Raw genomic sequence first — 56,619 nt, 5'->3', positions numbered from 1 at the left:
CCGGTTCCGGCACAACCCCGGATGGCGGTCAAGGACACCTCGGTGCAGGGGTTCTTCGTCCCCAAGGGGACAATCGTCTCCATTCCGCAACTGACCAATCACCGCGACCCGGAACTGTATTCCGATCCCGACACCTTCGACCCGGACCGGTTCGGTCCGGAGCGGGCCGAGGACAAGTCGCATCGGATGGCGTGGATCCCGTTCGGAGCGGGTGTCCACAAATGCATCGGTCTGTACTTTGGGCAGATGGAGATCAAGACGATCATGCATCACCTGCTGCGGGGGTATGAGTGGTCGGTGCCCGGCGGCTATGAGATGCCGATGGACTACAGCGCGCTACCGGTGCCCAAGGACAAACTGCCGGTGACGATGCGACGGCTCTCGGCGGCGGGACGATGACGATGGATGCCGACGTCGCAGCGGAGACCGTGCGCCGGCGTAAGGTCCGCAACACCGACAGTCCCGCCGATCAGAATGCGGCCATCCTCGCCGCCGCTGCCGCCGAGTTCACCGAGGTGGGAGTGCGGCGGGCCAACGTCGACGAAGTCGCGCGCCGGGCCGGTGTCTCCCGCTCCACCCTTTACCGGCGGTTCCCCAACAAGGAAGCACTGCTGATCGGCGTGGCGGAGGAACTGTACGAGAACGGGATGGTGCAGCTGGACTCCGCGGTGCGCGGGCTGGGACCGAAGGAAGCAGTCGTGGAGGCCTTCGCGGCGGGTGCGGCGATGATCTCCGACGACCCGCTGATGCGGCGGCTCGTGTTGACCGACCACGACATGGCGCCCATCACCGGAACGGTGACGGCGCTGTTCATCGACATCGCGACCGGCCGGGTCGCGTCGACGCTCCGCTCGGCGGGGGCGCAGATGCCCGACGAAGACCTTCTCGAGGCGGTGGAAATTCATGTGCGCCTGGTCATTTCGTTCCTCGAGACACCTGCGACTGATGAGTCCCGCCGCGAACCGGATCGGGTGCGAGCGTTCGCCGAGAAGTTCCTGGCACCGATGATCTGGTGATCCGGCCCTGTGCCGATCACGTTCGACCACGACATACCGACCGCACCGAGGGGGACTCCGCATGACCAGCCGCACCCGACCATTCGGCAACACCGATCCGCAGGCGATTCGGGATCGACTGTCCGACAAGGTCATCGCGATCACCGGCGGTGCCCGGGGAATCGGCTTCGAAACCGCCACACAGCTTCTCGCCGCCGGTGCACGGGTGGCCATCGGTGACATCGACGGCGAGGTGCTCGGCAAGGCCGCCGCCGACCTCGGCGTCGAGGGCATCGAGGTGGACGTGACCGACGGGGCGAGCTTCACCGCGTTCCTCGACGAGGTGGAACAGCGACTCGGACCCGTCGACGTCCTGGTGAACAACGCCGGCATCATGCCGGTCGGCTCCTTCCTGGACTTCGACGAGGCTCTCATCCGGCGGACCTTCGACATCGACCTGGTCGGGGTGATCCTCGGCAGTCAGATCGCGGCGGCACGGATGGTGACCCGGCGCTCCGGGCAGATCGTCAACATCGCCTCCGTCGCCGGTCGCCTGCCGATGCCCGGGCTGGCCATCTACAACGCCGCAAAATCCGGCGTCATCGAATTCTCCGAGGCGCTCGACGCCGAGCTCTCCACCGACGGCGTCCGGGTGAGCACGGTGATGCCGACATTCACCCGCACCGGCCTCATCTCCGGCCTGCAGACCAACCGCTACATCCAGACCGTCGAGCCGGGTGTGGTGGCCGCGGCGGTCGTCGGGGTGATTGCCGAACCGCGGACCCGGGTCGCCGCGCCGCGGTCGATGCGCTGGGTCGACGCCAATCCCGTGTTCCCCCAGGCACTCAAGCGCCTGACCCGGCGACGCACCGGACTCGACCGCGTCTTCATCGACATCGACGCCGCCGGCCGCGCCGACTACGACGCCCGCATGCGTCGCTGAACGGACCACCACCGGCCACTACCGGGGCAGCACCACCACCGGCACCGACGAGTGGCGGATCAACTTGGCCGACCGCGACCCGATGAACACCTGCGCCAGAACACCTTCGCGGGTGGAGCCGACCACCAGTACTTCGCCGTCGAGCCAGTCGATGGAATCGAAGGCCTGACGCCAACCGCGGCCGGAGGCGACGACGCACTCGACCCCGGACGGGATCGCTCCCTCGTCGATGAGTGTCTGATGGTCGCGTTCGGACTGCGCCTTCCACACGTCCAGTACCGCGCTCTCGGTGGACAGGCCCACCAACGGGGGATACATCGCGCCGCCGCGAACGGCAAAGGTGACCACCCGCAACGGAACCCGGGTGCTCTCCCAGGCCTCTCGGGCGCGGGTGAGCACCGCCTGCGCCTCGGCGCCCGATCCGGAGATCGCCACGGTGATCCGGGTGAGTTGCCCGTCCCTGGGGGAGCGGTATCCGCGGGGTGCGATGGCCACCGGAACCGGGGATTTGTGCAGCAGCGCGTCGCCGGTGGAACCGATGACGATCTGGCCGAGCTGACCTTCGCTGGTGGAGCTGATCACCAACACGTCCGCCGACGACTCCTGTGCCCGGGCGATCAGCGCCGCCGACGCCGTCCGGTGATCGAGTCGGGTGAACGTCCACCGCAGGTCCGGCGGATAGATCTCCATGTACTCGGCGACCTCGTTGCGGGCCGCGGTGACGATCTGATCGGTCCACGCCGCGAACTCGGCGTCGACCTTCGCCATCGACGGTGTGGTCCACGGTTTGGGGACGACGGTTGCCACCTCCAGGTCGGTTCCGGCGGCCTCGGCGAACATCGCGCCGAGTTGCACGCCGCCGGTACCGCCTTCGCCCTGGGCGTAGCCGACGAGGATGGTCACGGAAACCTCACCTCACTTCTTGCCGACGGAGATCACGCAGGGGCTCTCCGCGTCGAGATCGACCTCGGCGGTCATGGTGTCCTCGGGTGGGTACTGCCCGGAGTCCCCGGTGTCCTGGGCGATGGTGAACGAGGCCGAGTAGTTGTCGTCGCCCTTGTCGGCGGGAATGCCCTCGAGACTGACGCTCGAACCGTTGTACACGGTGGTGCCCAGGACGGTGGTCGTCGAGCCTTGTCGGAGTTGATCCACCAGGGTTGCCGCCGGGCTGCCCGGGCAGGCGAGGGCGGTGGCGTCCTCCCAGCTCTGGTCGCCGATGGCGGTGAAGTAATCACTCAACAGTGCGGTGGCATCGGTCAGCGGGGCGCTCGCCTCGCTGCGATCCTGGTGGTTGTACCAGGCACCGAATACGAAGAAGCCCAGCAGCAGTGCGGCGACCACCGCGGCCGCCGCCTTGAACCTCGAGGACAGCGGCGTACCCTCACCGACCGCCAGTTCCTCCGGCGTGAGGTCGTTGAGCCTGCTGTTGCGGCGGCCCCACAGCAGGTAGAACGCTACGAACACCAGCACCCACGCCGCGAACGCCAGATAGGTGACCAGGTGCAGCCCGGACAGAATCCACAGGCATGCCGCGATCGACAGGATGGGGGTGACCGGATAGCCGGGCACCTTGAAGGTGCGTTCCAGGTCGGGCATGGTGTTGCGCAGGATGATCACCCCGGCACTGACCACCATGAAGGCGACCAGTGTGCCGATGGACACCATGTCGATGAGTTTGCCGATGGGCAGCAGGCCGGCGAGGATGCCCACGACCACCGACACGATGACGGTGTTCCACACCGGGGTCATCGTCTTCTGATTGACCTGCGAGAAGGCCTTGGGCAGTAGCCCATCTCGGCCCATCGCGAAGAGGATGCGGGTCTGACCGTAGATGACCACCAGGGTGACCGAGAAGATCGAGATCACCGCGCCGGCGGCCAGCACGGTGCCCGGCCAGGTGGAGTGTGTGATGTCCTCGACGATCACCGCCAGGCCGGCGTCCTGCTGTTCGGGGCTGGCGAACTTGGGCCAGGCCTGGGCCCCGATGCCCGAGATGGCGACGAGCAGATACACCGTGATGACCACGATGAGAGCGCCGATGATGGCGCGCGGCATGGCTTTCTGCGGGTTCTTGACCTCGTCGCCCGCGGTGGAAACCGCGTCCAGGCCGATGAAGGAGAAGAAGATGGCGCCGGCCGCGGCGGTGATACCGGCAGCTCCGAAGGGTGCGAAATCCGCGAAGTGGTCGGCCTGGAATGCGGTGAAACCGATGGCGGCGAACAGCATCAGGACGAAGAGCTTGATGCACACCATGATGGTGTTGGTGCGCGCGGATTCACTGGCTCCACGGATGAGCAGCAGGCAGCACAGCGTGACCAGAATGGCCGCCGGGAGGTTGAACCACCCCGGGTCGCCGGAATCGGGAAAGGGTGACTGCGACAAGAAGTTCGGGAACTGGAACCCGAACAGGTTGTCCAGCAACTTGTTCAGATAGCCACTCCAGCCGACCGCGGTGGCCGCCGCGGAGACGCCGTACTCGAGCAGCAGGCAGGCGCCCACGCCGATGGAGACGAGTTCGCCGAGCGTCGCATACGAGTAGGAGTAGCTGGAACCGGAGACCGGTACCGACGAGGCCATCTCGCCGTAGCAGATGGCGGCCAGTCCGGCGGCGATGCCCGCGATCAGGAACGAGATGATGACGGCCGGGCCGGCGTCGGGAACCGCCTCCGGCAGGACGAAGAAGATACCGGTGCCGACGGTCGCGCCGACCCCGAACAGGGTCAGCTGAAAGGTGCCGATACTGCGCTCGAGGTGTGCCTCGCCCTCAGCCGTACCCGGCGCGCCCTCGCCCTGGACGGGCTTCCGTCGGAACAAGGTGGTCAACATCGACTGCTGTGGTTGTGTCATCGTCGGCGCTCCCGGTCAGGTGGTGCGTCAATTCTGCGGCGTATGCGGAGAATGCGCAGCGCAATGAACGGATTCGGGAACGGTTGTCAACCGTTCCGGTCGGTCCGGCTAGGGTGGGTTGCGCCCGCCAACGGGAGTTGGTGGGCCACAGAAGGCGGACGGCCATGGAAGGCGGACCGGCGATGCCGACGACGCGTATTCGGCGTGACCGCGAGGCACGCCGGGAACTGCGTCGTGCGCTCGACGATCTCGCCGATGCCCAACGCGACGCCGGCCTCGGCGCTCGAGCCCCACGGTGGTGGTGGATCTGTGCGGCGCTCGCCGTGATCACCGCGCTGATCGCCGCAACGGTTGGTGTGGTGGCCTGGGTTCGGGCCGCCGACGCCTACACCGACGACGACTTCGAGGCCACGGCGTCTCGAGTGGTGGATCTGCTGCTCAGTCCCGATGCCACTGCGCCACAACGGGTTCGCGAGATTCTCGACGACGCCACCGGTGGATTCTACGACGAGTTCGCGCAATCGGCGGATGCCTACACCGCCTTCGTGCGGCGCACCGGCACCGTCGCCGCCGCTACGATCGACGGCACCGGGGTGGCCACCCGGACCGCGTCGTCGGCGACGGTGCTGGTGGCGGCGACGGTGGGATATCGCCGCGACGGGCAGGCCGACGCCGATCGCCGTTTCCGGCTGCGGATCGGCGTGGCCGAAGACGCCGGTCGACTCAAAGTGGCGGCGGTGCAATACCTTCCATGAAGTGGATTTCGGCAGCTCGATCGCGTGGCGACGGTGTCATCTCGCCGACCGTCGCACTGGTGTCGGCCGGGGTGGCACTGATGATCCTGCTGGTGTTGACCGCATCGGTGATCCGGGAGGTGCGGGCGTACTCCGAGGACGCGGCCGTCGCCGACAACCGCACCACCCTGCGTGCCCAGGCCGGCGACATCGTCGCCGCGGTGTTCTCCGTCGACGCCGCACACTGGCAATCCGATCGGGCCCGGGCCCGATCGATGATCGCCGGGGACTTCGCGAATTCCTATGCTGCGCAACTACAACGGCCACCGGCGTCGGGTGTTGCCGCCGTGCGCTGGCGGGCCGAGGCCGTCGCACTGGTCGACGTCGGTACCGAGCGCGGAGCAACCCTGATCCGTGCGAGCGTGACCACACGCCCCGATCAGGGTGTCGAGATCACCGAACACAGCAGTGTCCGTGCCGATTTCGCATCGCGTGACGGGCGTTGGCTGCTCACGTCGGTGGAGGTGGTGCAGTGACCCCGAAGGATACGACGCAGTCCGTGCGGGTCTCCCGGGCCGCCGACCGGGTCGTCGCGGCCACCCGCACCGCGCGCCTCGCACGCATCGCGGCGGCCGACGACCTGCGCGCCCGCGCGCGCCGGCGATCGCGGATGTTCCGATACGGCATGATTCTCGCCGTGCTTGTCGCGGTGGCGCTGGCGATCACGACCATCGTGTATGCGACCCTCGATCATCGTGCCGATGGCCGCGCGGCCACCGATGACGCGGTGCTGACCGCGGCCGGCTCGGCGACGACCACCATGCTCAGCGCCGATCCGGCGCACGCGGAGACCTACGTGAATGCGGTGCTCGCGCTGAGTTCGGGCCCGCAGCGCGACCGGGTCGAGCGGTCGGCGAGAGCCCTCGCGGCGGCGGTGGCCGCGCAGCCGGTGGCGAGCACGGGCCGGGTGATCTCGTCGGGCCTGGTCACCGATCCCGACTCGGACGACACCGGGACACGGGCCGAGGTCCTGCTGGTGGCGCAGGCCTCCGATCCGCAACTCGTCGGCGGTGACCCCGACGCCGATCGGGTCACTCTGCGGTTGAGCATGATTCGCGGTGCGGATGGTTGGCTGGTGGATTCGGCGGTGGTGGCGTGATCGGCCGGCGGGGACGGATACGACCCCTGGTGCGCACCACACGACTGTCCCGGCGAGGCAGGCGGATCATGACGGGCTGCGTGGTCACCGTCGTGATCGCGCTCGTCGTTGCCGCGGTGAGCGCGGTCGTCGCCGTGAGCACCGCGCCGCGACCCGACGACGCCCAGCGCGACGACATCCGGCGGGCCGCAGCGGCGGCACTCACCGCGCTGATGACCGTCACCGACGGGGTGGCGTCCGATGTCCCGGCGGTGCGTCGGCAGCTCGCCGATCCGCTTCTCGGGCGCTACGACGCCGTCGGTGTCGACGTCGTTCTGCCCGGTGCCCTCGCCGCGTCGGTGACGATGTCGGTGACCGTCGTCGGTGTCGCGGTCAGCAGCTATGAGCGTGACCGGGCCCGAGTGCTCGCCTTCGTCGATCAGGTCGTGACCGTGCCCGATTCGTCGTCGGGGACGCCCACACCCGGCTCGACGACACCGTACGGCGGGCATACACCTTCCGAATATTGGATGGTCATGTCTAAGGTGGACGGAACCTGGCGGATGGCCGACCTGCACTCCGTCGGTGACATCACCCGTTGATCCTGTGTGAACCCGAACAGATGAAGGATGTGGCCGCATTGAGAGGACATCGACGACGATGAGTGCACAGACCAATGGCGTGGTCGTAGTGGGCGCGGGTTTGGGTGCGATCCGGTTGGCGGAGAACCTGCGTAACGACGGCTACGAGGGCCCCATCACCCTCATCGGTGCCGAACCGTATGCGCCCTATGATCGTCCGCCGCTGTCGAAGTCGGTGCTGCTGGGCAAGGACGACCGCGTCGACCTCAAACCCGACGAGTTCTACGAATCCGCGAACATCACGTTACGGCTCGGCGCGCCGGTGACCGCGGTCGACCCGGGGGCCAAGACGGTCACCGTGGACGGTGAAACCGTCGGATACGACACGCTGGTGCTGGCCACGGGGCTGATTCCCCGGGCGTTCCCGGGTGCGGAGAACCTGGCGGGTGTCCACACGTTGCGAACCGTCGACGATGCCCACGCCCTGCGCGGTGAGATCGATGCCGCGACCACGGCGGTGGTGATCGGTGCCGGATTCATCGGATGTGAGGTGGCGGCGAGTCTGACCGATCGGGGTGTCGCCGTCGCGCTCGTCGAGCCTGCACCGACACCGCTCGCGGCGTCGCTGGGCGCCGAGATCGGTGATCTGGTGACCCGAATGCACGCGGCCAACGGCGTCGACGTGCACCTCGGAGTGGGCGTCGCGGAGATCCTCGCCGACGACGGCCGGGTGCGCGGGGTTCGCCTGGCCGATGGCACCGAACTGCCCGCCGACATCGTTGTCGTGGGTATCGGGTCGATTCCGGTCACCGACTTCCTCGAGGGTTCGGGTATCGCGCTCGCCGGACGTTCGGACGGCGGCGGAATCGCCTGTGACGAGAACGGGCGGACCAGTGCACCCGATGTCTGGGCGATCGGTGACGTCGCCAATTGGCTTGATGCGCACGGGAAGCCGACACGAGTCGAGCATTGGAACCACACGGTGGAACAGGCGTCGGTGGCGGCCCGTGACATCACCGGAACACCCGGTGAACCGATCACCAGCGCGGTGCCGTACTTCTGGAGCGACCAGTTCGCGGTGAAGTTCCAGGTTCTCGGGCATCCACGTGCCGACGACACCGTGCACATCGTCAGCGACGACGGCACCAAATTCCTCGCCTACTACAGCCGCGACGGCATCCTGACCGCCGTGGTGGGGGCCGGCAAGGCCGGACCGGTGATGAAGTCGCGGCCCAGGCTGCAGACGCCGACACCTGTTGCCGACCTCCTCTGAACCGGGCGAGCTGACCGCGTCGGCCGCCGTCGACGCGGTGACCCGGATTGCCGATCCGCAACGTGCGCAACAGATGTCGAAGTACCTGCAGGCCGGGCCCGGCGGTTACGCCGAGGGCGACGAGTTCCTCGGAGTGTCGGTACCGGACCTGCGTGCGATCGCCCGGCGCTTCCGGGGGATCGCACGCGGCGAGGTTGCCGAACTCCTCACCTCGACGACCCACGAGATCCGGCACCTGGCCCTGATCATGATGGGTGACGCCTGCGCCCGTGCCGATGCGGCCGAGCACCGGGCGTGGGTTGCCGACTATCTCGAGGCGCTGCACGCCGGCCGGATCGACAACTGGGATCTGGTCGACGTCGCGGCCGGACCGGTGCTCGGCCACTGGTGCCTGCGCATCGGTGACATCTCCCTGCTGACGGATACCGCGGCAGCGCAACCGCTCTGGGTGCGCCGCGCCGGCATCGTCGGCGGTCAGGCCTTCCTGCGACACGGGGATGCCTCGGCCACGCTGGCGGTCGCGCCGCTGGTGATCGGCGATCGGCGTGATCTGATCCAGAAGGCCTTCGGCTGGATGCTGCGGGAGATGGGCAAACGCGTCGATCCACGCCTGCTCATCGACTACCTGGACACACATGCCGCCCAGATGGGCCGCACCGCACTGGGTTACGCGATCGAGCATCTCGATCGACCGACTCGTGCCCACTACCGTGGGCTTCGGTAGCCCAGCGCGCTCTTTCGCTGCTCGGGCCGGGTCCCACCTTGCGCCGGTGCTGGTTCGGTCCCGGCGCCGTCCAGCGGTGGTCTCGACTCGCCCTCCGCCATCGCTGCGGGCGGCTCGACCGACCGAACCCGCGGTCGTCGCTCACACGCCCTCGTCTTCGCGGCCCTTCCATTGGGCCAGCATGCGTTCCCGCAGATCGTCGTAGATGGGTGGCGAGTTCAGCAGTTGCGACACGATCATCGCCGCGGCGCCACCGGCGAGCAGGGCCACCGCGATGTTGGTGGTGGAGGTCATCTCCATCACCAGCACCGCGCCGGTGAACGGGGCGCGCACCACCGCGGTGAACAGCGTCGACATCCCGACGATCATCAGTGGAATCGTCAGCTCGTGTCCGTACCCGGGGGCGAACAGGTCGATGATGCGGGCGGCGAGCAATCCGCTGAGTCCGCCGAGGGCGATCATCGGGGCGAAGATGCCGCCGGGGGTGCCCGCCGAATAGGAGACCGGGCCGGCGAAGAACCGCACCGCGAGGTAGAGGACGATCACGCCGATCGCGAGTCGGTGACCACCGAACAGTGTCTGGGTCAGATCGTCGCCACCGCCGCCGAGGTCGGGGTTGATCATGAGCATCGCACCGACGACGCCACCGACCACCGCGGCCTTGGCCGGTCCGGGAACCCGATCGATGGCCTGAAATGTGGTGAGACAGGCGCGAATCAGCCAATTGTAGGCAACTCCGAGGACTCCGACGATCGCGCCGAAGATGACGAACACCGGGATCGACGCCAACGCCGGCGTGCTGATCGCCGGAACCGTGAAATCGGGATGGTTGCCGACGACGACGCGGCTGCACGCCGTGCCGACCGCCACCGATGCCATCGTCCACAGGACGTAGCGCAGTTTGACGGTCTTGGCGATCTCCTCGATGCAGAACAGGGCGCCACTGATGGGGGCGTTGAAGGCCACCGCGAGGCCGGTACCGGACAACACCGTCTGCAACACGCGGATCTCGTCGCGGGTGCACCGCGTGACTCGTCCCATGATCGTGCCGATCGCGGCACCCATGTGCACCGTCGGGCCCTCCCGGCCGAGCACCAGACCGCCGCAGCCGATGGCGATCAGGCCGCCGACGAACCGCGCGGGCACCACCCGCGGTGACGGCGGTTCCGCCTCACCCCGCTCCACGGCCTCCACGTGCTGGATACCGCTGCCGGCGGCCCGTGGTTCCCACCGGGTGATCGCGGTGGCGACCGCGGCCGACGCGGCCGAGATCGCCACCGGGATCAACAGGGTCGCGAAGCCGTGATGATGAGCCCAGTCGTCGATGTCGAGGCGCATCTCGTCGGCGCGCACCAGCAACCACCGGAAGGCTCCGCCGACGAATCCGGTGATGGCACCGGCCACCGACGCGACGATGGTCAACCAGATGAGTACCCGCGCGCCGGCATGGGTGTCCGGGTCGGCCGGTGTGAGGTCGGGGTCGTCGGCGGAACTCATCGTCGTGAATCGGCAGGGGGCGTATGGTCACGGTTGTGGAACACCCTCCGACCCTAACGCCGTTGGGGTCAGGAGTTCCGATAGACCTTCAGCGCCGCCACGATCATCGGGAACTGCAGTGGCAGACGTGAGATCGCGATCGCCTTGTAGATCGCCGGCTTGTCCCACCACAGTCGCACCATGTTGATGTTCGCCGGGTAGACCGCGACGAACAGTGCGGCAGCGCCTGCCGCGGCCGGTTTGCGGGTCGCGGGGGCGAGCAACGCGGCCCCGAGTGCGACCTCGGCAACGCCGGACGCATAGGTCAGCATGCGTGGATCGGCGGGGATCTCCTCGGGGATGATCTCGTCGAAAGGCTTGGACGCCAGAAAATGCAGCGTGCCGATGGTCAACAGCATCCCGGCGAGGGTGCGGGCGAGCTGCGTGGGGGAGAGGCGAGAAATCATGTGTCAGAACTCGATTCGCAGTCGGTCGGAGGTGGGATGAGCCTGACAGCCGAGGATGTAGCCGTCCTCGATGTCCTCGGGGTCGAGGGCTCCGTCGTTGTCCATCTCGACCGTACCCTCGATGAGAGTGCAGGCGCACGAACCGCATTCACCCTCCTGGCAGGAATAGGGGGCGTCGATTCCGGCCTCGAGCATGATGTCGATGAGGGTGCGTTTGCGTGGCCAGGACAGTTCGTGGGTGTCGCCGTCGAGTTCCACCTCCACCGTCGCGGCGTCGGTGAGTTCCTCGTCGCTGACCTCGTCGAGGACGACGTCGGCGAACGGATCGCCCGACAGCGAGTTGTAGACCTCCGCGTGGACGTCGTGATGGGCGAATCCGGCGGTGTGCAGGCCGGCGTGCACCGCGTCCATGAACGGGCCGGGCCCGCACATGTAGGCACTGTGACCGTGGAAGGCGCCGAACACGGTGGCCAGGGTCTGCGCCGAGGGCAGGCCCTGTAGTGACTCGAGCCAATGGATGATCAGCAGGCGGTCGGGGTGAATGGTCTGCAGTTCGCGCAGTTCGTCGGCGAAGATGACGTCGTCGGCGCTGCGGTTGGCATAGAAGAACACCACCGGCTCCGAACCGTGCTGCAGTGCGGTCTTGAGGATCGACATCACCGGGGTCACGCCACTGCCCGCGGCGATCAGCAGCAGAGGCTCGTCGAAGGAACGGGGGGTGAACACCCCCGAGGGCGGGAGCACCTCCACCTGGGAACCGGCGGAGAGGTTGTCGCAGACCCAGTTCGAGCCGTATCCGTCGGCGGTGCGCTTGACGGTCACCTTGGGCGGTTCGCCGCCGACCGGGGAGGAGGCCAGTGAGTAGCATCGCGCCACGGAACCGGTCCGGTCGCTGGGGATGCGCAGGGTCAAAAACTGGCCGGCCTTGTACTCGGTGAACGCTTCCTTGGCGGTGTCGGGGATCTCGAAGACGATCGATCGGGCATCGCGCGTCTCGTCGATGACCTCGGCCACGGTGAGGATCACACTCCGAGAGCCGTGGGGTGTCAGTTCGGTCATATCCGAGCCTCTCCTGGCGTCGTCAGGGGTGTCTATGAAAAATAGAACACGTTCTAATTTGAGCCTAGCCTAGATGCCGGGCTGTCGACATCGGCGCCGGCGATCGGGTTTCAGGGTAGTGGGGGTGATGGCGTTGGCATCAGTGCAGCGCCGCGACGCCGTTCGCAAGGACCTCGCAGCCTGTGCGGATCAGCGATTCCAGGTCGGAATCCGGATCGGCGAGCCACTGCTCATACGCGGCCAGAGCGGTGCCCAGGCACATCCAGCCGATCGTCTGCGGTAGATGGTCGGCCTCGTCGAGGCCGAGTCGATGCGCACAGAACTCGGCGATGACGTGCCGCCAATCGGCGTACATGAGCATCGAATGTGCCTGCAGGCTGGGTACCCCGAGGAGTAACTGCATGCGCCGACGGTGACTGTCGGCGCCCTGCGGGGGCACCGTGTTGAAGGCGACGAGGGCGCGCGTCACCGCGTCGGCGATGGGCAGATCGTCGGGAATGTCGGCGAGCAGGTGGCGCAGCTCGTCGAGGTGGGCGTCGAAGTCGCCCCAGGCGATCGCATTCTTCGACGGGAAGTAGCGGAACAGGGTGCGACGGGCGATGCCGGCGGCGTCGGCGATGTCCTCGACGCTGGTCTCCTCGAATCCGATGGTGGTGAAGAGATCGATGGCGGTGGCGCTGATCTGCGCGCGACTCGTCGACGGTCGCCGGCCCGGTGCCGCCGCGTCGGTATTGGCTGTCATCGGGGCGAACTCGTGCTGGTCATGGGCGCCCTTTCGTTCCGGATTGCACCTGTCCACCTGGCTAGCTTTTCGTCAGGGGGTGCAATTCTGCACTCGGTGCCATTATAGTGGTCGGTGATCCACATCACTACCCGATAACTAGGAGGTTTGGATCATGGCCGATCAGGCAGCCAAGGCAGCTCAGGACTTGTCGGTTCCCGCCGACGTCGACACCGAGCTCGTGGGTGAGTCCCTCGTCGAAGAGGTCTCGATCGACGGGATGTGCGGGGTCTACTGATGTCCACCCCGACATCGGCTCCGGTTGCCGGCGATCGCTCCGATGCGATCGCCGGTGACCGGCGCGACTCCCCGGCCCCCGCCCCCACCACCATCCGCAAGGCACTGTCCTTCGACGTCGGTGCCGCCTGGGAGCTCAATCCCAAGGTGGCGCTGCGCCCGGAACCCTTCGGTGCGCTCCTCTATCACTTCGGGACGCGCAAGCTGTCATTCCTGAAAAACCTCACCGTCGTCGGGATCGTGCAGTCGTTGGCTGCGCACGACTCCGCCGAGCAGGCATTCGTCGCGGCCGGTATCGGTACCGCCGAGCGGCCGCTGTATCTGCAGGCGCTGTCGGCCCTTGCCGATTCCGGGATGATCGTCCGCCGCTGAGGCGCACCGCAGATCCGCACCGTCCACATACCGCTCCTGAAAAGCCCGAGGAGACCCGCATGACCACACTCGAGATGCCGCCCACCGCAACCGGACTCGCCAGCGTCGCCCCGGTGGCGGAGTCGGCTCCGCCCAAGGTCGGGCGCCTCGTCGACCAGTTCGAGAAGGGTCTCGACGCCCCGATCTGTCTGACCTGGGAGCTCACCTACGCGTGCAACCTCGCGTGTGTGCACTGCCTGTCGTCGTCGGGTAAACGTGACCCGCGGGAACTGTCGACCGAACAGTGCAAGGCCATCATCGACGAGCTGCAGCGGATGCAGGTCTTCTACGTCAACATCGGTGGCGGCGAGCCGACGGTGCGGCCGGACTTCTGGGAACTGGTCGACTACGCGACCAGTCATCAGGTGGGAGTCAAGTTCTCCACCAACGGTTTACGAATCAACAAAGAGGTGGCGGCGCGGCTGGCGGCCTCGGACTACGTCGACGTGCAGATCTCCCTGGACGGTGCCACCGCCGAGGTGAACGACGCGGTGCGCGGCCCGGGCTCCTTCGACATGGCCGTCCGTGCGCTGGAGAACCTGAGCGAGGCGGGCTTCCGTGACGCCAAGATCTCGGTGGTGATGACGCGGCAGAACGTCGCCCAACTCGACGAGTTCAAGGCGCTCGCCGATCGCTACAACGCCACCCTGCGGATCACCCGGCTGCGCCCGTCGGGCCGCGGCGCCGACGTGTGGGACGATCTGCACCCGCTGCCGGAACAGCAGCTCGAACTCTACAATTGGCTTGTCGCGCACGGAGATAACGTGCTCACCGGTGACTCCTTCTTCCACCTGTCGGCCTTCGGCGGGTCCGGCGGTGGCGGCCTGCCCGGACTGAACCTGTGCGGTGCCGGTCGCGTGGTCTGCCTGATCGACCCGGTCGGTGACGTCTACGCCTGCCCGTTCGCCATCCACGAGAACTTCCTGGCGGGCAACATCGCCACCGACGGCGGATTCCAGCAGATCTGGCAGCAATCGGATCTGTTCCTCGAACTGCGTGAACCGCAGAACGCCGGCGCGTGCACCAAGTGCGCACACTTCGACGCCTGCCGTGGCGGCTGTATGGCCGCGAAGTTCTTCACCGGTCTGCCCCTGGCCGGCCCCGACCCGGAGTGTGTGCAGGGCTACGGCGAGCAGTTGCTCGCCGGTGAACGCACCAAACCCACTGCAAACAAGGACCATTCGCGAGGAACACCCCTCACCCTGATGACCCGGCGACCGGACGGGGAGATGACCCCGATCGGTGGGCCGCCCTCGAAGAGCTGTGATGAGAACCCGTTGGCGGGCTTCTCGCTGTAGTACCCACGCGGTGGATCACCGCTCGCCCGGCACGCACGCCGGGCGAGTCGGTGGTGGCTGCTCATGAGATGAAATAGGTAGGAACAAGAACAATGGTCACCAATCCCTGGGCCCGTAATCCCTGGTTCGAAACCGTCACCGAGGCGCAGCGCCGCGCGAAGAAGCGGCTGCCCAAGTCGGTGTACTCGTCACTGGTCGCCGGCACCCAGGCCGGGGTGACCGTCAACGACAACACCGACGCCTTCAAGGAACTCGGCTTCGCACCGCACGTCGTCGGTGTCCAGCCCGACCGTGAGATGACGACAACCGTGATGGGGCAAGAGCTCTCGTTTCCGGTGATGATCTCGCCGACCGGCGTGCAGGCCGTCGACCCCGACGGTGAGGTGGCCGTCGCCCGCGCCGCGGCCGCTCGCGGAACCGCGATGGGACTGTCGAGTTTCGCCAGCCATCCCATCGAGGAGGTGACGGCGGTCAACGACAAGATCTTCTTCCAGATCTACTGGCTCGGTAGCCGCGACGACATCCTCGCCCGCGTGGAGCGCGCCAAGGCGGCCGGTGCCAAGGGACTCATCGTCACCACCGACTGGGTGTTCAACATCGGTCGTGACTGGGGCAGCCCGGAGATCCCGGAGAAGGTCGACTTCAAGGCGCTGCTGCGGCTCGCCCCGGAGATCGCGACGAAGCCGCGGTATGCGCTGGACTGGATTCGCGATGGCAAGATCATCATTCCCGATCTGACCGCACCCAACCTGCCGCCGACCGTCGGCACCGCCGGACCGACCTTCTTCGGTGCGTACTACGAATGGATGAACACCGCACCGCCCACCTGGGAGGACCTGAAGTGGTTGCGGGAGCAGTGGGATGGCCCGTTCATGGTCAAGGGCATCACGCGCCTCGACGACGCCAAGCGTGCGGTCGACATCGGCGCCTCGGCGCTGTCGGTGTCCAATCACGGCGGCAACAACCTGGATGGCACACCGGCCACCATCCGGGTGCTCGGCCCGATCGCCGACGCCGTCGGCCATGACATCGAAGTGCTGCTCGACGGTGGTATCCGCCGCGGTAGCGACGTCGCCAAGGCGCTCGCCCTCGGCGCTCGTGCGGTGATGATCGGACGCGCCTACCTGTGGGGTCTGGCCGCGAACGGACAGCCGGGCGTCGAGAACGTGCTCGACCTGCTGCGCATGGGACTCGACGGAGTCCTGATGGGCTTGGGACGCAAGAGTGTTCACGAGCTGTCGCGCGATGATCTGATCATCCCGGAGGGCTTCGAACGGTCCTACGGCGAGGCCTGAGATCCGTTCGGAGAGCCCTGGCTCTCAGTGAGATGCCCACAACCGTCCCCGACAGGGATTCTGTTCGGAACTGTCCGTTCAGGGTCGCTGACGGGGACGTTTGTGGTCATTGAGCGCTTCGTCCCCTTGCTCGGGATGGTGCCGAGTACTGTTGGGCGGCAGCGTATTCAGTCGAGATCGATCAGACACCACGATCCGTCGGGCAGTTGGCGTGCTTCGCTGTCGGCTTCGACTCGTTCTCCGTTGTAGTCCCGTTCGATCACGCTGTAGGCGTGATCGGATCGGATGTCCACGCTGAGAACCTCGACGTCCAGGTCGAGCCCATCGAGTCCCTCCGCCTCGTACTCCCGGTGTTGCGCACGGAATGCCGACTCCTCGGGGCACGAGCGTTCGGCCGAATCCATGGGGTGGCGGGGGAGGTCCCGGCGGAAGAGACGTGCTCGGCTGAGTCCACGCAGGCTGCGGCGCCGGGCTCAAGGGTGGCAGTCCCGCACCGGGATTCATGAACTGTTGTGGCCCAGGGTATCCGGGCATCTGGTGGTGCCCCGGTCGGGGTGGGGGTGGAGGCGGCGGCGATGACGGGCGCCACGGCGCTGCGGGCGGTGCCGGTACCGCCCGCTGATGTGGTTCGGGTCGACCGGCGGGCCCGGGGGAGGTCATGCGGCGATCGTAAGGTGCGAATCAGCCGTGGGCGTGCCCGTTTCGCGGTGGTCGCAGCGATTTCAGCCGACCGGACTACACCGTGGTCAGACCTTGGAATTACCCATGTCGATCTGAAATTGGGAGCCGGTGACGGCGCGGGCCTGGGGCGAGGTCAGGTAGAGCACGGCGTCGGAGATGTCGTCGAGGGAGGCCACCGGGAAGTGGTCCATCATCGAGACGAAATACCGTGTGTACTCACCCATGTCGAAGATCTTCATCGCCGAGCTGTCGGCGACTCCCATCGGCGTGTTCACCGCGTAGGGGTGGATCGAGTTGACGCGGATCCGTCGCGGTGCGAGTTCCTTCGCGGTCGTCTGAGCCAGTCCGGTGAGGGCGTACTTCGACGCCGAGTAGGCCGCCTGCACCGGCATCGCCTTGAGGCCCGCGACCGAGGCGATGATGACGATGGAGCGGTTGTCGGCGTCGGTGTCGAGGAGGGCGGGGATGGTGGCGCGCAACGTCTTCCAGGTGCCGGTCACGTTGACGTCGAGGACATCGGTGAATTCCTGCTCGGACAGTTCCCAGGTGAGTCCCCAGGAGAGGATGCCGGCGTTGGCGATCACGTGGTCGAGGCCGCCGAACTGCCGGACGCCGTCGGCGACCAACTCCTGCTGGAAGGCCAGGTCACGGGTATCGCCTTGGCGGGCAAGGATTTTACCGCCGGCCTCTTCGACGAGGCGGATGGTCTCGGCGAGGTCGTCGGCGGTGGCCGGCGGGTAGGTGATGTGATCGGCGACCGGTGCGGCGATGTCGAGGCCGATGATCGAGGCACCTTCGCGTGCAAATCGCAGTGCGTGGTTGCGTCCCTGACCACGTGCGATCCCGGTGATGTAGACGACCTTGCCGTCGAACTGTCCCATGCAAAAACTGTAACACGTTCTAGTTCGACGGCAGGGTCGGTATTCTCTCAGTCGTTCCAGACCGTCGCCGGGTCGGTGGCCTCGCGGGCCGGACCGGTCGGCGTCTCGGGGGAGGTGCGGGAGAAGCGCGGGGCGACCTGCGCCTGGGTGACGCCGTCGATCTCGACGAGGTTCGCGCGCGCGGCCATGTGCGGATCGTCGGGCGCTTCGGTGAAGGTCAGCACCGGGGACACGCAGGCATCGGTGCCCTCGAAGACCTTGGTCCATTCGTCGCGGGTGCGCGATGCGAAGGCGGCGGTGAAGGTCTTGCGGAGAGTGTCCCAGTGGGAGATGTCGCTCTGGGCCGGAAGATCGGCGTCGGCCAGGCCGAGACCGTTGATGAACGCGGCATAGAACTGCGGTTCGAGCGCACCGACCGCCATGTACTTGCCGTCGGAGGTCTCATACACGTCGTAGTAAGGCGCGCCGGTGTCGAGCATGTTCACGCCGCGCTCATCCGACCACAGTCCGGTGCCACGGAACGCCCACATCATCTGTCCGAGAACGGAAGCGCCGTCGACCATGGCGGCGTCGACGACCTGTCCCTTACCGGAGGTCTGGCGTTCGATGAGTGCCGAGAGCACCCCGAGGACGAGGAACATCGACCCGCCGCCGAAGTCGCCGACGAGGTTCAGCGGGGGAACCGGACGTTCCCCGCGACGGCCGACGGCGTGCAGCATGCCGGTCAGCGAGATGTAGTTGATGTCGTGGCCGGCGAGTTCGGCGCGCGGCCCGTCCTGCCCCCAGCCGGTCATGCGGCCATAGACCAGGCCGGGATTGACCTCTGCGAGGGCGTCCGGTCCGAAGCCGAGGCGTTCCATCACGCCGGGGCGGAAGCCCTCGAGGATCACATCGGCCTTGCGGATGAGATTCAGGATGGTCTCGTGGTCGGCGGAGTCCTTGAGGTTGGCCTCGACGACCCGACGGCCGCGCAGCAGTGCGTCGGCCGAGGCTCCCTCACGCGGCAGGGAGCCGGGGCGTTGCACGCGGATCACGTCTGCACCGAGGTCCGACAGCAGCATCGCGGCATGCGGGCCGGGGCCGATGCCCGCGAATTCGATCACGCGAACACGGCTGAGCGGTCCGCTCTTACCGCTGGTGGATGCGGATTCTCCGGTCATGGTGGTCCTCCCTGATCTGGCACCCATATGTGGCGGGTGTCACGGCGATGCCGTCCAGGATTCCACAACCGACCGATCGCTCGGCAAGCGGGTCGGCGGCGTCGGGAATCGGTGAGGGAAATACCCGCCGACCGGTTACCCCTGGGCGCTTTGCGCACTAAACTTGGCCGAATGGTGCGACCGGCGACGTTGGGGCGATACGTGTGGCCGGAACTGACCGACTCGGCGATGACCGTACTGGTACCGGTGGGCTCATTCGAGCAACACGGACCGCATCTTCCGCTCGACACCGACACCCGCATCGCGGTGGCGGTGGCATCCGGTGCGCACGGGCGTCTGGCAACCGACGCTCCCTACTCCTGTGCTCCGGCAATTCCCTACGGGGCCAGCGGTGAGCACGAGGGATTCGCCGGCACCATCTCGCTGGGCGCGGAGGCGCTGGGCGCAGTGCTGCTGGAGTACGGGCGCAGCGCATGCCGGTGGGCGCAGCGGATCGCCTTCGTCAACGGACACGGAGGGAATGTGCCCACATTGACCACGGCGGTCGCACGGTTACGGTACGAGGCCCGGGATGTGGCGTGGTATCCGTGTATGTTCCCGGACGCTGACGCGCATGCGGGTCACACCGAAACCTCGGTCCTGCTTCATCTTTCACCCGATGTGGTGCGCTCGGATCGGCTCGAGGTGGGCAATCGGGAACCGATGGCCACCCTGATGGACGCGCTGCGCACCGGCGGGGTCTCGGCGGTGAGTGCCAACGGGATTCTCGGCGACGCGTCGTCGTCGTCGGCCGAGGCGGGCGCGCTTCTGCTCGATCACGCGATCGGCGACCTCGCCCGGGCGTTGACCGAATGGACCGTCGATGACGGGGGGCGGCTGCGGTGACCACCGTCGAATCGACCACGGCCACAATCCGGGCGCAGGATTCCGGTCTGCCGGATGGATTCCAGGTGCAGATCGACATGCGTTGCGCCAGGGGCGGTGACCTTCGTTTCCTGGTCGGCGGATCGCCCACACGGATGATGCGGCTCAGCGACGCCGCGTTGGGGATGACCTCCGGCTACGGCCGCATCGAGGTCTGTGACCCGGCCACCCGTCGCCTCTCCCGCACCCTGCTCGAGGCGGGGATCGCTCATCCACGGCCGATGGCGGGTCCGTGCGTCGACGATGTCACCATCGTGATCCCGGTGCGCGACAACCAGTCCGGTGTGGACAGACTGGTAGCGGCGGTGGACGGTCGGCGCGTGATCGTCGTTGACGACGGGTCGGCCGAACCGATTGTCGCGTCCGGTCCGCTCGTGCAGGTCATCCGGTTCGACCGCAATCGTGGTCCGGCCGCGGCGCGCAATGCCGGAGCGGCCGCGGCGCAGACCGAGTTCGTCGCCTTCCTCGATTCGGATGTCGTGCCCGAACCCGAGTGGCTGATGATGCTGATGGCGCATTTCTCCGATCCGCTGGTGGCGCTGGCGGCACCACGCATCGTCGGGCTGTCCGGGCGTGAGGACGGGCCGACGATGCGTCGGCGTCCGTCGCTGGCCGAACGCTACGAGAACCGATATTCGTCACTCGACATGGGTCCCGGTGAGGCCGCGGTGGTTCCCGGAACCCCGGTGCCCTACGTTCCGAGTGCGGCGATGATCGTGCGGCGCAACGCTTTCTGCGGATTCGACGAGAAGCTGCGGGTGGCTGAGGACGTCGACCTGTGCTGGCGACTACACGAGGCGGGCTGGCGCATCCGATACGATCCCGTCGCGCGGGTTGCGCATGATCACCGGACGAGTATGCGGCAGGTCCTGTCGCGTCGCCGGTTCTACGGAACGGGAGCGGCGTTCCTCGCGCAGCGGCACGGAAGCACCGCGGCTCCGATGGTGATGACCGCCTCGATGGCGGTGGCCGTCGGTGCGCTGCTGTCCCGGACCAAGGTGGGTCTGGCGATCGCGTTCCTGGTGTTGACCCGGGTGGCCTACCGGCTGCGGACGCGGCTCGGCGATCTTCCCGATGCGCCGGTGGCCGCCGCGCAGATGACCGGCCGCGCCGCCGGGTTCGGGCTCTTGCAGGCCGCGGGTGCGATCTGTCGCCACTACTGGCCGGTGGCGCTGGTGCTGGCGTTGATCTCCAAGCGTTTCCGGGCTCTCGTCATCGAGGTGGCCGTCGTCGAGGGGGTCGTCGAGTGGATTCGGTCGGTGATTGCCGAACCCGGGGCCGCGCCGGCGATGGGTCCGATCGGTTACCTGGTGTGCCGTCGTCTCGACGACCTCGCGTATGGCACCGGTTTGTGGGAAGGCGTTGTGCGCGAGCGGGATCTGGGAGCGTTGCGGCCCATCGTCACCCGGTGAGGTGACCGGGGTGACCGAGCGCGTGCCCTCGACCGTCGACGTCGTCATCGTCGGTGCGGGCAGCGCGGGTTGCGTGTTGGCCGACAAACTCAGTCGCGACGGAGCCCGCTCGGTGCTGCTTCTCGAGCAGGGGCCCGGTTGGCCCGATGACTCCATCCGGGATCTGCGGCGACTGCCCATCGGGGCCGACTCGATCTACGCGACAACACTTCCGGAGGCATTGGGCCACGTGGTGGTGCGCGGGCGTGGGCTCGGCGGGTCGTCGGTGGTCAACGGGGGCTACTTTCTGCGGTGGCACGACACCGATTTCGCGTCCTGGCCGAGCGGATGGGGCCTCGCCGAGGTGGAAGCGGCCTACCGGGAACTCGATGATCCCGGTGGCAGAATGTCGGTCCGTCCGGCCGCCGACGGGGAGCTCAGTGCGGCGGCACGGGCTTTCGAGCGATATTGGGCATCGCGGGTACCGACGCGAGATCCGGTGCAGCGCTGGCCGATCGTCGGCCTGAACCGGGTACTCGGCAATCAGGTCGACGGGCTGAGGATGACAGCGGCGGAGGCGTACCTGCGTGCCGCGATCGGCCGGCCGAACCTGACTGTCCGGACGGATGCGCATGTCGAGGACCTCGCGGTCAGTGGTCGACGAATCATCGGCGTCCGCGTCGGTGGGGAGGCGGTGCGATGTGACGAAGTGATCCTGTGCGCCGGTACGTTGGGTACTGCCGGGCTGCTGCTGCGATCGCAACCGCAGGTGTTCGGTGTCGGCGACAGCGCGCGGATCGGTGAGCACCGCGAGGTGCTCGTCGGCTACGGGCGCACCGATGCCGAGGACCTGACACCGCTGCTACAGACCGTCGTTCATACCGAATCCGGAATCGAAATCCGCTGTTATTCTGACGATTTCGATCGCTATGTGACCGGTGGTCGGGGTGGGCGACCGGTGGTCGGAGTCTGCTCCATGCTTCACAGCGGTACCGGTTCGGTGGTCACCGCGTCCGGCGGCGGCGTCGAGGTGATCCTCGACCCGCCGTTGACCGACGACGCGGCCCGGATGTGGTCGGTCGCCGACGACGTGGTGGATATGTTGTCCTCCAAGGAGTTCGACGATCTCGTCGACCCCGGGTCGATCGTCATCGACCCGGTGGTCCGTACCTCCCAACACGCCTGGGGGAGTATGCCTATGGGCGATGCGGTCGACTGGTTGGGCGGTGTGCAGGGCGTGAAGGGCCTGCGCATCGTCGACGGTTCGATCCTGCCGAGTCCCGGACGCAGTGGCCCGCACGCCACGATCATGATGATGGCTTGCCGGATCGGTGATCTGCTCGCAGCGGGCTGACGCTCTCGCCGACCCGCCAGCTGGTCGAGCCGGTCCGGAGCGATAGCGGAGGACCGTGTCGAGACCTCCGCAGGCCGACGACGAAACCTGGCCACCCCCAACCGAACCCACGCGCGATATAGCCGACAGCGTTCACCCCCACCAGATTCCGCGCGGAGAAGGTTGTCGGTGGTCGTCGTTACACTTGAGTCAGTTCAGTTGGAGCGATCGATCAAGGGGGTGAACATCATGGCCGACACCACAATTCGCACGACTACCGCGCCGGAACTGTCGATGACCGCCGACGACGCGGCCATGATCGATCACCTCCCCGCCGAGACGGCCACCGCTCTGGCCCGATCCCTGCAACGCCAGGAACGACAGGTGATCGCCCGGAAGGTGTTGTCGGCAGCGCGGATCGGGCATGCCGTGTACGACGAGATGCTGCTCTCGGGCCACATGACCAACGTGCACACCACCGGTGCCGTCGACAAAGCCGCCACCGGCAAGGTCTCGACCGCGCTGGGTGTGTCGGTGCCGCAAGCCACCGCGTGGATGACGCTGAGCTTCCTGCTGTCGACGCTCCCGACGGTGACCGCCGCCTTCTTGGCCGGTGACCAGTCGTTGGAGCGTATCCGCATCATCGCCGACGAGATCGTCGTGCTGTCCGATGACGATGTGCGCGCGTTCGCCGAAACCCGCGCACTGCAACTCGCTGGACGTAATCAGGCGGATACGACATTGCGGGATCAGGTCGCCGAGATGGTGATCGCGCTGGATCCCGACGGTGCCGCCGACCGTCGGGAGGAGGCCGCCGCGCGTGATCAGAACGTGCGGGTCCGTCGGGACACCAACGGGCATTGCAGTATCTCGGTGTACGCACCGGGGGAGGTGGGTGCGCATCTGGCGGCGCGGATCGCACAGATGATCAGTGAGCGGATCTGCCCGCGTGATCCGCGTCGCCGCGGTCAGGTGCAGGTCGCGGCGTTCGCCGAAATCCAGGGCCTACCCGGTGCGTACCTGTCGTGTGAATGCGGGCGGGGTAACTGCTCGCGGGCGGTCCCGTTGCCGGATGAGCCCTGTGGTCTGACCGACCGCGACATCGACCCCGACGACGACGCGGCTGATCTGTTCGACGATGTCGAAACCGAGTGCGGTGAGCCTGACGAGATCACCGAACCCGAGACGACCGACGCTCCCGAGACGGTCACCGACGGCGACGCTGACGGTGCGGCAACGGATACCGTCGAGGCGCACCCCAACACCGAATCCGACACCGACACCGACACCGAACCCGAAAACGATTTGCAGTTGTCGCTGTCGTTGATCACCGACCCGTCCGGGCAGCGGGAAGCCCGGTTGGAGTACTTCGGCGTGGTGGACGAAGCTCATGCCAGGTCGTTGATCGGTTCGGGACAGTTGGTGACCGTCACCGAGTTTCCCACCCTGGACATACCCACCGTCAGCACCGCCACCTCGCTGGATCGGATACCGGCGGCGTGGCGTCGTCTCGACGATCCGTTCCCCGCGGCACCGGTCGACCCGTCCGGGCACGGCGGATATTTCCTCCCGCCGCCGGGTGCGTTGACGTATCGGATACCAGCGTGGTTGCGGGAGAAGATCATCGAGTTGGATGGCACCTGCCGGTATCCGCAGTGCGGTCGGCCGGCCAGTGACTGCCAGATCGATCACCTGGTGAAATTCGTGCACCAGGATCCGATCACCGGTGGCTGGACGGTGGAATTCAACCTGATGCCGCTGTGCACCCCGGACCACCAACGCAAACACATGGGCTTGTTGATCCCCACCATGCTCGCCGATCGGGCGGTCATCTGGCGCGACCCCGTCTCCGGGGAAACCATCACCACCTATCCGCGGTAGGCGGCCGGCTTCGGTCTGCCGTCGGGTGATGCTGCGCTGCAACCAGTTCCCAGCTCCACGTTGCGTGGTCTCGAGGATCGTCGTTTCGACGGAGCTCAACGCAAGGCGCCGGGGCTCACGCAAGGCCCTGGGGCTCCTCGCGACTCGGTCGGCTCAGATGAGTGTGGACCAGTAATCCCAGAACTGAATTCCGATGGCCACGATGACGATTGCGTACCAGAGGGGAAGTAGCACCCAGAGCCAGCCGCGAATGTCGCGGGCGCGGTAAGAATCTCCGAGGAGTCGTCCGGCCGAGAGGATCAGCAGGATCGGCGTGACGGTCCAGACCACCATGCAGTACGGGCACAGCGCGTTGATCCGGTACAGACTCTCGAACGCCAGCCAGTTGACGAAGACGAAACCCAGTGCCAGGCCGATGGTTTGCCCCAGCCAGTACCACCGGGGCAACGACACGCGACCCGTCGCGAGGACACCGGTGACGATGATCACCGAGAACGCCGCGATACCGATCAGCGGGTTCGGGAAGCCGAACAGCCGGGCCTGCGGCGTCACCATCACCGAACCGCACGACAACACCGGATTGATACTGCAACTCGGGCGGTACGACGGATTGATCAGCAGCTCAATGCGTTCGATCGTCAGCGTCGCCGACGCGATGAACCCGATGATCCCGAGCACCAGCACGGCGATGCCGGTGGCGGGGGAAACGTCGGGACGTTGCAGCCACCACGATCGGTCGTCGGTCGAATCGTCGGTGCTGTCATCGGATTCGAGGGAGTCCGCGTCGAGCGCCTTGTCGGGTTCGGTCTCAGATGTGATGCCGGCCATGATGTCGTTTCGTTCGATCCTGCTGCTGGGCTGGGTCCTACTGCTGGGAGCCGGCAGCGGCATTAACCGCTGCCACGAAGGCCTCGGGGCCCTGTTGGATGTTGAAGTCCTGCCCGTTGATCTTCACGGTCGGTGTTCCGGTGACACCAGAGTCCTTGGTCTCTTGGGTGACCCAGTCCTCGTAGTCACCGCGCGTGATGCAGTCCTTGACATTCTGCGCACCGGCTTCGGTGGCGTAGGACGCCAACTGGTCATCGGTGAGGCCGGAACCGTTCTCGGCGGGCTGGTTCTCATAGAGCAGGGAGTGGAATTTCAGCCACACCTCGAAGTTGTTGGCGCCGCCGGTCGATTCGGCCACACACGCCGACGCGTTCGCCGCGCGGGTCGAGTAGTTCGTCGACGACATCCGGTCGAGGATGGCGACCGGCCGATAGTCGATCGCGACGTTCGGATTGGACTTCAGCTGGGTGAGCGCGTCGCCGAACACGGATTCAAACTGCTTGCACACCGGGCACTGGAAGTCCTCGAGGATCTCCACGACCGCCTTGGGGGTGGTACCGGCCGGAGCGGTGGTGATGCGGAAGGCCCCGTCGGTGGTGACCGTCGGCGGGGTACCGGCGGCGACCGAACTGTCGTCACTGAAAATCTTCCCGTTGGACCACAGGATGGAGACGGCGACGACGGCCGCGACGACGATGATCGCCACCACGGCCCCGATCCGCATGAACAGCGAGCGCCGACGCTCGGCGGCTCGTGGGTCGACGACTGGCTTCCGACGTTTGTCTGCCACGGGTTCCCTCACACTCCAAGTCAACGGTTCGCACGGCCGCAGCACCCCGGAATCTCGCCGCGAGGTCTCCACGCCGCTGTTCAGCGTACTTGGGCCCGCCTGAGTCGCGACTGAGCGGCCCGATCGGCGCCGAATCGGTCACACCGACGCAGCGTCGTAGACTTTACTCCGACGCTGTCTCGCTGCAGCGTTGCTAGGAGACCTACATTCTGTGACCGCTCCCGACACACACTCGCCCGACGTACCGGGCACCGACGACACCACCGCCCCGACCCGACCGACCATCCGGACGGCTCGATGGCTGGCGGCGCTGGTCGGCATCGCGCTGGTCGGCATCGTCATCTACGGGGCCGCGAGCGGGTCGGCCCGCCACATCGAGCGCGGCGACCCCTACCCCGGGATGCCGATCGCCATTGCCGACGTCGCCGGGTACTTCCTCGGTACGGTGCTGGCCGCATTGTGTCTGGGTGCGTTGGCCTTCGTCGTCGCCGGAGCCCGGCCCGATTCCAACGGCATCATCGACGCGACCGTCTACCGCGCCCACCGCTTCGTCTCGTCGGCCGCGCCGGTGTGGGCGGTGCTGTCGTGGCTGATGGTGGGGGTCGCGGCCGCCGACGGCTACGGATTGCCGCTGGGCAAGGTGCTGTCCTCGGGCACGCTGTTCGACGCGATCGGGGTCAGCGAGGAGGCGGTGGCCTGGCTGGTGGTGGCGATCTTCGCAACGATCGTGGCAATCGCGATCCGGTTCTTCCTGTCCTGGATCGCGCACCTGGTGCTGCTGATCCCGACCGGCATCGCGGTGGCGGCCCTGCCGATGGCCGGCAACGGTGGTCAGGGCCCCAACCACGACTACACGACCAGCCTGGTCATCCTCTTCATCCTGGCCGCCGCTATCGGCATCGGCTACCGCGTCGCGTTCGCGACCGCGCCGGTGGTCACACCGGACTCGGATCGGGCGATCCTGGAACGCCGGCACGCGTGGATCCTGGCCATCGCCGACACCGTCGCGCTGCTCGCCGGAAGCGGGCTGGTGGCGTTCCTGCTGCCGGTGCGCTACCTGTTCTCCACCGCGTTCGGTCTGGCCGCAATGGTGATGCTCATCGCGCTGGCCGCGGTGCTGGTGTGCAGCATCGTCGCGCTGCGAGGATCGGGTGCCGACCGGATCTGGCGTCCACAGGTCCTCGCCGCGGTGCTGATGATCGTCGTCGTCGCGTGCTGGACGGTGATGGACACCCGCGTCGCCCCCGGGCTGCTGGCACACACCTTCACCGCGTGGGATGTGTTCCTCGGCTACGAACTGCCGGGCGCGCCCGACGCCTGGCGACTGGCCACCTTCTGGCGCTTCGACTTCGTGATGGGGACGGCATTCGTCGTCGCCGCGATCCTCTATGGCTTGGGAGCATGGCGGTTGTATCGACGGGGCGACGCCTGGCCCGTCGGACGCACCATCTCCTGGATACTCGGCTGCCTGTGCGTGATCATCGTCACCGGCTCGGGTATCCGGGCCTACGGATCGGCGATGTTCAGCGTCCACATGGCAGAACACATGGCGCTGAACATGTTTGCGCCCGTACTGCTGGTGCTCGGGGCACCCGCCACCCTCGCCTTGCGAGCCCTGCCGACCGCCGGTTCCCGCCGCCCACCCGGTCCGCGGGAATGGTTGCTGTGGGCGCTGCACTCCAAGGTCACCCGCTTCCTGTCGCATCCGGCGGTCGCTCTGGTGTTGTTCGTGCTGTCGCTGTACGCGGTGTACTTCACCGCGATCTTCGGGACATTCGCGCGGTACCACTGGGGCCACGTCCTATTGACCATTCACTTCATCTTCGTCGGCTACCTCTTCTACTGGGTGATCATCGGCATCGATCCGGGCCCGCGTCGCATCCCGTTCCTGGCACGGATCGGATTGTTGTTCGCGGTCATGCCCTTTCACGCGTTCTTCGGTATCGCACTGATGACGATGACCTCGGTGGTCGGCGACAAGTTCTACAGTCAGCTCGATCTGCCGTGGGTGACCGACCGGTTGCACGACCAATGGCTCGGCGGTGCGATCGCCTGGGGTGCCAGTGAGGTGCCGGTCGTCCTCGTCGTCGTCGCGATCGTCTCGCAGTGGGCCAAATCCGATCGGCGGGCCGCCCGCCGCGCCGACCGGCACGCGGAGACCTACGAGGACACCGAACTCGACGATTACAACAAGATGCTCGAAGACCTCGCGAAGTCGCGGCGCTGAGAGGTCCGGCTTGACCCGATCGGGACAATCGATTCATGCGGTGTGAGGTGGCGCGAGAGGCGTTGTCGGCGCGTACCGACGGCGAACGGGAGACCGTTCCGTCGGTGCGGGTCGACGAGCACGTCGCCGGATGCGCCGACTGCACGGAGTTTGCCGCCGCGCTGGCCGCGATTGCGCTCCCGCAGATCCGCGAACCGCTGCGGGTGGTGGGTTCCGACACCGGGCCGGATCTGGTCGAACGGATGCTCGCCGCGCGTGCCGAGCAGCCCGCACCGTCGGAGTCGGACCGCGAATCGCGTTCGGGCGCATGGTGGATCGCCGCGGGCGGCGGGGCATTCGTCTCCGGTGCGCTGGCGGTGACACTTGTTCTCACGCACGGTTCCGTGATCGTGATCGCCCTGTTCGTGATTGCCGTCGTGGCCACCGTGGGGCTGACGGTGCGAGCACGCCGCTGACGCGGGACCAGGTCGGCCCGGCGGCTCGGCTCGGCGGGTGAGCTCGGCGGGTCAGCTCAGCGGCGTGACTCGCCGAAATGCTGCAGCCGCAGGCTGTTGGTGACGACGAACAGCGACGACAACGCCATCGCCGCCCCCGCGATCAGCGGGTTGAGCACTCCGAGCGCGGCGATCGGGATCGCGGCCACGTTGTAGCCGAACGCCCACACCAGGTTGGTGCGGATGGTCTTCTGCGTCGCTCCCGCGAGGCTCAGCGCCGCCGGCACCGCACGCAGGTCATCGCGCACCAGGATCACGTCGGCGGCGCCGATCGCGACGTCGGTGCCTGCACCGATGGCCAGGCTCAGATCCGCGGTCGCCAGGGCCGGACCGTCGTTGATGCCGTCGCCGACCATCGCCACCGAATGACCCTCGTCCTGCAGACGGCGGATCGTTTCCACCTTCTGGTCGGGCAGGACCTCGGCGATCACGTCGTCGACCTGCACCGCGTCGGCGACGGCACGGGCGGCACCCGCATTGTCTCCGGTCAGCAGGATTGTGCGGAGACCGGCGGCACGCAGCGCGGCGATGGCCGTGGGGGCGGACGCCTTGACGGTGTCGGCGACGCAGATCGCGGCGACCGGCTCGTCATCGACGACCACGTAGACGACGGTGGTGCCGGCCGCCTCGGCGTCGCGTCGGACGCGCGCGAGGTCGGCGGGGACGACGGTGTTCGCGGTGGCCCAGCGCGGCGATCCGACCCGCACCCGCCGGCCGTCGACGATGCCGAATACCCCGCGGCCGGGTTCGGCGTGGAAGTCGCTGACCGGGCGGCGGTCCGCCTCGGCGACGGCCGCGGCGATCGCCGCGCCGACGGCATGCTCGGAGGCGGATTCGACGGCGGCGGCCAGGGCGAGCACCTCGTCGGCATCGGCGTCGGCGACGGCGGTCACCGACTCCACCGACAGTGCGCCCTCGGTGACGGTGCCGGTCTTGTCGAAGACGACGGTGTCGATGAGCCGGGAAGTGTCCAGGGTCTGGTGGCCCTTGAGGAAGATGCCGAGCTGGGCGCCGCGGCCGGTCGCGACCATCACCGCGATCGGGGTGGCCAGGCCGAGTGCGCACGGGCAGGCGATGATCAGCACCGCCAGCGCCGCGGACACCGCACGGTCGGCGGGCTGCCCGAGGAGCAGCCAGGTGGCCAGCGTGACCAGCGACAACACGACGACGATCGGGACGAAGACACCGGCGATGCGGTCGGCGAGCCGTTGTGCGCGGGCCTTACCGGACTGGGCCTCCTCGACCAGGCGCATCATGCCTGCGAATGCGGTATCCGCACCGACCGCCGCGGCCTCCACGATGATCCGTCCGTTGAGGACCGTCGTGCCGCCGATCACCGGCTCGTCGACGGTGACCTCGACGGGCCGGGATTCGCCGGTCATCGCACTCATGTCGATGGCGGCGTGGCCCTCGATGACCAGGCCGTCGGTGCCGACCGTCTCCCCGGGACGCACGACGAAACGCTGCTGTTCCTTCAGCTCCTCGGCCGGGATCCGCATCTCGCGGCCGTCGGGCAGCAGGACGGCGACATCCTTGGCGCCGATCGCGGCCAGCGCGCGCAACGCACCGCCGGCCCGGGACCGGGCCCGCGCCTCGAAATACCGTCCGGCCAGCACCAGCACGGTGACGCCGGTGGCCACCTCGAGGTAGATCGAATCGCTACTCCAGATGGCATCCCACACGCCGGTGGTCGCCCGGGCGTCGGGGTCGGTGGTGAACATCGAGTACAACGACCAGCCGGTGGCGGCGAGCACACCGAGCGTCACCAGCGTCTCCATGGTCGCCGCGCCGGTGCGCAGATTCTTCGCGGCCACCTTGTAGAACGGCCACGCGCACCACGTCAGGATGGGTGCGGCCATCGCGATGAGCAGCCACTGCCAGCCGGGGAAGCGGGTCGTCGGCACCACCGCGAACACGATCGAGAGGTCGGCGAGCGGCACGAACAGCACCACCGCGACGGCGAGTCGGCGGAAGAGGCGGCGGGCCTCGGCGGCGTCGGTGTCGGGGATGGCGCGCGGGACGTCATCGCGGGGCGTCGCGCCGTAGCCGGCCTTGTTGACGACGTCGCACAGATCGTCGGTGGTGACCGTCGGTGCGGCATCGATGGTGGCGACCCGGGTGGCGTAGTTGACCGACGCCTTCACCCCGTCGACCTTGTTGAGTTTGCGTTCCACGCGGGCCGCACACGCCCCACACGTCATGCCGGTGAGATCGAGCTGGAGTCGCTGGGGCTCGGGCGGGCCGACGGATTCGGTATCCGAGCCGGTCACGGTCGTCACATCGGTGGTCACACGATCCTCTTGATTCCCGGCGCCGGGTCATCAGGGGCTGGTCACGCTGATGACGTCGGCGGCCGCATACGCACTCGTCCTCAGGATAGGTCGGATGTGCGGGGCCCAGAGTTCCCGGTGATCGTGGGTGATCTGGGTCACCGATGCGGATGTGGTCTGCCCACTCGACGGGAAAGGGTGCCCACTCGACGGGAAAGGGTGCCCACTCGACGGGAAAGGGCGCCCACTCGACGGGAAAGGGTGCCCACTCGACGGAGAAGGGCTACACGCTGCGGCGATGAGCCGACGACGCGGCGACGAGGGATTCGCGGGCGCGGGCCACACGGGAACGTACGGTCCCGATCGGGCATCCGGTGACCTCGGCGACCTCCTGATACGACAGTCCGAGGATCTGGGTGAGCACCAGGGCTTCCCGACGTTCGGTCGGCAGATCCGCGAGCAGCATGTTGATCTCGACGAGATCTTCCCAGCGCACGTAGGACCGGCCCGCATGGGCGGCGTCGGCGGCCGAGACCCAGTCGACGTCGGCGTTCACCCGAGGTCGGGACTGGGCGCGGCGCACCTCGTCGGCGCAGACGCGTCGGGCGATCGACAGCAGCCAGGTCTTCGCGCTGGCCTCGGCCCGAAACCGCGGCAACGACCGCATGGCCCGCAGGAAGGTTTCCTGGGTCAGGTCGTCGGCGGTGCTCGCATGGCCGAGGTGGGCGATGAATCGCCACACATCGGTGTGGGTGGCCTCGATGAACGTCGTCAATGCGGCACGGTCGCCGGTGGCAGCCCGCAGCGCGGCACGGGTCAACGCAGCCTCGTGATCGGCTGGGTCGGTGTCGGCGGTGGACTCCATGACGGTGAGCCTATCGGGTCCGCGGCTGCGGCCACACGCTCAGGTGTGGTCGGGGGCGATCCCGAATCCCTCGAGCGTGCCGACGTAGCGTTTCGGTAGCGGCGGGGCGAACTCGCCGCTACTGGTCCCGGTGCGCAAGCCCATCGCGGCCATCGCCGCGAGCATGCCCACCCCCGCGGCGACGCCGTCGATGACCGGTGCGCCGATCTGCGCCGACATGCGTCGCGCGAGGTCGGCCATGCCGGCGCAGCCGAGGAGGATCGCGTCGGAACCGTCGGAGTGCAGGGCGTCGGCGCAGGCCTTGGCGAGGATATCGGCGGTGTCGGGGTTGGATTCGAGTTCCAGAACCGGGATGTCGCAGGCGTGAATACCGTTGCAGTGCTTCGAGAAACCGTAGTGGGCGACGAGATCCTCGGCTCGGCCGATGGTGCGTGAGAGCGTGGTGACCACCGAGAAGCCGCGACCGAGTGGGGCGGCGAGGTGCATGCCCGCCTCGGCGATGCCGAGGACCGGTGCGTCCGCGAGTTCGCGGGCCGCGTCGAGTCCCGGGTCACCGAAGCAGGCCAGCAGGTAGCCGTCGGCGTCGGGGTGAGCCGCGATCGCGTCGAGCACGCCGGGCACGGCGAGAGCCTCGTCGTAGTGACTCTCGATGGACGCCGGCCCCATCGCCGAGGTGACCGCGATGATCTGCCCATCGGCACGCACGACGGATCGTGCGGCCCTGGCGATCACCGCGGTCATCTCGGCGGTGGTGTTCGGGTTGATGACAACCAACTTCATGGGATCGCGCTCAGACCTTCGACATTCCGTCGCCGTCGGCATCGCCGGCGGTGACCTTGGTCGGGGTCTCGGCGACGGTGGTCGTCCCGTCGGCGGCCACCGAGATGTCGGTCGTCGTGGCCGCGGTCAGACCGGAGCCGTAGATGAACGACTTCGGTGCGAAGCGCATGCCGAGGTAGTAGAAGACCAGACCCGCCGCGGCGCCCATGAACCAGGTGAAGCTGGCCTGGTAGGCGGTGCCGAAGAGTACGAAGCAGATCGGGATGATCGACGCCGCGATCACCGACAGCACCGCGACCGGGTTCCAGCCGTTGCGGTAGAAGTAGGTGCCGGTGGACTTGGTGGAAAACAGGTCGTCGACCTCGATCTGCTTGCGCTTGATCAGGTAGAAGTCGGCGATGAGGATGCCGAACAGCGGACCGATCACCGCACCGAGGGTATCCATCGTGTAGTGGATCGCGTTGGCGTTGTTGAACAGATTCCACGGGGTGATCAGGACCGAACCGACCGCGGCGATCATGCCGCCCATCCGCCAGGTGATCTTCGTCGGCGCGACGTTGGAGAAGTCGAAGGCAGGGGAGACGAAGTTGGCGACGATGTTGATGCCGATGGTGGCGATCGCGAAGGTCAGCACGCCCAGTACGGCGGCGGTGGTGTTGTCGATGTGGTCGACGATGTGCACCGGGTCGGTGACGATCGCGCCGTCCTCGTCGCGGCCGATCACCGTTGCGCCCGCCGAGACGGTGCAGACCACCAGCAACGAGAAGAACAGGAAGTTGACCGGCAGACCCCAGAAGTTGCCCTTCTTGACCTCGCCGAAGCTCTTTCCGTAGCGGGAGAAGTCACCGAAGTTGAGCATCGGTCCGGAGAAATAGGAGACCACCAGCGCGAAGGCGCTGATCATGGCGGTGACCGAGGCCCATCCGGTGGTTCCGGTGCCCTCGGAGAGATCGAAGTGCACATTCGACCAGCCGGCCTCGATGATCAGGTAGCCGGCGAGCAGGATCATCACGACATAGACTGCGGGGCCGCAGAAGTCGATGAATTTGCGGATGGTGTCCATGCCGTTCCAGAACACGAGCGCCTGCAGCACCCACATCAGCACGAAGCCCGCCCAGCCCAGCGGTGCCAGGCCGAGGAAGGAGTGGATGTCCGGGTCGGCGTACTGCTCGAGTGACGGCCAGAACTTGATGGCGAGCAGGCCGAAGGCCACCGATGCCAGATATGTCTGGATTCCATACCAGACCACTGCGATCACGCCGCGGATGATCGCGGGGATGTTGGCGCCCTTGATGCCGAACGCAATTCGCGTGGTGACCGGGTAGGGGACGCCGGCCTGCTGCGACGGCCGGGCCACCAGATTGCACAGCAGATTGACCGCGACGATGCCGACGATCAAGGCCACCAGCACCTGCCAGGCGGCGATACCCAGCGCGAAAAGACTTCCGGCGAAGACATATCCGCCGACGCTGTGCACATCCGACATCCAGAAGGCGAAGATGTTGTACCACGTCCACGTCTGTTTCTTCAGCGGCGCAAGGTCTTCGTTGGTCAGTGACGGGTCGTACTCGGGTTTGATGACACTCTCACCGGCGGCGCTGTGATGCGTCGCGGCCTGTGGTACCTCTGTGGACATGGGGATTCTCCTTCGACTGATGCGATGGAGAACACGCTAAGAACGTTGTGTTACCCGGTGATTAATCGGTGGATATATTCTGTCGCAAGGCCATCTTTGCCACTTTTAACAACTCTTTGCTGATCCACAGATAGCACTTCTGAGTTGACGGCGCTTTCCCTACCGTTGACAGCGCTCTCCTGGACCTCGACAGCGCTTTGAGTCGTCGAACCGGTACCCGAAATGAGTGTTGCGCAGTCGAACCAAAGATCGGCAGAGCGCTTCCAATGAGGCGCGAGAGCGCTGTCAGCGGTGACGCGAGCGCTGTCAAGGGTGGGGTGAGCGCTGTCAGCGGTGACGCGAGCGCTGTCAAGGGTGGGGTGAGCGCCGTCGGTGAGGACGAGGGTGCTTCAGCTGGGACCGGTCTCACGGATGTCGGCGGTCTCCAAAATGGCCGCCTCCAGCCGGGAATGATGGGCGCGGGCGACCTGGAGAACGGTGGCCGTGTCACGATCGGCGAACGCCGCGAGCATCGCCTCGTGATCCTCGTTGAGCAGTGACTGGGTCGACGCACTGACGCTGCGCATGATCTGGAACGGTTCGGTGAGATTCCAGGTCGCCTCGAACATGGACAGCAGTCGGGGCATCCCGCACGGGTCGGTGAGGTGGGCGTGGAATTGCCGTGAGACGTCGTGGAACGATTTCCCGTCGCCCCATTTGGTGGCGGTCAGCAGCTGGTCGTGACAGTCCCGGGCCGCAGCGATGTCGGCATCGGTCACCCGATCGACCGCCCGGGCCAGCGCGGCCTGCTCGAGCACGCCACGGACGAAGTAGATTTCCTTCAGTTCCTCGGTGGACAACTCGCTCACCCGGTAGCCGGAGTTGCGTTGATGCACCACGAGACCTTCGCCGACAAGGGTTTTCAGAGCCTCGCGCACAGGGATTGGGCTCACCCGGTACGCGTCGGCGACCTCGCCGGGCGGAATGGTGGTGCCCGGGGGTGCGCCGCTCGAGAGGATCAGGCTGCGCAACTCCTCCTCGATGGTCGAATGATCACTGCGGGAACGCACTTCGATGAGCCGGGAGACGAGCGGATTCGGCCGGCGGCGGTTCACGACGGTCCCCGTCCGAATCCGGATCCGGCGCCGTCCCAACCGAATCCCGCAGCCCGCGCGTTCTGGGCCGAGGTGGCATGGGCCGCCCGCGCCGACGGATGCCGCCGGACCCAGTCGGCGATCGCGTTGGTCATCCGCTGCTGATTGTCGCGGATGACGATCTCGTGGCCCTCGTCGCCGAACATCAGCAACTCGGCGGTCAGTCCCCGGGCCCGCAATTCGTGCACGATCTGCTGGGACTCGCTGACCGGCACGTTCGTGTCGTGGGCGCCGTGGATCACCAGCAGAGGCGCGCGGACCTCGTCGATGCGGTGGATCGGCGAGAGGTCACGCAGCAACTCCCGGTCCGATTCGGGGTGACCGTACTTGGTGTAGGCGGCCACTGCGATCCACGGCTCGGTGTTGCGGAAGAAGGACTCCAGATCGCTCATCCCGCAGATCGCGATCCCGGCCGCGAACAGCTCCGGATGGAACGTCACACACGCCATGGTCAGGTATCCGCCGTAGGAGCGGCCCGACACGTACAGGGCATCGGGATCGGCAATGTTGTTGTCGGACAGATACAGTGCGCAGTCGGCGGCGTCATCGATGCCGGCGTAGCGGCCGTAGCGATCGTCGGCGTGGGAGAACAGTCGCCCGTAGCCGGACGAGCCGCGGACGTTCGGGGCGAACACGCCGATGCCGGCGTCGACGAGGGGACCGAACAGGAAGTGATAGTCGGGCCGGGTCTGGGCCTCCGGGCCACCGTGGAAATACAGCAGGTACGGGGTCGGCCCGGCATCGGGATCGGCGGCCGCGTCGATACGGGGCCGAAACAGCCATCCGGACAACTCCATTCCGTCCCGGGCGGAGAAGGTGTGCAGTTCCGGTCGCAGTGTGTGCGACGGGCCGGTGCCGACGACGACGTCGTCGCGGACGGCGGTCACCTCCCGGGACGTGGTGTTGATGAGGTGCACCAGCGGTGAACGTTGCGGGCTCGACACCGTCAGGGCGATCAGGGTGCCCGCCGCCGAGATCGACAGCTGCGAGGCCACCTCCCCCGGCAGGCCGATCGGATCGTGCAGCGTCTGATCCGGCAGGGTCATGATCTGTAACTCGCTGCGGCCGTCAACATTCCAGAGCATGGCGATGGTCGACTGATCGTGGCTGACCGCGAACTCGTCGAGGCCGACGTCGACGCGCTGCGCCAGCACGCGCACCCGCGTGCCGTGGCAGCCGACCTCCACACCGAGCAGGCGGGGGAACTTGGCGTCGAAGTCGCTGCGCACCACCGCCTGTACCGAGTCCAGGTCGCGTTCGACGTCCTGCGGCGGTCGCACGAACACCAGCGACGGATGGTCGAAACCCTGGTCGAGGATGTAGCCGTCGTCGGTCACCGAGCCCGGATCGTTGGGCAGCAGGGTGGTCATCTCGACCTCGGGATCGTCGCCGTAACCGAGGTGCACCCGTGCCGCGGAACGCAGGCGGGGTGAGGGGGTTGGCGAGATCCCGTTTCCCGGTGCGTGATTCGGGCTCGACGTGGTGTGCGCGTCGGCCCGGTCGCGGCGCCGAAGCAGCAGCATGTCGTGATAACCACGTGGTCCGACGCGCAGCAGTGTCGCTCCCTTCCACGAGTCGATGAGCGCGCCACCGACGCGGACGTCGAGGGTCTGCGTGGTGCCGGTGCTCGGGTGGATACGCAGCGAATGGGCGGTGCCGTCGGTGTCGGTGGCGGTGATCAGCACCCAGTCGGTGTCCCAGCCGACGAGGGTCACGGTGCCGAAGGATCGTCCGCCCGGTGAATACGGATCGCCGTCGGACCGGGTGGCGGCCACCCGGTGGGCGGTGTCGTCGTCGGGGTTGGTGGTGACCACCCAGACCTGGTGATGCTCACCGCCGCCGGGCGCCAACTCGACGGCCAGCCACTGGCCGTCGCTGGAGTGAACGAGTTTGCGGACCGGTCCGGTGGCCGGGACGCGCACCCAGCGCAGCTCGCCGACGCCCTCCGGGGTCAGGATACGTTGTGCGGCACGGGGATAACCAGTGCCGTCGTCGACGATGTAGGCGAACGCCGATCCGTCCGGGGACACCGACGGCGCATAGGTGTGCCAGCCGTTCTCGTCGAAACGCACCGAATGCGCGGGATCAGTGGGACCGGCCTCGATCCCGAAGGGCTCGGCCGGATCCGGAACGGACGCGGTCACGGCGCGGTGATGTCTTCCATCGACTGCAGCCACATCTCCAGCATGGCGACCTGCCACAGTTCGTTGCCGTCGAGGGTGGTGCGAATCCCGTTGGGATCGGCGAAGAGTCGATCCAGCGCGGCCGGACGATACAGTCCACGGTCCACCGCCGAGCGGGTCTTGAGCGCATCGGCCACCAGATCGAAGACCGGGCCCTCCAGATGCCGGATACCGGGCACCGGGAAGTACCCCTTGGTGCGGTCGATGACCGCCGACGGCAGCAGTGCGCGGCTGGCCTCCTTGAGCACGCCCTTGCCGCCATGAGCGAGTTTCAGGTCCGGCGGGCAGGTGGCGGCGAGCTCGACGAACTCGTGATCCAGGAACGGCACGCGAGCCTCCAGACCCCAGGCCATCGTCATGGTGTCCACGCGCTTGACCGGGTCGTCGACCAGCATGATCGTCGTGTCCAGGCGTAGCGCGGCGTCGACGGCGGTGTTGGCGCCGGGCGCGGACTGATGGGCGTAGGCGAACTCCCAACTCGGGTCGTAGTCGGAGTCGCCGACGAGGTAGTCGTCGGACAGGATCGCGGTGATGTCCTCATGCGACCGGTCGAAGAAGTACTCCCGGTACGCCTTGGTGGTCTCCGGGCGGGCGATGCCCGCCAGCGGCGGATACCAGGAGTAGCCGCCGAGGATCTCGTCGGCACCCTGACCGGACTGCACCACCTTGATCGACTTGCTGACCTCCTGGGAGAGCAGATAGAAGGCCACACAGTCGTGGCTGACCATCGGTTCGCTCATCGCGGCGATCGTGTCGGGCACCGCGGGCAACAGGCGGTCGGTGCCGATGTGGATCTTGTGATGATTGGTCGCGAAGGTGTCGGCGATGAGATCGGAGTACGCGTACTCGTCACCGGATTCGCCTGCGGCGGAATCGAACCCGATGCTGAAGGTAGCGAGGTCGTGCTGACCCTGTTCGGCCAGCAGAGCCACCACCAACGAGGAGTCGACGCCGCCGGACAGCAGCACCCCGACCGGCACGTCGGCGACCATCCGGCGCCGCACCGAGGTCCGCAGCGAATCCAGGATCTCGTGCTGCCATCGCTTCTCGTCCCAGTCGAGACGATCGGGGTGCGGTTCGAACGCCGGCTCCCAGTAGCGGCGTTCGGTGCTGCGGCCGTCGCGGGTGATGATGCGCACGGTGGCCGGCGGCAGTTTGCGGATGCCGTTGTACATGGTGTGCGGTGCCGGGACGACCGCGTGGAAGCTGAAATAGTGGTGCAGCGCGATCCGGTCGATGGAGGTGTCGACGTCACCGGCACGCAGCAACGCCTGCAACGACGATGCGAACCGCAACCGTCCCGGCGACTCGGCCAGATAGAGCGGTTTGATGCCGAGACGGTCGCGGGCCAGGGTGGTGGTCCCGGTGTCGGTGTCGGTGATCGCGAAGGCGAACATGCCGATCAGGCGGTCGACGCACTCCGATCCCCACGCGTGAAACGCCTTGAGGATGACCTCGGAGTCGGCGTGAGAGAAGAAGCGATACCCCATGCCCTCGAGTTCGGTGCGCAGCTCCTGATAGTTGTAGATGCAGCCGTTGAACACCATCGCCAGACCGAGCTCCGGATCGACCATCGGCTGGCTGCCACGCTCGGACAGGTCGATGATCTTCAGGCGCCGATGGCCCAGCGCGACATTGCCTTTCAGGTACACGCCGGCGGCGTCGGGTCCACGCCGAATCATCGCGCCGGTCATGGCCTCCACGGCGGTGACGTCGGGTACCGACCCGTCGAAGCGGATCTCACCGCAGACTCCACACATGTGATCAGTCCTTCCGTCGGTGCTGCGAGGTCATCGTCCCAGCCTATGAGGTCGGGCGCGGTGCGTCAGTGCAAGACGTCGAGGTGGGCGGGTCGGTGCTGGTCAGCGCGGTGTCACCCACGTCGTGATGTCGGCGTGGACGACCTCGGTGCCGTGCGTGTCGAGGATGCGGATCGACACCACCACCTCGGTGCCCTCGGTGATGGACTCGACGTCGAGCGGAGCGGTCAACGTCGCCTCCGCCGTCAACCGGGTGGTGGCCTTCGCCAGATACTGCGTCGACATCGCCTTGGGCAGCCACCGGTGGCTGGTCGGCAGGGTCGCCTCCATCAACATGCCCATCGCGGTCTCGGCGAGGTTGCAGGCGGCGATCGCGTGGAAGGTGCCGATGTGATTGTGGACGCCGAACCATTTGGGCGCGATGACGCGACAGAACCCCGGGCGCATGTCGTCGACGAGGGGCAGCACGGTGCCGAAGTAGGGGACGCGGGCGACCATCCCGACCGAGAACAAGACGTGTCCGAGGAGGTTGTCGGGCAGGCGGCGACGCAGTGCGTACGTGGCGCTGACGGGTGTGGAGTCGACCATGGCGACAACCTTACCGGCCGGTCAGTTGACTGATGGTCCCGGCGTCGCGGCTGTACGTCGGCTGGTAGATGCCCATCGACAAAGACGGCAAAACGGGCAAACAGTACGCCCGCGCACAGGGTTTTCGCAGCGGTCATCCATGTAATCATCACGAAATCGCTTGTAGCGTAACCACTTAGAAGCGGTGCTCCCGTTGCCGCCGCTCATTCGAAAGGATCTGAGGAATATGTCGACTCTCACTCTCAAGCGCACGGCCGCCGGGGTTCTCGCCGCCGGAGCCATCGTGACCGGAGTCGGCGCGGGCGCCGGCCTGGCCGACGCCGCGCCGACGCAGCAGCAGGGAACCCACCAGAGCCGGCCGCAGCAACAGCAACAGCAGCAGCCGCAACAACAACAGCCTCAGCGTCAGCAGCAGCCCCGCCGCCAGCAGACCCCGCAGCCGGCGCCGCGCCAGTCGACCCCGCACGGTTTCTGGTTCTTCGGATTCTGGATTCCGCTGCCCTGATCGGCTTGAGCGGGCGACCATGGATCCATGTCGCCCGCAGAGCCGCCCACGGCTCCGGAGGGCTCGTCGGCCCCGGAGAGCTCCCCGGCCCCGGAGAGCTCCCCGGCCCCGAGCTCCCAGACGTCGGGATCGCCGGGACGCCGTCGTGTTCCGTCGATCTGGTACACGGCGTCGATCCCGGTGATCGTCGGACTCATCATCTTCTTCATCCCCGCCCCCGACGGCGTCGACGCGAGCGGCATGCGGATGCTGGGCATCTTCGTCGCCACCATCCTCGGCCTGATCCTGCAGCCGTTGCCCACCGGTTCGGTGGCGCTGGTGGGATTGGCCGTCGCGATGATCACCAAGACGATGTCGGCCGCCGACGCCCTCGCCGGCTTCTCCAACACCACCATCTGGCTGATCGTGGCGTCGTTCTTCATCGCCGAGGGATTCATTGTCACCGGCCTCGGTAAGCGGATCGCGCTGCTCTTCGTCCGGGCGATCGGCAGGTCGAGTCTCGGACTGGCCTACGGCATGGCGGTCACCGATCTCATCCTGGCGCCGGCGACACCGTCGAACACCGCACGAGCCGGCGGCGTGGTGTGCCCGATCGTCCGGTCACTGGCCATCCTGGAGGATTCGACCCCCGAATCCGATGCCTCGCGGCGCAAGCTGGGCGCCTACCTGCTGCTGACCGCGCTGCAGGTCAACGTGATCACCTCGGCGATGTTCGTCACCGCGATGGCCGGCAACCCGCTCGCCGTCGACGCCGCCAAGGACAAGGGCATCGAGATCAGCTGGGGCAGTGGGCACTCGCCGCGCTCGTCCCGGGTCTGGTGAGCCTGATCGTGGTGCCGTGGGTATCTACGCGCCGACGCGGACGAAGACCCCGGAGGCCCCGGAGCTCGCGCGGAAGCAACTGCGTGAGCAGGGCGCGATGACGGTGCACGAATGGATCATGGGCGCCACCTTCGTGCTCCTGCTCGTGCTGTGGTGCCTCGGCGATCAGCTCGACGTGGACGCGACGACGACCGCCTTCGTCGGCATCGCCATCCTGCTCGTCACCGGGGTGCTCACCTGGAAGAATCTGGTGACCGACACCGGGGCATGGCAGACGCTGATCTTCTTCGGTGTGCTCGTCGCCATGGCCGACGAACTACGCAAGCTCAAGGTGATCGACTGGGTCGGCGGCAAGGTGGCCGACAGCGTCGGCGGGCTGCCCTGGTTGGCGGCCTTCGCGGTGCTCACCCTCGTCTACTGCTACGTCCACTACCTGTTCGCCTCCAACACCGCACAGATCGTGGCCATGTACGCGGTGTTCCTGGGTGCGGCCATCACCGCCGGTGCGCCACCGTTGTTCGCGGCGTTGGTGTTCGGCTTCATCGGCAACCTGTTCGGCGGTCTCGCGCACTACTCCTCCGGGCCAGCGGGAGTGATGTACGGATCGGGCTACATCAAGACCACCGAATGGTTCCGTGTCGGATTCCTGATGTCGATCGTGATCATCGTCGTCTGGACCGCGGTCGGTGCGCCGTGGATGAAACTCATCGGCGTGTGGTGAGGGACTCGGCGAGCACCGTGGCGGTCAGCGGTAGTGGTCAGTCGGCCTTGTGCCGGAACGAGAAACGCAGAGCCTCACGGTTGACGCCGGCCACCGCGTCGAGCGGGATACCGGCCGGGCACACCGTCGCGCATTCGCCGTAGGTGGAGCACGGACCGAAGTCGGCCTCCATCTGGCCGGTGATCGCCCGGGCCCGCCTGCCGCGTTCGCGTTTGCCGTAGGTGAGGGCGGCAAGGTGCAGGAGTTTGGCGCCGGTGAACAGATGCGCGGCGCCGTTCGGGCAAGCCGCCACACACGCGCCGCATCCGATGCACGCCGCATAATCCAGTGCGGTCTCACTGGTGTCGTGATCGACGAGGTGGTCATCGGCGTCGGTGGCCTGCCCGGCGTTGACGGCGACGTGGCCACCGGCCTCGATCACCCGGTCCAGCGCCGAGCGATCCACCACCAGATCGCGGATGACCGGAAAAGACTTGGCGCGCAACGGTTCCAGCTTGAGGTGGGTGATGTCACCGAAATGCCGCAGATGCTGACGGCACGACGGCGTGTTCGGGGTCGGGCCGTGTGGGCGGTCGTTGACCATCATCCCGCACGACCCGCAGACACCCTCCCGGCAGTCGGAGTCGAAGGCGATGGGTTCCCGGCCGTCGGCGACGAGGTGATCGTTGAGCCGGTCGAGGACGTCGAGCAGTGACATCTCCGGGGTGGCGTCGTCGAGGGTGTAGGTCTCGAAGGTGCCCGGGGCATCCGCGTCGGACTGGCGCCAGGCCTCGATGGTGATCTTCATCTGCGAGCCCTCACTTGTAATTGCGGGTCTGGAGCGGAACCGCGCTGAACGACAACGGTTCGGCATGACGGATGTGTGCCCCCTCCGGGGTGGTCTCCCACGCGGAGGCGAAGCAGAAGTTCTCGTCGTCGCGCATCGCCTCACCGCCGGGCGTCTGGTGATCGACACGGAAGTGAGCGCCGGCGGATTCGGCGCGGTCGAGGGCGTCGACGCACATCACCTCGGCGAGTTCGAGGAAGTCGGCGACCCGCCCGGCGCGTTCGAGCTCCTGATTGAACGCCCGCCCCGAACCGACCACCCGCACGTCGGACCAGAACTCCTCGCGCAGGGCGCGGATGTCACCGATCGCGGTGACCAGGCCGTCGACACTGCGGGCGACGCCGCAGCCGCGGTACAGGATCTCGCCGAGTCGGCGGTGAAAGCGGTCCGGGCCGGTGGTCCCGTCGACGGCAATCAGTCGGGAGATGCGGTCGCGCACCGCCTCGGCGGTCTCGAGCACCGCGTCATGGCCGAGATCGAGAGGCTCCTCGCCCAGCAGCGGCGCGAGGTAGTTCGGGACCGAGTACGGCAGGGTGAACCACCCGTCGACGCAGGCCGACAGCAACGAGTTGGCACCGAGCCGGTTGGCCCCGTGGTAACCCCAGCCGACCTCGCCGCCGACGAACAGTCCGGGGATCGACGTCATCTGATCGAAGTCCGACCACAGCCCGCCCATGGTGAAGTGTGCCGCCGGTGCGATCCGCATCGGCACCTCGTAGGGGTCCTCGCCGGTGGCGTCGCGATACATCGTGAACAGGTTGCCGTAGCGTTCGGCGATCGTCGGTTTGCCCAGTCGTGCCAGGGCGTCGGCGAAGTCGAGGTAGACGCTGTTGTGCAGGGGGCCGACGCCGTGGCCGGATTCGATCTGCTCGCGCGCGGCGCGCGAGGCCACATCACGCGGGGTGAGGTTGCCGTAGGTCGGGTACTTGCGTTCGAGGTAGTAGTCGCGTTCGGCGTCGGGGATGTCGCCCGGCGGGCGGTCGTCACCGGGCTTCTTCGGCACCCAGATCCGGCCGTCGTTGCGCAGCGACTCACTCATCAGGGTGGTCTTGGTCTGCCAGGGGGCGCTGACCGGCAGGGCCGTGGGATGGAACTGGATGAACGACGGTGAGGCCAGCAGCGCGCCGCGGCGGTGCGCGCGCCACGACGCCGTCGCATTGCAGTTGCGGGCGAGGGTCGACTGGAAATAGACGGTGCCGTAGCCGCCGGTGGCCAAGACCACCGCGTGGGCGGTTTCCGCGCCGATCTCGCCGGTCACCAGGTCGCGGGTGATGATGCCCTGGGCACGGCCGTCGACGACAATCAGGTCGAGCATCTCCTGGCGGGTGTGCAGGGTGACCGATCCGGCGCCCACCTGCCGCAGCAGTGCCTGTGATGCGGCCACCTGCAACTGCTGCCCGGTCTGGCCGCGGGTGTAGTAGGTGCGAGAGACCTGCACGCCACCGAAGCTGCGAGTGGCCAGCGCGCCCCCGTATTCGCGGGCGAAGGGCGCACCGATGGCGTTGAGGTGATCGATGACGCGCACCGATTCCTCGGCGAGCCGGAAGGCGTCGGCCTCGCGGCCGCGGAAGTCGCCGCCCTTGACGGTGTCGACGACGAAGCGGTGGATCGAATCGTTGTCGACCTTGCGGGCGCGGGCGGCGTTGATGCCGCCCTGCGCGGCGACGCTGTGGGCGCGGCGCGGGGCGTCGTGGAAGGTGAACGACGAGACGTGGTAGCCGAGTTCGCCCAATGCTGCGGCGCAGCCGGAACCGGCCAGTCCGGTGCCGACGACGATCACCCGGAACTTGCGCCGGTTCAGCGGACCGACGACGCGGTAGGCGTCTCTTCGGCGCTGCCAGGCGGTGGCCGGGTCGCCGTCGGGGGCGCCGGAACTCAGCTCGCCGCCGAGGGTGCGCAACGCGTCGAGGTCAAGAGCGGGTGCGGGTGCGGCATGGGTCATGTCAGTTCACCACTCCGGTCAGGACGGCCAGCGGGATCGTGATGTTGCCGAGCATGACGGCCGCGGCGATCAGCGCGCCCACCACCGCCCACACCTGGCGTAACCGCTTTCCGGTGCCGCCGAGGTCGTTGATCACGCTCCACAGTCCGTGCAGCAGATGCAGTCCCAGGAGCACCATCACCAGGATGTAGAACAGCGCCATCGGCCAGCGGTGGAAACTGTCGATGACGTTGTTGTAGGCGTAGGAGCGGTCACGGGTGGCGGCCTCGTATCCGTCGGAGGCGACCGGTGTGGTGCCCGTCGTCAGATCCAGGATGTGGATGACGATGAAGACCAGCAGCACGATCCCGGTGTACGGCATGATCGTCGCCGGAATCCGCTTCCAGCTCATACCCTTTCGCCGGAATCGGCCCTTGGCCTTGTGGGAGCGTCCGATCAGCATGAACGACGCACCCACGTGTGCGATCAGGCACACCAGCAGCACTGCACGGAAGATCCACAGCGCGCCCTCGTAGGGGAGCAGCGGCTCGAGCAGGGTGCGCAACCAGTGCGCGTAGTCGTCGAAGTGCTGCGCGCCTGTATAGATCTTCAGGTTGCCGATCATGTGGACCAGCACGAACAACGCGAAGACCGTGCCGGTCAGGGCCATCGTCACCTTGAGCGTGACGTTCGACGGCCGCGGCCGAGGTGCGGTCGGCATCGGGGTGACCGCACGCGGGGTGGAGACCGCGGGCGCGTCGGCGCCGGAGGCTGGTGCGCCGGACTGCGGTGGGATGAGCGTGCTCATGTCAGGCCTTCCCAGTCGGCTCGGGGGCCGGCGAGCCGGATGACGGGTCCCTACCGAGCAACGGTAGGTGGATCGGTGCCGGGTTGCCGGGCGAATCGCCGCTTCGCTCGGCCTCGCCTGCACGCGCGCCCGCGTGAGACCGTCCGGCGGGGGGAGCCATCGCCCGAGCTCAGACCCGGATTTGAATCCCGACCCGCATGTGGTGCATACTTGTCGGGTTGCCTGACGGCGGACGCAGGGATTTCTTGCGGCCTTCTGCACCTCGGTGTGCCGGCGGGTGAATGACTCCCAGGCCCGGACAACGGGGACTGGGCGTGTAACGCGTGCTCCGAATTCGGTTCACGGCCACGACACGCCCGACCGCGGGTGCCGGAGCAACCAGGCTCGTCCCAGTGACGAGTCAACGTACAACGACAGATGAACAGCGTCGATCCCCGACTCTCACGCGAGGATCTCTGTGCCCATCGGCGATGTGTGTCGCCGCCTGAGCACGCGGTGTTTGTCTGTCGAGAACAACTGACGGAAGAGGACACAGCGTGGCGGGACAGAAGATCCGCATCAGGCTCAAGGCCTACGACCACGAGGCGATCGACGCTTCGGCGCGCAAGATCGTGGAGACCGTGACCCGTACGGGTGCACGTGTCGTCGGCCCGGTGCCGTTGCCCACCGAGAAGAACGTGTACTGCGTCATCCGTTCGCCGCACAAGTACAAGGACAGCCGCGAACACTTCGAGATGCGTACCCACAAGCGACTCATCGACATCCTCGACCCGACGCCGAAGACGGTCGACGCGCTGATGCGCATCGACCTGCCGGCCAGCGTCGACGTCAACATCCAGTAGGCGGGGGGCGAAGAGAATCATGAGCAATCAATCTGCGACCAAGGGCATTTTGGGCACCAAGCTCGGCATGACCCAGGTCTTCGACGAAAACAACCGTGTCGTTCCGGTCACCGTCATCGCGGCGGGCCCGAACGTCATCACCCAGCTGCGTACCGCGGACCGTGACGGCTACACCGCCGTCCAGCTCGCCTACGGCGCCATCGATCCCCGCAAGGTCAACAAGCCGGTCGCCGGTCAGTATGCGAAGGCCGGGGTCACCCCGCGCCGTCACCTGGCCGAGATCCGTGTTGCCGACGTCAGCGAACTCGAGATCGGTCAGGAACTGACCGCCGAGATCTTCGCCGATGGTGCGCTGGTGGATGTCACCGGCACCTCCAAGGGCAAGGGCTTCGCCGGCGCCATGAAGCGTCACGGCTTCTCCGGTCTGGGTGCCAGCCACGGCGCTCACCGCGTGCACCGCGCACCGGGCTCGATCGGTGGCTGTGCCACCCCGGGCCGCGTGTTCAAGGGCATGCGGATGGCCGGACGCATGGGTAACGACAAGGTGACCACGCAGAACCTCACCGTCCACAAGGTGGACGCCGAGGCCGGCCTGCTGCTGATCAAGGGAGCGATCCCGGGTCGCAAGGGCGGCGTCGTGGTGGTTCGCGATGCAGTGAAGGGTGGTTCCAAGTGAGCACCGCAACCAAGCTGACGCTCGACGTCAAGGCGGCCGACGGTTCGACCAACGGCACCGTCGACCTGCCCGCCGAGCTGTTCGACGCACCGGCCAACATCTCGTTGCTGCACCAGGTCGTGGTGGCCCAGCAGGCCGCCGCGCGTCAGGGCACGCACGCCACCAAGACCCGCGGCGACGTCCGCGGTGGTGGCGCCAAGCCGTACCGGCAGAAGGGCACCGGTCGCGCCCGTCAGGGTTCGACCCGCGCACCGCAGTTCGCCGGCGGTGGCACCGTGCACGGTCCGCAGCCGCGTGACTACAGCCAGCGCACCCCCAAGAAGATGAAGGCGGCCGCCCTGCGCGGCGCGCTGAGCGATCGTGCTCGCAACGAGCGCATCCACGTGATCACCGAACTGGTTGCCGGTCAGGTCCCTTCGACCAAGACCGCCCGCCAGTTCCTGGAGAGCCTGACCGACCGTCGCAAGTTCCTGGTCGTGCTGGGCCGCGAGGATCTGACCGCGTGGAAGAGCGTGGCGAACCTGGGCAACGTCCTGCCGATCGCCGCCGATCAGCTCAACACCTACGACGTCCTCGACGCCGACGATGTGGTGTTCAGCGTGGAGACGCTCAACGCGTTCATCGCCGCAAACACCAAGACCAACGCAGAGGAGGCGTGAGCATGGCTACCCAGGCCAACCCGCGCGACATCATCCTGGCGCCGGTGATCTCGGAGAAGTCCTACGGGCTCATGGAGGAGAACGTGTACACCTTCCTGGTGCACCCGGACTCCAACAAGACGCAGATCAAGATCGCCATCGAGGCGATCTTCGACGTGAGTGTCGACAGCGTCAACACCGCGAACCGGCAGGGCAAGCGTAAGCGGACCCGCTACGGCTTCGGCCAGCGCCGCTCGACCAAGCGTGCCTTCGTGACGCTGACGGCCGACAGCAAGCCCATCGAGATCTTCGGAGGCTCGGTCAGCTGACCGGGACTCTTGGAATAGAGGGACTTTCACATGGCTATTCGTAAGTACAAGCCGACGACCCCAGGTCGCCGCGGATCGAGTGGCTCGGATTTCGCCGAGATCACCCGCGACCACCCGGAGAAGTCGCTGGTGCGTCCGCTGCACGGCCGCGGTGGCCGTAACGCGCACGGTCGCATCACCACCCGTCACAAGGGCGGCGGTCACAAGCGCGCCTACCGTCTGATCGACTTCCGTCGCAACGACAAGGACGGCGTCAACGCCAAGGTCGCACACATCGAGTACGACCCCAACCGCACCGCGCGGATCGCGTTGCTGCACTACGTCGATGGCGAGAAGCGCTACATCATCGCGCCCAAGGGTCTGTCCCAGGGCGACGTGGTGGAGAGCGGTCCGACCGCCGACATCAAGCCCGGCAACAACCTGCCCCTGCGCAACATCCCGACCGGTACCCAGGTGCACGCCGTGGAGCTGCGTCCGGGTGGCGGCGCCAAGATGGCCCGCAGCGCCGGTGCGTCGATCCAGTTGCTCGGCAAGGAAGGCGCCTACGCCACCCTGCGTATGCCCTCCGGTGAGATCCGTCGCGTCGACGTGCGCTGCCGCGCCACCGTCGGCGAGGTGGGCAACGCCGAGCAGAGCAACATCAACTGGGGCAAGGCGGGCCGTATGCGCTGGAAGGGCAAGCGCCCGACCGTCCGCGGTGTCGTGATGAACCCGGTCGACCACCCGCACGGTGGCGGCGAGGGCAAGACCTCCGGTGGTCGCCACCCGGTCAGCCCGTGGGGTCAGCCGGAAGGCCGTACCCGTAAGAACAAGGCCAGCGACAAGCTCATCGTCCGTCGCCGGCGCACCGGTAAGAACAAGCGATAAGAAACAGGAGGAGGTAGAAGAATGCCACGCAGCCTCAAGAAGGGCCCGTTCGTCGACGACCACCTTCTGAAGAAGGTCGATGTTCAGAACGAGAAGGGCACCAAGCAGGTCATCAAGACCTGGTCGCGTCGTTCGACCATCATCCCGGACTTCATCGGTCACACCTTCGCCGTCCACGACGGTCGCAAGCACGTGCCGGTGTTCATCTCGGACAACATGGTCGGGCACAAGCTGGGTGAGTTCGCGCCCACCCGCACCTTCAAGGGTCACATCAAGGATGACCGGAAAGCGAAGCGCCGGTAATGACCACTCAGACCGATAACCCCACGGCACAGGCGACCGCGAAGTTCGTTCGCGTGACGCCGATGAAAGCGCGTCGCGTGATCGACCTGATCCGCGGCAAGAACGTCGACGAGGCACTCGACATCCTGCGGTTCGCCCCGCAGTCGGCTTCCGAGCCGGTGTACAAGGTCCTCGCCAGCGCCGTCGCCAACGCGGAGAACAACCAGGATCTGGATCGCCGGAGCCTGGTCGTCGCCACCGCGTTCGCCGACGAAGGCCCCACGATGAAGCGGTTCCAGCCGCGTGCGCAGGGTCGTGCGTTCCGTATCCGCAAGCGCACCAGCCACATCACCGTGGTCGTGGAGAGCTTGCCGGAGAAGGCCGGAGCGTCGCGCGGCCGTTCGCGTCAGCCGAAGAAGAAGGGAGCCTAGTAGTGGGCCAGAAAATCAACCCGCACGGCTTCCGTCTGGGCATCACCACCGACTGGAACAGCCGTTGGTATGCCGACAAGCAGTACGCGGACTACGTGAAAGAGGATGTCGCCATCCGCAAGCTCCTCTCGCAGGGGCTGGAGCGGGCCGGCATCGCCAAGGTGGAGATCGAGCGCACCCGTGACCGGGTCCGCGTCGACATCCACACCGCCCGCCCGGGCATCGTCATCGGTCGCCGCGGCGCCGAGGCCGATCGCATCCGCGGCGAGCTGGAGAAGCTGACCGGCAAGCAGGTGCAGCTGAACATCCTCGAGGTGAAGAACCCTGAGTCCGAGGCCCAGCTGGTGGCCCAGGGTGTCGCCGAGCAGCTGAGCAACCGTGTGGCGTTCCGCCGCGCGATGCGCAAGGCGATCCAGTCGGCGATGCGTCAGCCGAACGTCAAGGGCATCCGGGTGCAGTGCTCGGGTCGCCTGGGCGGCGCAGAGATGAGCCGTAGCGAGTTCTACCGCGAAGGTCGTGTGCCGCTGCACACCCTGCGCGCCGACATCGACTACGGCCTGCACGAGGCCAAGACCACCTTCGGCCGGATCGGCGTGAAGGTGTGGATCTACAAGGGCGACATCGTCGGTGGACGTCGCGAGCTGTCCGCAGCCGCACCGGCCGCCGAGGACCGTCGTCCGCGCCGCCCCAGTCGTCCCCGCCGCAGCGGTGCCTCGGGCACCACCGCCACGAGCACCGACGCAGGTCGCGCTGCCGAGGCACCTGTGGAGGCAACGGCCGGTGCCGGCGCCGAGAAGCAGGAGGGCTAGGCAATGTTGATCCCACGTCGGGTCAAGCACCGCAAGCAGCACCACCCGAGCCTGAAGGGTCAGGCCAAGGGCGGCACCAAGGTGACGTTCGGTGATTTCGGCATCCAGGCCATGGAGAGCGCCTACATCACCAACCGTCAGATCGAGTCCGCTCGTATCGCCATCAACCGGCACATCAAGCGTGGCGGCAAGGTCTGGATCAACATCTTCCCGGACCGTCCGCTCACCAAGAAGCCGGCCGAAACCCGCATGGGTTCGGGTAAGGGTTCGCCCGAATGGTGGGTCGCCCCGGTCAAGCCGGGTCGCGTGCTGTTCGAGATGACCTACCCGGACGAGCAGACCGCTCGCGAGGCACTGCGCCGCGCGCAGCACAAGCTGCCGATCAGGACCCGAATCGTGACCAGAGAGGAGAAGTTCTGATGGGACTCGGAGTTGCCGCAGCCGAGCTGCGTGACCTCAGTGACACCGATCTGGTCGACCGCTTGAAAGAGTCGAAGGAAGAGCTCTTCAACCTTCGGTTCCAGATGGCCACCGGTCAGCTCGACAACAACCGTCGCCTGCGTACCGTGCGTCGCGAGATCGCGCGCATCTACACGGTGATGCGTGAGCGCGAGCTGGGACTGGCGTCGGGACCGGAAGGCGATGACGCATGAGTGAGGACCAGAAGGTGACCGAAACCAACGAGACGACCCGGGCGCGCCGCAAGGAGCGCATCGGTTACGTCGTCAGCGACAAGATGCAGAAGACCATCGTGGTCGAGCTGGAAGATCGTACGCGGCATCCGCTGTACGGAAAGATCATCCGGACCACCAAGAAGGTCAAGGCCCACGACGAGAAGGGCGATGCCGGCATCGGCGACCGCGTGCGGATCATGGAGACCCGCCCGCTGTCGGCGACCAAGCACTGGCGTCTCGTCGAGGTGATGGAGAAGGCCAAGTAAGGCTCCTCCCAACGAGATTCATATCGAAGCGACCCGCTTCCGGCATTGTCCGGACGCGGGTCGCTTTGTTGCCGGCGACGAGGGTTCCGCGGAACGCTCCAATCGCCGCAGCGCTCACCGCAGACAGAGATCCATCCGCTGTCGGCGACCAAACGGTGCCTTGATCCGCGCATGACGGATGCGACCGTGCCCGTGCTGTGCCTGCCGGTACTGGTGTGGGCGGCTGTTGACGTAGCCCGATGTGACCGGGCCACTGCAGTTCGTGGTCGCGGGCTGCGCGCTGGGCAACCCGCACTGGCACATTCTGCCGATCAACGTAGATACCGTCCGTGGTGCGGGCCGAGGGCATCACGCTGCGTGAGGCCGTGCAGGAACCGCTGCTCGGTGTCGGGAGCGGCATCGTGTGTTCGGTGCCACCCTGATCCCGATCGTCCCTCCCGTCATCGAGATCGGCGACATCGGCTGAGGGCGGCCTATGCGGCGCCGGCGCTCACCGTCCTCCGGATGCTCCCGGCGGCGCTCGCGCTGCTCGGCACTCGACTTTCGATGCGCGACGTGGCGCTCCTCCGCGCCGCATGACCGATCGCGCGCACGGGATTTGTGACGTGCCCGCATCAGATCGTGCCGAATCCGCCGAGGACGCAACCGCCTCGCCTGCGGTTCGTGATCAACGGGATTGACTTGTCCGGTGAGCGCTGACGCCGAGTTGAGTTCCCTGGCCGCCTCCGCGGATCGGTTGCGTGCGCTGGCCGCCGCATCCGAGTGGGGTGAGCGGTCGATCGCGCCGCTGGCCGAGGCGGCCGAGGAGATGATCACGGCCGCGAATGCCGACGCCAACGGCGTCGGAGCGGCCGGCGCATCCGGGTACTGGGCCGGGCGGGCCCGTCGGCTCCTCGATGACGAGACGCCTCCGCCGGCCGCGTCGTCGGGTCCCACGGCCGCCGCGGACACCGTGATCGCCGTATCCGTCGCGCAGGCCGCACTGGCTCAGGCGGCACTCGTGGCGGCACACTCAACTCGGTCGGGCGACACCGACGAGGACGAGGGTCGTGAACTGATCGGCGGAATGCGTGACGCGTCGTCGCAGGTGCGGCGGCAGACGATCGGCGAACTCGGTCACGTGTTCGCCGACCGTCCGCACAAGATCTTGATCCGCCTCGCGATCACCCTGGGCGTGTCCATCGCGATCGTGGTGATCTATCGGGTCACCGGGCTCAGCGAGAAATACGACTCCTACAGCGCGTTGGCGTTGTTCCTGCTGTCGGCGGTCGTCGGCAGCAGCGTCTGCACCAATGCGCTGTGCGTCGACTCTCTCCGGGTGCGCGACGAGATCGAGGGCGGAGATCCGTTGTGGCGCATTCTGATCGGTAAGAATCTCGCCATGCTGGCGGTCACGCTGATCGCCGGTTCGATCGTCATCGGGGTGCTGTACCGGGTGGACGACGACGCCGGGGTGGGATCGATGTTCGATCAGCTGCTGACGATGACCTTCATCTGGCTGGGCGTCGGCAATGTGCTGTCGGTGGTGTATCCGCTGCGCGCCGAACCGCTGACGGCGCGGATCAAGGACGACACCTGGAAGGCCTACCTGCAGGGATTCGCGGTGTCCTATGTCGTGGGTCTCGCGGTGAACCTGATGATCTACTGGCGTCTGTGGGCCAAGGACGCGGCCTCGGACAACCTGGCCGGTGGGCAATGGGGCGCCTTGGCTGCCGTGCTGGCCAGTTCGGTCGGGGTGTGGGTGCTGCTGAGCGTGCTCGCCGTGGTGTGCGCGGAGTATCCGCCGATCCGTCGGGCGTTGTCGCGGGAGATGGCGGGACGGGGGTGATGACGCGGAATTGGGCTCACACGGTGTCGGCGATGGCCGCGATCACGATGGCGATGTTCCAGAGCAGGCCGATGCCACCGAGTACCACGCCGGAGATCGCCACCCCACGAAACCGTGCCGACGGCGGAAGGTCCGGTCGGGCATTGGACATGCCGATGCTCTTGAGACCCAGGTAGATCGCGAGGCCGGCCGTCACGAATCCCGGAACGATCAGGCACACCGCGAAAAACGACACCAGACCACACACCAGCGCCCAGGTGGCGTAGTTCTTGATCTTGGGATCGGCCGGTGCGAATCCGGCGATGCCGGGCGCGGACGGATAGCCGGGAGGATAAGGGGCCGCCGCCGGGTGCGGAACGACATTCGGCGTCGCCGAGTAGGGCGCGGGTGTCACACCGGGCGACACCGGCGGCAGCGGGGAGTGTTCGGGCTGCTGTGGTGGCGCGTAGCCGGTGTGTGCGCCCGACGATGTGGACTGCGAACCGGGGTTCTTGGCGAGATTCGGGGCGGCTTGCGCGCCCGGAGCCGGGGCAGGCGGCGTGTATGCGGGCGGTGCCACGGTGGGCGGCGCCGCGTTCGCCGCCAGCGCGGCACGTAGATCGGCGGCGAAGTCCGAGCACGACGCGTAACGCCGGTCGGGCTGCTTGTCCATCGCACGTGCGAGTACCTGATCGACGCGGGACGGCAGGTCGGGGCGTCGGGCGGTGACCGGCGGAGGTGGCGTCGACAACTGCGACCGGATCAGGGCCGGTGCACTGCTGCTCTCGAAAGGTGTTGCACCACTGAGGAGTTGGTAGGTGGTGCAGGCGAGGGAGTACTGATCGGCGCGGCCGTCGAGGGTGTCGCCGGCGAGTTGTTCGGGAGACGAGTAGGCGAACGAGCCGACCGTGAGGTTGGTGGCGGTCAGCCGGGTGTTGTCGAAGATCGGGCGGGCGATGCCGAAGTCGGCGAGCAGGACGCGGCGTCGTCGCGACGGCCCCGACGGATCGCTGAGCAGGATGTTGGCGGGTTTGACGTCGCGGTGCAGCAGATTGCGTGCGTGGGCGTGGTCGAGGGCGTCGGCCACCGCCTCGGTGATCTGCTCGACATCGGCGACGGCCAGGCCCCGCGGATGGGGGGCGAGCAGTTCGGCGGCATCGGTGCCCTCGATGTAGCGCATGGTGATCCACAGCTGGCCGTCGAACTCGCCGCGATCGTAGACGTCGACGATGTTGGGGTGATCGAGCGAGGCCGCGAGATCGGCCTCGCGGGTGAAGCGGCGGCGGAACGACTCGTCGGCCGAGAGGTCCGCCGGGAGAACCTTCAGCGCGTCGCTGCGCGGTAGTCGCGGATGCTGCACGAGGTACACCTCACCCATGCCGCCCGCACCCAGCTTCCGGACGACCCGGTACCCGGCGAATTCCTGTCCCACGACCAAAGCCACGGCGCCAGTCTAGCGAGGTCGACCGACAGTCCGGACGAACCCGACATCCGTGCAGGCCGGCCCGAAACGCGACTCGGCCCGTCCGACGCGAGCGTCGGACGGGCCGGTGATCGGTTGCGGTGCCACGCCCGGAGAGGTGGCCGGCGGGTCTTCCCAACCGTCGCGGTGAGCGGTCGTCCACCCCCGCCCACAGACCCACTGTAAGTCACCGGTGAGTCCGACGACAGGGACTTTGGACCCGATTTGATCAGTTGATCTGAGTCTGGAGCCAGGCCAGGGTGTCCGGGGTGACCGGGCGCGTGACGTCATCGAACTCGTGATTCTTCTTCAAGAAGGCGGCGGCCAGGGGGCAGACACCCACGATGACCTTGTCCTGCGCCCGGGTATCGGCCAGCGCCGCGGTGATCAGGATGGTCGCCAGGCCTCGGCCACCGAACTCCTCGGCGACCTCGGGGTGGAAGAAGATGCGCTCGAGGGCGCCGTCGTGCTCGCGTTCGCGATACACCGTGAAGCCTGCGACCTGTCCGTCGACGGCGATCTGGTAACGGTCGTGGTCGGGGACGTGGGTGACGGTGGCGTCGGCGCCGGTTCTGTCGAGGGGCATGTGCTCGAGGGTAGGCGATCGGCGTCATCTGGTTTTGTCCGTTGATTCCGCGACGCGGCGGTCCATTTTTGATCACTTGATCCAACAATGACAGTTGTTGTGATGGGCGGGGCGGATCGATCGACCAATTTCTTAAATAGAAATTGATCTTTAGCATATGAAACTGATCAATCGATCAGGGAATGGAATCCGCTATTGCTTTGTCGATCGTTTGATCAAGAAATGCGGTGGAGGGTATTTTCGCCGACGGGGCGGGATATGGGACGGATTTCCATGACTCGGCGGCACAGAAAACCCTCAGGTTCCTTTCAGGGAATCCGAAGGATGGTGGGGGTGAGATGGAATCCGGAATTGCGGTTGATGCATTCATTGTCGGCGCTGAGCGATTCCGTCTGAGATTGTCGGTGCTTCCGGATCATCGGTCGCAGTAGCGTCCGGCCGGGCACCGCCACGACATGCCACCAACACGCGCGCAGCGATACGATACCGTTCTCGGTATGGCAACGCTGACGGTCGTCGTGCCCGCCTACAACGAGGAGGCGACGATCGGTGCATGCCTCGATCACCTTCTCGAGCAGACCCGTCCCGTGGACGAGATCATCGTGGTCGACAACGCGTCCTCGGATCAGACCCGACAGATCGTCGAGGGCTATCGCGCCAGATTCCCGCAGGTGCGACTCATCGGCGAGCCACGCCCCGGTGTTGCCTACGCCCGACGTACCGGCTACGACGCGGCGACGGGTGAGATCATCGCGCGAACCGACGGCGACACCTTGGTGGGGCCCACATGGGCGGAGGGGATCGTCGAGGTGCTCGGTTCCGACGACGCCCGCGGTGGCGTTCGGGTCGACGGGGTCACCGGCCCGGCGTCGTACTGGGGAGGCGGACGGGCAACGCAGTGGTACGAGCGGCTGATGCTGCGCGGGACACTGATGCGCGAAGGTGGTTACGTGCCGTCGATGGTGGGGTTCAACTGTGCCATCCGGGCACGGTGTTGGCCGCAACTCCGTGACGGGCTCTCCTACCGACCGGATATCTGGGACGACGCCGATCTGAGCCTCGAGATGCGGGAGAGAGGCATGCGCGTGTTCTTCCACCCTGCGGTGAACGTGAGGACATCGCTGCGCCAGGTGCGCCACTCGCCATGGGCGAATCGCAAGTACATGCTGGGCGGCGTGCGCACGGCGTCGAGTTCTACCGCGAAGGTCGTGTGCCGCTGCACACCCTGCGCGCCGACATCGACTACGGCCTGCACGAGGCCAAGACCACCTTCGGCCGGATCG

Annotated in this window: 55 protein-coding genes and 4 pseudogenes (1 of these 59 only partly in view); 35 read left to right on the top strand and 24 right to left on the bottom strand. The window is 67.0% G+C overall.

The window, feature by feature from the left end; genetic code table 11:
• From ACWETB_RS19335 to ACWETB_RS19325, 3 genes are all read left to right on the top strand, one after another.
• On the top strand, nucleotides 1–399 hold the end of the coding sequence (locus ACWETB_RS19335) for a cytochrome P450 (protein ID WP_452212983.1). It extends 954 nt beyond the left edge of the window; 399 of the gene's 1,353 nt are visible here — the last part of the coding sequence; the start codon falls outside the window, past its left edge; the stop codon is at nucleotides 397–399.
• Between the two features lie 2 nt (nucleotides 400–401).
• Nucleotides 402–1,016, top strand: a complete 615-nt coding sequence (locus ACWETB_RS19330) for a TetR/AcrR family transcriptional regulator (protein ID WP_348805605.1) — start codon at nucleotides 402–404, stop codon at nucleotides 1,014–1,016.
• A gap of 61 nt (nucleotides 1,017–1,077) precedes the next feature.
• Nucleotides 1,078–1,938, top strand: coding sequence for an SDR family oxidoreductase (locus ACWETB_RS19325; RefSeq protein WP_348805603.1), 861 nt, complete (start codon nucleotides 1,078–1,080; stop codon nucleotides 1,936–1,938).
• Nucleotides 1,939–1,956: 18 nt separating this feature from the next.
• Here the strand turns inward: ACWETB_RS19325 and ACWETB_RS19320 are convergent, their stop codons facing one another.
• Both ACWETB_RS19320 and ACWETB_RS19315 read right to left on the bottom strand, forming a co-directional pair.
• On the bottom strand, nucleotides 1,957–2,841 hold the full coding sequence (locus tag ACWETB_RS19320) for a universal stress protein (RefSeq protein ID WP_452212980.1): 885 nt from the start codon (nucleotides 2,839–2,841) through the stop codon (nucleotides 1,957–1,959).
• A gap of 498 nt (nucleotides 2,842–3,339) precedes the next feature.
• Nucleotides 3,340–4,785: pseudogene (locus ACWETB_RS19315) on the bottom strand (amino acid permease); the annotation flags it as partial.
• 164 nt (nucleotides 4,786–4,949) lie between these two features.
• Here ACWETB_RS19315 and ACWETB_RS19310 point away from each other — a divergent pair.
• The 6 genes from ACWETB_RS19310 (at nucleotide 4,950) to ACWETB_RS19285 (ending at nucleotide 9,235) form a co-directional block, all read left to right on the top strand.
• Entirely contained in the window at nucleotides 4,950–5,540 is a 591-nt protein-coding gene (locus ACWETB_RS19310; RefSeq protein WP_452212978.1) for a hypothetical protein, read from the top strand.
• On the top strand, nucleotides 5,537–6,055 hold the full coding sequence (locus ACWETB_RS19305; RefSeq protein ID WP_348805599.1) for a hypothetical protein: 519 nt from the start codon (nucleotides 5,537–5,539) through the stop codon (nucleotides 6,053–6,055). The genes ACWETB_RS19310 and ACWETB_RS19305 overlap by 4 nt, the downstream gene beginning before the upstream one ends.
• Entirely contained in the window at nucleotides 6,052–6,678 is a 627-nt protein-coding gene (locus tag ACWETB_RS19300) for a hypothetical protein (RefSeq protein ID WP_348805598.1), read from the top strand. The genes ACWETB_RS19305 and ACWETB_RS19300 overlap by 4 nt, the downstream gene beginning before the upstream one ends.
• A gap of 68 nt (nucleotides 6,679–6,746) precedes the next feature.
• A complete protein-coding gene (locus ACWETB_RS19295) occupies nucleotides 6,747–7,259 on the top strand; it encodes a hypothetical protein (RefSeq protein WP_348805596.1) in 513 nt (170 codons plus the stop codon).
• Between the two features lie 58 nt (nucleotides 7,260–7,317).
• Nucleotides 7,318–8,511, top strand: a complete 1,194-nt coding sequence (locus tag ACWETB_RS19290) for an NAD(P)/FAD-dependent oxidoreductase (protein ID WP_452212976.1) — start codon at nucleotides 7,318–7,320, stop codon at nucleotides 8,509–8,511.
• Complete coding sequence (locus ACWETB_RS19285) at nucleotides 8,495–9,235, top strand: DNA alkylation repair protein (RefSeq protein ID WP_452212974.1); 741 nt, start codon at nucleotides 8,495–8,497, stop codon at nucleotides 9,233–9,235. The genes ACWETB_RS19290 and ACWETB_RS19285 overlap by 17 nt, the downstream gene beginning before the upstream one ends.
• 141 nt (nucleotides 9,236–9,376) lie before the next feature.
• Here ACWETB_RS19285 and ACWETB_RS19280 read toward each other — a convergent pair whose 3' ends face one another.
• The 4 genes from ACWETB_RS19280 to mftR all read right to left on the bottom strand — a co-directional run bounded on the left by ACWETB_RS19280 (nucleotide 9,377) and on the right by mftR (nucleotide 12,979).
• Nucleotides 9,377–10,732, bottom strand: a complete 1,356-nt coding sequence (locus ACWETB_RS19280) for a ClC family H(+)/Cl(-) exchange transporter (RefSeq protein ID WP_452212972.1) — start codon at nucleotides 10,730–10,732, stop codon at nucleotides 9,377–9,379.
• Between the two features lie 68 nt (nucleotides 10,733–10,800).
• Nucleotides 10,801–11,178, bottom strand: a complete 378-nt coding sequence (locus ACWETB_RS19275) for a DoxX family protein (protein WP_452212970.1) — start codon at nucleotides 11,176–11,178, stop codon at nucleotides 10,801–10,803.
• Between the two features lie 3 nt (nucleotides 11,179–11,181).
• Nucleotides 11,182–12,237, bottom strand: a complete 1,056-nt coding sequence (locus ACWETB_RS19270) for a 2Fe-2S iron-sulfur cluster-binding protein (RefSeq protein ID WP_452212968.1) — start codon at nucleotides 12,235–12,237, stop codon at nucleotides 11,182–11,184.
• Nucleotides 12,238–12,376: 139 nt separating this feature from the next.
• Entirely contained in the window at nucleotides 12,377–12,979 is a 603-nt protein-coding gene (mftR, locus tag ACWETB_RS19265; protein WP_452212966.1) for a mycofactocin system transcriptional regulator, read from the bottom strand.
• A gap of 154 nt (nucleotides 12,980–13,133) precedes the next feature.
• Between mftR and mftA the strand changes: the two genes are divergently transcribed.
• From mftA to mftD, 4 genes are all read left to right on the top strand, one after another.
• On the top strand, nucleotides 13,134–13,256 hold the full coding sequence (mftA, locus tag ACWETB_RS19260) for a mycofactocin precursor MftA (protein ID WP_348805587.1): 123 nt from the start codon (nucleotides 13,134–13,136) through the stop codon (nucleotides 13,254–13,256).
• Nucleotides 13,256–13,627, top strand: coding sequence for a mycofactocin biosynthesis chaperone MftB (gene mftB, locus ACWETB_RS19255; RefSeq protein WP_452212963.1), 372 nt, complete (start codon nucleotides 13,256–13,258; stop codon nucleotides 13,625–13,627). The genes mftA and mftB overlap by 1 nt, the downstream gene beginning before the upstream one ends.
• A 59-nt stretch (nucleotides 13,628–13,686) precedes the next feature.
• Nucleotides 13,687–14,964 (top strand): mycofactocin radical SAM maturase, encoded by a 1,278-nt coding sequence (gene mftC / locus ACWETB_RS19250; protein ID WP_452212961.1) that lies wholly within the window; start codon nucleotides 13,687–13,689, stop codon nucleotides 14,962–14,964.
• 92 nt (nucleotides 14,965–15,056) lie between these two features.
• On the top strand, nucleotides 15,057–16,259 hold the full coding sequence (gene mftD, locus ACWETB_RS19245; protein ID WP_348805584.1) for a pre-mycofactocin synthase MftD: 1,203 nt from the start codon (nucleotides 15,057–15,059) through the stop codon (nucleotides 16,257–16,259).
• 167 nt (nucleotides 16,260–16,426) lie between these two features.
• On the opposite strand, the gene ACWETB_RS19240 is transcribed toward mftD, so the two are convergent.
• The 3 genes from ACWETB_RS19240 to ACWETB_RS19230 form a co-directional block, all read right to left on the bottom strand.
• Nucleotides 16,427–16,663, bottom strand: coding sequence for a hypothetical protein (locus ACWETB_RS19240; protein WP_452212959.1), 237 nt, complete (start codon nucleotides 16,661–16,663; stop codon nucleotides 16,427–16,429).
• Nucleotides 16,664–17,005: 342 nt separating this feature from the next.
• Nucleotides 17,006–17,821, bottom strand: coding sequence for a mycofactocin-coupled SDR family oxidoreductase (locus tag ACWETB_RS19235; protein ID WP_348809145.1), 816 nt, complete (start codon nucleotides 17,819–17,821; stop codon nucleotides 17,006–17,008).
• Nucleotides 17,822–17,868: 47 nt separating this feature from the next.
• On the bottom strand, nucleotides 17,869–18,981 hold the full coding sequence (locus ACWETB_RS19230; RefSeq protein WP_348805581.1) for a CaiB/BaiF CoA transferase family protein: 1,113 nt from the start codon (nucleotides 18,979–18,981) through the stop codon (nucleotides 17,869–17,871).
• Between the two features lie 171 nt (nucleotides 18,982–19,152).
• Between ACWETB_RS19230 and mftE the strand changes: the two genes are divergently transcribed.
• The 4 genes from mftE (at nucleotide 19,153) to ACWETB_RS19210 (ending at nucleotide 24,510) form a co-directional block, all read left to right on the top strand.
• Entirely contained in the window at nucleotides 19,153–19,866 is a 714-nt protein-coding gene (gene mftE / locus ACWETB_RS19225) for a mycofactocin biosynthesis peptidyl-dipeptidase MftE (protein ID WP_452212957.1), read from the top strand.
• Nucleotides 19,863–21,317: a mycofactocin biosynthesis glycosyltransferase MftF gene (gene mftF / locus ACWETB_RS19220; protein WP_348809146.1), complete on the top strand. Its 1,455-nt coding sequence runs from the start codon at nucleotides 19,863–19,865 to the stop codon at nucleotides 21,315–21,317. Before mftE ends, mftF begins: the two co-directional genes overlap by 4 nt.
• 10 nt (nucleotides 21,318–21,327) lie before the next feature.
• A complete protein-coding gene (gene mftG / locus ACWETB_RS19215; protein ID WP_348805578.1) occupies nucleotides 21,328–22,650 on the top strand; it encodes a mycofactocin system GMC family oxidoreductase MftG in 1,323 nt (440 codons plus the stop codon).
• Between the two features lie 228 nt (nucleotides 22,651–22,878).
• Nucleotides 22,879–24,510, top strand: coding sequence for an HNH endonuclease (locus ACWETB_RS19210; protein WP_452212955.1), 1,632 nt, complete (start codon nucleotides 22,879–22,881; stop codon nucleotides 24,508–24,510).
• Between the two features lie 153 nt (nucleotides 24,511–24,663).
• Here ACWETB_RS19210 and ACWETB_RS19205 read toward each other — a convergent pair whose 3' ends face one another.
• Entirely contained in the window at nucleotides 24,664–25,338 is a 675-nt protein-coding gene (locus ACWETB_RS19205) for a vitamin K epoxide reductase family protein (RefSeq protein ID WP_452212953.1), read from the bottom strand.
• Nucleotides 25,339–25,375: 37 nt separating this feature from the next.
• Nucleotides 25,376–26,128: a DsbA family protein gene (locus tag ACWETB_RS19200; protein WP_348805575.1), complete on the bottom strand. Its 753-nt coding sequence runs from the start codon at nucleotides 26,126–26,128 to the stop codon at nucleotides 25,376–25,378.
• A 211-nt stretch (nucleotides 26,129–26,339) separates the two neighbouring features.
• Here ACWETB_RS19200 and ACWETB_RS19195 point away from each other — a divergent pair, with 211 nt between their 5' ends.
• Both ACWETB_RS19195 and ACWETB_RS19190 read left to right on the top strand, forming a co-directional pair.
• Nucleotides 26,340–28,355: a cytochrome c oxidase assembly protein gene (locus tag ACWETB_RS19195; RefSeq protein ID WP_425476210.1), complete on the top strand. Its 2,016-nt coding sequence runs from the start codon at nucleotides 26,340–26,342 to the stop codon at nucleotides 28,353–28,355.
• Between the two features lie 35 nt (nucleotides 28,356–28,390).
• Complete coding sequence (locus ACWETB_RS19190; protein WP_425476211.1) at nucleotides 28,391–28,810, top strand: zf-HC2 domain-containing protein; 420 nt, start codon at nucleotides 28,391–28,393, stop codon at nucleotides 28,808–28,810.
• Between the two features lie 56 nt (nucleotides 28,811–28,866).
• Here ACWETB_RS19190 and ACWETB_RS19185 read toward each other — a convergent pair whose 3' ends face one another.
• From ACWETB_RS19185 to ACWETB_RS19150, 8 genes are all read right to left on the bottom strand, one after another.
• On the bottom strand, nucleotides 28,867–31,140 hold the full coding sequence (locus ACWETB_RS19185; protein ID WP_425476212.1) for a heavy metal translocating P-type ATPase: 2,274 nt from the start codon (nucleotides 31,138–31,140) through the stop codon (nucleotides 28,867–28,869).
• Nucleotides 31,141–31,402: 262 nt separating this feature from the next.
• On the bottom strand, nucleotides 31,403–31,984 hold the full coding sequence (locus ACWETB_RS19180; protein ID WP_348809149.1) for a sigma-70 family RNA polymerase sigma factor: 582 nt from the start codon (nucleotides 31,982–31,984) through the stop codon (nucleotides 31,403–31,405).
• Between the two features lie 39 nt (nucleotides 31,985–32,023).
• Nucleotides 32,024–32,764, bottom strand: a complete 741-nt coding sequence (locus ACWETB_RS19175) for an aspartate/glutamate racemase family protein (protein WP_452212950.1) — start codon at nucleotides 32,762–32,764, stop codon at nucleotides 32,024–32,026.
• A gap of 10 nt (nucleotides 32,765–32,774) precedes the next feature.
• Nucleotides 32,775–34,400, bottom strand: a complete 1,626-nt coding sequence (locus ACWETB_RS19170) for an NCS1 family nucleobase:cation symporter-1 (protein ID WP_452212948.1) — start codon at nucleotides 34,398–34,400, stop codon at nucleotides 32,775–32,777.
• Nucleotides 34,401–34,789: 389 nt separating this feature from the next.
• Nucleotides 34,790–35,494, bottom strand: coding sequence for a GntR family transcriptional regulator (locus ACWETB_RS19165; RefSeq protein WP_452212946.1), 705 nt, complete (start codon nucleotides 35,492–35,494; stop codon nucleotides 34,790–34,792).
• Nucleotides 35,491–37,677 (bottom strand): alpha/beta hydrolase family protein, encoded by a 2,187-nt coding sequence (locus tag ACWETB_RS19160; RefSeq protein WP_452212944.1) that lies wholly within the window; start codon nucleotides 37,675–37,677, stop codon nucleotides 35,491–35,493. Before ACWETB_RS19160 ends, ACWETB_RS19165 begins: the two co-directional genes overlap by 4 nt.
• On the bottom strand, nucleotides 37,674–39,476 hold the full coding sequence (locus tag ACWETB_RS19155; protein WP_452212942.1) for an N-acetylglutaminylglutamine amidotransferase: 1,803 nt from the start codon (nucleotides 39,474–39,476) through the stop codon (nucleotides 37,674–37,676). Before ACWETB_RS19155 ends, ACWETB_RS19160 begins: the two co-directional genes overlap by 4 nt.
• 102 nt (nucleotides 39,477–39,578) lie before the next feature.
• Nucleotides 39,579–40,064 (bottom strand): hotdog fold domain-containing protein, encoded by a 486-nt coding sequence (locus ACWETB_RS19150; protein WP_348805567.1) that lies wholly within the window; start codon nucleotides 40,062–40,064, stop codon nucleotides 39,579–39,581.
• A 226-nt stretch (nucleotides 40,065–40,290) separates the two neighbouring features.
• On the opposite strand from ACWETB_RS19150, the gene ACWETB_RS19145 reads away from it, so the two are divergent.
• Both ACWETB_RS19145 and ACWETB_RS19140 read left to right on the top strand, forming a co-directional pair.
• The gene (locus ACWETB_RS19145) at nucleotides 40,291–40,569 is read left to right on the top strand and encodes a hypothetical protein (protein WP_348805566.1); all 279 of its coding nucleotides are present in this window, start codon (nucleotides 40,291–40,293) and stop codon (nucleotides 40,567–40,569) included.
• Nucleotides 40,570–40,596: 27 nt separating this feature from the next.
• Nucleotides 40,597–42,112, top strand: a pseudogene (locus tag ACWETB_RS19140) (DASS family sodium-coupled anion symporter).
• Between the two features lie 37 nt (nucleotides 42,113–42,149).
• Here the strand turns inward: ACWETB_RS19140 and ACWETB_RS19135 are convergent.
• The 3 genes from ACWETB_RS19135 to ACWETB_RS19125 are packed head-to-tail and all read right to left on the bottom strand — an operon-like array spanning nucleotide 42,150 to nucleotide 45,667.
• Nucleotides 42,150–42,899, bottom strand: coding sequence for a succinate dehydrogenase/fumarate reductase iron-sulfur subunit (locus ACWETB_RS19135; protein WP_348805564.1), 750 nt, complete (start codon nucleotides 42,897–42,899; stop codon nucleotides 42,150–42,152).
• A 10-nt stretch (nucleotides 42,900–42,909) separates the two neighbouring features.
• The gene (locus ACWETB_RS19130; protein WP_348805563.1) at nucleotides 42,910–44,880 is read right to left on the bottom strand and encodes a fumarate reductase/succinate dehydrogenase flavoprotein subunit; all 1,971 of its coding nucleotides are present in this window, start codon (nucleotides 44,878–44,880) and stop codon (nucleotides 42,910–42,912) included.
• 1 nt (nucleotide 44,881) lies between these two features.
• On the bottom strand, nucleotides 44,882–45,667 hold the full coding sequence (locus ACWETB_RS19125; protein ID WP_348805562.1) for a succinate dehydrogenase cytochrome b subunit: 786 nt from the start codon (nucleotides 45,665–45,667) through the stop codon (nucleotides 44,882–44,884).
• A gap of 536 nt (nucleotides 45,668–46,203) precedes the next feature.
• Between ACWETB_RS19125 and rpsJ the strand changes: the two genes are divergently transcribed.
• From rpsJ to ACWETB_RS19065, 12 genes are all read left to right on the top strand, one after another.
• Nucleotides 46,204–46,509 (top strand): 30S ribosomal protein S10, encoded by a 306-nt coding sequence (gene rpsJ / locus ACWETB_RS19120; RefSeq protein ID WP_003938093.1) that lies wholly within the window; start codon nucleotides 46,204–46,206, stop codon nucleotides 46,507–46,509.
• 19 nt (nucleotides 46,510–46,528) lie between these two features.
• A complete protein-coding gene (rplC, locus tag ACWETB_RS19115) occupies nucleotides 46,529–47,185 on the top strand; it encodes a 50S ribosomal protein L3 (RefSeq protein ID WP_348805561.1) in 657 nt (218 codons plus the stop codon).
• Nucleotides 47,182–47,844 (top strand): 50S ribosomal protein L4, encoded by a 663-nt coding sequence (rplD, locus tag ACWETB_RS19110; RefSeq protein ID WP_348805560.1) that lies wholly within the window; start codon nucleotides 47,182–47,184, stop codon nucleotides 47,842–47,844. Before rplC ends, rplD begins: the two co-directional genes overlap by 4 nt.
• 2 nt (nucleotides 47,845–47,846) lie before the next feature.
• Complete coding sequence (gene rplW / locus ACWETB_RS19105) at nucleotides 47,847–48,152, top strand: 50S ribosomal protein L23 (protein ID WP_348805559.1); 306 nt, start codon at nucleotides 47,847–47,849, stop codon at nucleotides 48,150–48,152.
• 30 nt (nucleotides 48,153–48,182) lie between these two features.
• A complete protein-coding gene (rplB, locus tag ACWETB_RS19100; protein ID WP_348805558.1) occupies nucleotides 48,183–49,019 on the top strand; it encodes a 50S ribosomal protein L2 in 837 nt (278 codons plus the stop codon).
• Between the two features lie 21 nt (nucleotides 49,020–49,040).
• Nucleotides 49,041–49,322 (top strand): 30S ribosomal protein S19, encoded by a 282-nt coding sequence (rpsS, locus tag ACWETB_RS19095; protein WP_348805557.1) that lies wholly within the window; start codon nucleotides 49,041–49,043, stop codon nucleotides 49,320–49,322.
• Nucleotides 49,322–49,732 carry a 50S ribosomal protein L22 gene (gene rplV / locus ACWETB_RS19090; RefSeq protein WP_348805556.1) on the top strand — a complete coding sequence of 137 codons (411 nt, stop codon included), beginning with the start codon at nucleotides 49,322–49,324 and terminating at the stop codon, nucleotides 49,730–49,732. The genes rpsS and rplV overlap by 1 nt, the downstream gene beginning before the upstream one ends.
• Before the next feature lie 2 nt (nucleotides 49,733–49,734).
• Nucleotides 49,735–50,541, top strand: coding sequence for a 30S ribosomal protein S3 (gene rpsC / locus ACWETB_RS19085; protein ID WP_452212937.1), 807 nt, complete (start codon nucleotides 49,735–49,737; stop codon nucleotides 50,539–50,541).
• A 3-nt stretch (nucleotides 50,542–50,544) separates the two neighbouring features.
• Complete coding sequence (gene rplP, locus ACWETB_RS19080; protein ID WP_452212935.1) at nucleotides 50,545–50,961, top strand: 50S ribosomal protein L16; 417 nt, start codon at nucleotides 50,545–50,547, stop codon at nucleotides 50,959–50,961.
• A complete protein-coding gene (rpmC, locus tag ACWETB_RS19075; protein WP_094600886.1) occupies nucleotides 50,961–51,194 on the top strand; it encodes a 50S ribosomal protein L29 in 234 nt (77 codons plus the stop codon). The genes rplP and rpmC overlap by 1 nt, the downstream gene beginning before the upstream one ends.
• Complete coding sequence (gene rpsQ, locus ACWETB_RS19070) at nucleotides 51,191–51,481, top strand: 30S ribosomal protein S17 (protein WP_348805553.1); 291 nt, start codon at nucleotides 51,191–51,193, stop codon at nucleotides 51,479–51,481. The genes rpmC and rpsQ overlap by 4 nt, the downstream gene beginning before the upstream one ends.
• 688 nt (nucleotides 51,482–52,169) lie before the next feature.
• Entirely contained in the window at nucleotides 52,170–53,309 is a 1,140-nt protein-coding gene (locus ACWETB_RS19065) for an ABC transporter permease (RefSeq protein WP_452212933.1), read from the top strand.
• A 16-nt stretch (nucleotides 53,310–53,325) separates the two neighbouring features.
• On the opposite strand, the gene ACWETB_RS19060 is transcribed toward ACWETB_RS19065, so the two are convergent.
• Nucleotides 53,326–54,732 (bottom strand): protein kinase domain-containing protein, encoded by a 1,407-nt coding sequence (locus tag ACWETB_RS19060; protein ID WP_348805550.1) that lies wholly within the window; start codon nucleotides 54,730–54,732, stop codon nucleotides 53,326–53,328.
• Between the two features lie 247 nt (nucleotides 54,733–54,979).
• Nucleotides 54,980–55,336 carry a GNAT family N-acetyltransferase gene (locus ACWETB_RS19055; protein ID WP_452212930.1) on the bottom strand — a complete coding sequence of 119 codons (357 nt, stop codon included), beginning with the start codon at nucleotides 55,334–55,336 and terminating at the stop codon, nucleotides 54,980–54,982.
• Between the two features lie 455 nt (nucleotides 55,337–55,791).
• Here ACWETB_RS19055 and ACWETB_RS19050 point away from each other — a divergent pair.
• A pseudogene (locus tag ACWETB_RS19050) lies at nucleotides 55,792–56,475 on the top strand (glycosyltransferase family 2 protein); the annotation flags it as partial.
• A 50-nt stretch (nucleotides 56,476–56,525) separates the two neighbouring features.
• A pseudogene (locus ACWETB_RS19045) lies at nucleotides 56,526–56,619 on the top strand (30S ribosomal protein S3); the annotation flags it as partial.

The sequence above is a fragment of the Gordonia sp. NPDC003950 genome (assembly GCF_053605205.1).
The sequence above is the reverse complement of the archived record's forward strand: the minus strand, read 5'-3'. Positions and strand labels throughout refer to the sequence as shown.

Coding starts and splice junctions, on each gene's coding strand:
- ACWETB_RS19295 (WP_348805596.1), top strand. CDS start 6,747: ATGACGGGCTGCGTGGTCACCGTCGTGATCGCGCTCGTCGTTGCCGCG.
- rpmC (WP_094600886.1), top strand. CDS start 50,961: ATGGGACTCGGAGTTGCCGCAGCCGAGCTGCGTGACCTCAGTGACACC.
- ACWETB_RS19125 (WP_348805562.1), bottom strand. CDS start 45,667: ATGAGCACGCTCATCCCACCGCAGTCCGGCGCACCAGCCTCCGGCGCC.
- ACWETB_RS19130 (WP_348805563.1), bottom strand. CDS start 44,880: ATGACCCATGCCGCACCCGCACCCGCTCTTGACCTCGACGCGTTGCGC.
- rplP (WP_452212935.1), top strand. CDS start 50,545: ATGTTGATCCCACGTCGGGTCAAGCACCGCAAGCAGCACCACCCGAGC.
- ACWETB_RS19175 (WP_452212950.1), bottom strand. CDS start 32,764: ATGAAGTTGGTTGTCATCAACCCGAACACCACCGCCGAGATGACCGCG.
- ACWETB_RS19230 (WP_348805581.1), bottom strand. CDS start 18,981: ATGACCGGAGAATCCGCATCCACCAGCGGTAAGAGCGGACCGCTCAGC.
- ACWETB_RS19275 (WP_452212970.1), bottom strand. CDS start 11,178: ATGATTTCTCGCCTCTCCCCCACGCAGCTCGCCCGCACCCTCGCCGGG.
- mftE (WP_452212957.1), top strand. CDS start 19,153: ATGGTGCGACCGGCGACGTTGGGGCGATACGTGTGGCCGGAACTGACC.
- mftC (WP_452212961.1), top strand. CDS start 13,687: ATGACCACACTCGAGATGCCGCCCACCGCAACCGGACTCGCCAGCGTC.
- ACWETB_RS19150 (WP_348805567.1), bottom strand. CDS start 40,064: ATGGTCGACTCCACACCCGTCAGCGCCACGTACGCACTGCGTCGCCGC.
- ACWETB_RS19240 (WP_452212959.1), bottom strand. CDS start 16,663: ATGGATTCGGCCGAACGCTCGTGCCCCGAGGAGTCGGCATTCCGTGCG.
- ACWETB_RS19235 (WP_348809145.1), bottom strand. CDS start 17,821: ATGGGACAGTTCGACGGCAAGGTCGTCTACATCACCGGGATCGCACGT.
- ACWETB_RS19190 (WP_425476211.1), top strand. CDS start 28,391: ATGCGGTGTGAGGTGGCGCGAGAGGCGTTGTCGGCGCGTACCGACGGC.
- rplV (WP_348805556.1), top strand. CDS start 49,322: ATGACCACTCAGACCGATAACCCCACGGCACAGGCGACCGCGAAGTTC.
- ACWETB_RS19205 (WP_452212953.1), bottom strand. CDS start 25,338: ATGGCCGGCATCACATCTGAGACCGAACCCGACAAGGCGCTCGACGCG.
- ACWETB_RS19270 (WP_452212968.1), bottom strand. CDS start 12,237: ATGACCGAACTGACACCCCACGGCTCTCGGAGTGTGATCCTCACCGTG.
- ACWETB_RS19280 (WP_452212972.1), bottom strand. CDS start 10,732: ATGAGTTCCGCCGACGACCCCGACCTCACACCGGCCGACCCGGACACC.
- ACWETB_RS19290 (WP_452212976.1), top strand. CDS start 7,318: ATGAGTGCACAGACCAATGGCGTGGTCGTAGTGGGCGCGGGTTTGGGT.
- ACWETB_RS19170 (WP_452212948.1), bottom strand. CDS start 34,400: ATGTCCACAGAGGTACCACAGGCCGCGACGCATCACAGCGCCGCCGGT.
- rplB (WP_348805558.1), top strand. CDS start 48,183: ATGGCTATTCGTAAGTACAAGCCGACGACCCCAGGTCGCCGCGGATCG.
- ACWETB_RS19145 (WP_348805566.1), top strand. CDS start 40,291: ATGTCGACTCTCACTCTCAAGCGCACGGCCGCCGGGGTTCTCGCCGCC.
- ACWETB_RS19330 (WP_348805605.1), top strand. CDS start 402: ATGGATGCCGACGTCGCAGCGGAGACCGTGCGCCGGCGTAAGGTCCGC.
- rpsQ (WP_348805553.1), top strand. CDS start 51,191: ATGAGTGAGGACCAGAAGGTGACCGAAACCAACGAGACGACCCGGGCG.
- ACWETB_RS19180 (WP_348809149.1), bottom strand. CDS start 31,984: ATGGAGTCCACCGCCGACACCGACCCAGCCGATCACGAGGCTGCGTTG.
- mftD (WP_348805584.1), top strand. CDS start 15,057: ATGGTCACCAATCCCTGGGCCCGTAATCCCTGGTTCGAAACCGTCACC.
- ACWETB_RS19305 (WP_348805599.1), top strand. CDS start 5,537: ATGAAGTGGATTTCGGCAGCTCGATCGCGTGGCGACGGTGTCATCTCG.
- ACWETB_RS19055 (WP_452212930.1), bottom strand. CDS start 55,336: ATGCCCCTCGACAGAACCGGCGCCGACGCCACCGTCACCCACGTCCCC.
- rplW (WP_348805559.1), top strand. CDS start 47,847: ATGGCTACCCAGGCCAACCCGCGCGACATCATCCTGGCGCCGGTGATC.
- ACWETB_RS19135 (WP_348805564.1), bottom strand. CDS start 42,899: ATGAAGATCACCATCGAGGCCTGGCGCCAGTCCGACGCGGATGCCCCG.
- mftB (WP_452212963.1), top strand. CDS start 13,256: ATGTCCACCCCGACATCGGCTCCGGTTGCCGGCGATCGCTCCGATGCG.
- ACWETB_RS19310 (WP_452212978.1), top strand. CDS start 4,950: ATGGAAGGCGGACCGGCGATGCCGACGACGCGTATTCGGCGTGACCGC.
- ACWETB_RS19210 (WP_452212955.1), top strand. CDS start 22,879: ATGGCCGACACCACAATTCGCACGACTACCGCGCCGGAACTGTCGATG.
- rpsS (WP_348805557.1), top strand. CDS start 49,041: ATGCCACGCAGCCTCAAGAAGGGCCCGTTCGTCGACGACCACCTTCTG.
- ACWETB_RS19155 (WP_452212942.1), bottom strand. CDS start 39,476: ATGTGTGGAGTCTGCGGTGAGATCCGCTTCGACGGGTCGGTACCCGAC.
- rplC (WP_348805561.1), top strand. CDS start 46,529: ATGAGCAATCAATCTGCGACCAAGGGCATTTTGGGCACCAAGCTCGGC.
- mftR (WP_452212966.1), bottom strand. CDS start 12,979: ATGACAGCCAATACCGACGCGGCGGCACCGGGCCGGCGACCGTCGACG.
- ACWETB_RS19325 (WP_348805603.1), top strand. CDS start 1,078: ATGACCAGCCGCACCCGACCATTCGGCAACACCGATCCGCAGGCGATT.
- mftA (WP_348805587.1), top strand. CDS start 13,134: ATGGCCGATCAGGCAGCCAAGGCAGCTCAGGACTTGTCGGTTCCCGCC.